At 44.5% G+C, this 57,671-nt stretch carries 53 protein-coding genes, 1 tRNA gene and 1 other RNA gene (1 of these 55 running past the window's edge); 17 read left to right on the top strand and 38 right to left on the bottom strand.

The window, feature by feature from the left end:
- The 3 genes in view from N4A56_RS11000 to N4A56_RS10990 are tightly spaced (at most 26 nt apart) and all read right to left on the bottom strand, a layout consistent with a single transcriptional unit that may run on beyond the window.
- Positions 1-257, bottom strand: partial view of an NAD(P)H-hydrate dehydratase gene (locus N4A56_RS11000; RefSeq protein ID WP_295547269.1) — the beginning only. It extends 1,309 nt beyond the left edge of the window; 257 of the gene's 1,566 nt are visible here — the first part of the coding sequence; its start codon is at positions 255-257; its stop codon lies beyond the left edge, outside the window.
- Positions 258-283: 26 nt separating this feature from the next.
- On the bottom strand, positions 284-658 hold the full coding sequence (locus N4A56_RS10995; protein WP_293667959.1) for a holo-[acyl-carrier-protein] synthase: 375 nt from the start codon (positions 656-658) through the stop codon (positions 284-286).
- 23 nt (positions 659-681) lie between these two features.
- Positions 682-1,407, bottom strand: coding sequence for a pyridoxine 5'-phosphate synthase (locus N4A56_RS10990; RefSeq protein WP_295547267.1), 726 nt, complete (start codon positions 1,405-1,407; stop codon positions 682-684).
- 551 nt (positions 1,408-1,958) lie between these two features.
- On the opposite strand from N4A56_RS10990, the gene N4A56_RS10985 reads away from it, so the two are divergent.
- Positions 1,959-3,293, top strand: a complete 1,335-nt coding sequence (locus N4A56_RS10985) for a UDP-glucose/GDP-mannose dehydrogenase family protein (RefSeq protein ID WP_295547265.1) — start codon at positions 1,959-1,961, stop codon at positions 3,291-3,293.
- Positions 3,294-3,395: 102 nt separating this feature from the next.
- Here the strand turns inward: N4A56_RS10985 and N4A56_RS10980 are convergent, their stop codons facing one another.
- Positions 3,396-3,623, bottom strand: coding sequence for a hypothetical protein (locus tag N4A56_RS10980; RefSeq protein ID WP_293667954.1), 228 nt, complete (start codon positions 3,621-3,623; stop codon positions 3,396-3,398).
- A gap of 201 nt (positions 3,624-3,824) precedes the next feature.
- Between N4A56_RS10980 and N4A56_RS10975 the strand changes: the two genes are divergently transcribed.
- From N4A56_RS10975 to N4A56_RS10925, 11 genes are all read left to right on the top strand, one after another.
- Positions 3,825-4,301 (top strand): chemotaxis protein CheW, encoded by a 477-nt coding sequence (locus N4A56_RS10975; RefSeq protein WP_293667952.1) that lies wholly within the window; start codon positions 3,825-3,827, stop codon positions 4,299-4,301.
- A gap of 123 nt (positions 4,302-4,424) precedes the next feature.
- A complete protein-coding gene (mfd, locus tag N4A56_RS10970) occupies positions 4,425-7,886 on the top strand; it encodes a transcription-repair coupling factor (RefSeq protein ID WP_295547263.1) in 3,462 nt (1,153 codons plus the stop codon).
- A gap of 10 nt (positions 7,887-7,896) precedes the next feature.
- On the top strand, positions 7,897-8,925 hold the full coding sequence (locus tag N4A56_RS10965; RefSeq protein WP_295547262.1) for a peptidylprolyl isomerase: 1,029 nt from the start codon (positions 7,897-7,899) through the stop codon (positions 8,923-8,925).
- 176 nt (positions 8,926-9,101) lie between these two features.
- Positions 9,102-10,034: a peptidyl-prolyl cis-trans isomerase gene (locus tag N4A56_RS10960; RefSeq protein WP_295547260.1), complete on the top strand. Its 933-nt coding sequence runs from the start codon at positions 9,102-9,104 to the stop codon at positions 10,032-10,034.
- 12 nt (positions 10,035-10,046) lie between these two features.
- Positions 10,047-11,018 carry a helix-turn-helix domain-containing protein gene (locus N4A56_RS10955; protein ID WP_295547259.1) on the top strand — a complete coding sequence of 324 codons (972 nt, stop codon included), beginning with the start codon at positions 10,047-10,049 and terminating at the stop codon, positions 11,016-11,018.
- A gap of 5 nt (positions 11,019-11,023) precedes the next feature.
- A complete protein-coding gene (gene recO / locus N4A56_RS10950) occupies positions 11,024-11,761 on the top strand; it encodes a DNA repair protein RecO (RefSeq protein ID WP_293667944.1) in 738 nt (245 codons plus the stop codon).
- A gap of 68 nt (positions 11,762-11,829) precedes the next feature.
- Positions 11,830-12,711, top strand: a complete 882-nt coding sequence (gene glyQ, locus N4A56_RS10945) for a glycine--tRNA ligase subunit alpha (protein ID WP_293667943.1) — start codon at positions 11,830-11,832, stop codon at positions 12,709-12,711.
- Positions 12,712-12,729: 18 nt separating this feature from the next.
- Positions 12,730-14,820, top strand: coding sequence for a glycine--tRNA ligase subunit beta (gene glyS, locus N4A56_RS10940; RefSeq protein WP_295547254.1), 2,091 nt, complete (start codon positions 12,730-12,732; stop codon positions 14,818-14,820).
- Positions 14,821-14,962: 142 nt separating this feature from the next.
- Positions 14,963-15,229 (top strand): 30S ribosomal protein S20, encoded by a 267-nt coding sequence (gene rpsT, locus N4A56_RS10935; protein WP_293667940.1) that lies wholly within the window; start codon positions 14,963-14,965, stop codon positions 15,227-15,229.
- Between the two features lie 335 nt (positions 15,230-15,564).
- The gene (trkA, locus tag N4A56_RS10930) at positions 15,565-16,962 is read left to right on the top strand and encodes a Trk system potassium transporter TrkA (RefSeq protein ID WP_293667939.1); all 1,398 of its coding nucleotides are present in this window, start codon (positions 15,565-15,567) and stop codon (positions 16,960-16,962) included.
- A 7-nt stretch (positions 16,963-16,969) separates the two neighbouring features.
- The gene (locus tag N4A56_RS10925) at positions 16,970-18,418 is read left to right on the top strand and encodes a TrkH family potassium uptake protein (protein WP_293667938.1); all 1,449 of its coding nucleotides are present in this window, start codon (positions 16,970-16,972) and stop codon (positions 18,416-18,418) included.
- Between the two features lie 34 nt (positions 18,419-18,452).
- On the opposite strand, the gene N4A56_RS10920 is transcribed toward N4A56_RS10925, so the two are convergent.
- The 7 genes from N4A56_RS10920 to N4A56_RS10890 form a co-directional block, all read right to left on the bottom strand.
- On the bottom strand, positions 18,453-20,402 hold the full coding sequence (locus N4A56_RS10920; protein ID WP_295547248.1) for a mechanosensitive ion channel family protein: 1,950 nt from the start codon (positions 20,400-20,402) through the stop codon (positions 18,453-18,455).
- 159 nt (positions 20,403-20,561) lie between these two features.
- Entirely contained in the window at positions 20,562-21,236 is a 675-nt protein-coding gene (locus tag N4A56_RS10915) for an adenylate kinase (RefSeq protein WP_293667935.1), read from the bottom strand.
- 83 nt (positions 21,237-21,319) lie between these two features.
- The gene (tilS, locus tag N4A56_RS10910) at positions 21,320-22,339 is read right to left on the bottom strand and encodes a tRNA lysidine(34) synthetase TilS (RefSeq protein ID WP_295547244.1); all 1,020 of its coding nucleotides are present in this window, start codon (positions 22,337-22,339) and stop codon (positions 21,320-21,322) included.
- 24 nt (positions 22,340-22,363) lie between these two features.
- Positions 22,364-22,699: a hypothetical protein gene (locus N4A56_RS10905; protein WP_295547242.1), complete on the bottom strand. Its 336-nt coding sequence runs from the start codon at positions 22,697-22,699 to the stop codon at positions 22,364-22,366.
- Between the two features lie 44 nt (positions 22,700-22,743).
- Entirely contained in the window at positions 22,744-24,054 is a 1,311-nt protein-coding gene (gene hemA, locus N4A56_RS10900; protein ID WP_295547239.1) for a glutamyl-tRNA reductase, read from the bottom strand.
- 5 nt (positions 24,055-24,059) lie between these two features.
- Complete coding sequence (ccsA, locus tag N4A56_RS10895) at positions 24,060-24,878, bottom strand: cytochrome c biogenesis protein CcsA (RefSeq protein ID WP_293667929.1); 819 nt, start codon at positions 24,876-24,878, stop codon at positions 24,060-24,062.
- Positions 24,865-25,554 (bottom strand): bifunctional precorrin-2 dehydrogenase/sirohydrochlorin ferrochelatase, encoded by a 690-nt coding sequence (locus tag N4A56_RS10890; protein WP_295547236.1) that lies wholly within the window; start codon positions 25,552-25,554, stop codon positions 24,865-24,867. Before N4A56_RS10890 ends, ccsA begins: the two co-directional genes overlap by 14 nt.
- Before the next feature lie 185 nt (positions 25,555-25,739).
- Between N4A56_RS10890 and N4A56_RS10885 the strand changes: the two genes are divergently transcribed.
- Positions 25,740-26,957 (top strand): glycosyltransferase family 9 protein, encoded by a 1,218-nt coding sequence (locus tag N4A56_RS10885; RefSeq protein WP_295547233.1) that lies wholly within the window; start codon positions 25,740-25,742, stop codon positions 26,955-26,957.
- The gene (locus N4A56_RS10880) at positions 26,950-27,972 is read left to right on the top strand and encodes a glycosyltransferase (protein ID WP_295547230.1); all 1,023 of its coding nucleotides are present in this window, start codon (positions 26,950-26,952) and stop codon (positions 27,970-27,972) included. The genes N4A56_RS10885 and N4A56_RS10880 overlap by 8 nt, the downstream gene beginning before the upstream one ends.
- Positions 27,973-28,036: 64 nt before the next feature.
- Here the strand turns inward: N4A56_RS10880 and ispD are convergent, their stop codons facing one another.
- The 25 genes from ispD to N4A56_RS10755 all read right to left on the bottom strand — a co-directional run bounded on the left by ispD (position 28,037) and on the right by N4A56_RS10755 (position 51,745).
- On the bottom strand, positions 28,037-29,218 hold the full coding sequence (ispD, locus tag N4A56_RS10875) for a 2-C-methyl-D-erythritol 4-phosphate cytidylyltransferase (RefSeq protein WP_295547228.1): 1,182 nt from the start codon (positions 29,216-29,218) through the stop codon (positions 28,037-28,039).
- Positions 29,219-29,302: 84 nt separating this feature from the next.
- Positions 29,303-29,668, bottom strand: an RNA gene (gene rnpB, locus N4A56_RS10870) — RNase P RNA component class A.
- Positions 29,669-29,679: 11 nt separating this feature from the next.
- The gene (locus tag N4A56_RS10865) at positions 29,680-30,429 is read right to left on the bottom strand and encodes a C4-type zinc ribbon domain-containing protein (protein WP_295547226.1); all 750 of its coding nucleotides are present in this window, start codon (positions 30,427-30,429) and stop codon (positions 29,680-29,682) included.
- A 57-nt stretch (positions 30,430-30,486) separates the two neighbouring features.
- On the bottom strand, positions 30,487-31,488 hold the full coding sequence (locus N4A56_RS10860) for a Nif3-like dinuclear metal center hexameric protein (RefSeq protein WP_295547223.1): 1,002 nt from the start codon (positions 31,486-31,488) through the stop codon (positions 30,487-30,489).
- Between the two features lie 556 nt (positions 31,489-32,044).
- The gene (locus tag N4A56_RS10855) at positions 32,045-32,227 is read right to left on the bottom strand and encodes a hypothetical protein (protein ID WP_293667917.1); all 183 of its coding nucleotides are present in this window, start codon (positions 32,225-32,227) and stop codon (positions 32,045-32,047) included.
- Between the two features lie 420 nt (positions 32,228-32,647).
- Positions 32,648-33,253, bottom strand: coding sequence for a DUF1641 domain-containing protein (locus N4A56_RS10850; RefSeq protein WP_295547220.1), 606 nt, complete (start codon positions 33,251-33,253; stop codon positions 32,648-32,650).
- Between the two features lie 12 nt (positions 33,254-33,265).
- On the bottom strand, positions 33,266-34,504 hold the full coding sequence (locus N4A56_RS10845; protein WP_295547218.1) for an FAD/NAD(P)-binding oxidoreductase: 1,239 nt from the start codon (positions 34,502-34,504) through the stop codon (positions 33,266-33,268).
- 221 nt (positions 34,505-34,725) lie between these two features.
- Positions 34,726-35,136 (bottom strand): Rrf2 family transcriptional regulator, encoded by a 411-nt coding sequence (locus tag N4A56_RS10840; protein ID WP_293667911.1) that lies wholly within the window; start codon positions 35,134-35,136, stop codon positions 34,726-34,728.
- A 346-nt stretch (positions 35,137-35,482) separates the two neighbouring features.
- Positions 35,483-35,908: an Rrf2 family transcriptional regulator gene (locus tag N4A56_RS10835; RefSeq protein ID WP_293667909.1), complete on the bottom strand. Its 426-nt coding sequence runs from the start codon at positions 35,906-35,908 to the stop codon at positions 35,483-35,485.
- A 374-nt stretch (positions 35,909-36,282) separates the two neighbouring features.
- Positions 36,283-36,358: transfer RNA gene (locus N4A56_RS10830), tRNA-Ile, on the bottom strand.
- 189 nt (positions 36,359-36,547) lie between these two features.
- On the bottom strand, positions 36,548-37,273 hold the full coding sequence (locus tag N4A56_RS10825; protein WP_293667907.1) for a protein phosphatase CheZ: 726 nt from the start codon (positions 37,271-37,273) through the stop codon (positions 36,548-36,550).
- Positions 37,274-37,546: 273 nt separating this feature from the next.
- Positions 37,547-38,056, bottom strand: coding sequence for a hypothetical protein (locus tag N4A56_RS10820; RefSeq protein ID WP_293667905.1), 510 nt, complete (start codon positions 38,054-38,056; stop codon positions 37,547-37,549).
- A gap of 14 nt (positions 38,057-38,070) precedes the next feature.
- Complete coding sequence (locus tag N4A56_RS10815) at positions 38,071-38,502, bottom strand: NIL domain-containing protein (RefSeq protein ID WP_293667903.1); 432 nt, start codon at positions 38,500-38,502, stop codon at positions 38,071-38,073.
- A gap of 18 nt (positions 38,503-38,520) precedes the next feature.
- Complete coding sequence (gene ybgF / locus N4A56_RS10810; RefSeq protein WP_295547213.1) at positions 38,521-39,456, bottom strand: tol-pal system protein YbgF; 936 nt, start codon at positions 39,454-39,456, stop codon at positions 38,521-38,523.
- A gap of 3 nt (positions 39,457-39,459) precedes the next feature.
- Entirely contained in the window at positions 39,460-39,732 is a 273-nt protein-coding gene (locus N4A56_RS10805) for a PLD nuclease N-terminal domain-containing protein (protein WP_366519917.1), read from the bottom strand.
- A gap of 13 nt (positions 39,733-39,745) precedes the next feature.
- Entirely contained in the window at positions 39,746-40,216 is a 471-nt protein-coding gene (gene lspA, locus N4A56_RS10800; RefSeq protein WP_293667899.1) for a signal peptidase II, read from the bottom strand.
- Positions 40,217-40,528: 312 nt separating this feature from the next.
- Positions 40,529-43,342 (bottom strand): isoleucine--tRNA ligase, encoded by a 2,814-nt coding sequence (ileS, locus tag N4A56_RS10795; protein WP_295547210.1) that lies wholly within the window; start codon positions 43,340-43,342, stop codon positions 40,529-40,531.
- A 174-nt stretch (positions 43,343-43,516) separates the two neighbouring features.
- A complete protein-coding gene (locus tag N4A56_RS10790; RefSeq protein WP_293667896.1) occupies positions 43,517-43,768 on the bottom strand; it encodes a HypC/HybG/HupF family hydrogenase formation chaperone in 252 nt (83 codons plus the stop codon).
- Positions 43,769-43,826: 58 nt separating this feature from the next.
- On the bottom strand, positions 43,827-44,315 hold the full coding sequence (locus N4A56_RS10785) for a HyaD/HybD family hydrogenase maturation endopeptidase (RefSeq protein ID WP_293667894.1): 489 nt from the start codon (positions 44,313-44,315) through the stop codon (positions 43,827-43,829).
- Positions 44,316-44,419: 104 nt separating this feature from the next.
- Positions 44,420-46,108, bottom strand: coding sequence for a nickel-dependent hydrogenase large subunit (locus N4A56_RS10780; RefSeq protein ID WP_293667892.1), 1,689 nt, complete (start codon positions 46,106-46,108; stop codon positions 44,420-44,422).
- A 38-nt stretch (positions 46,109-46,146) separates the two neighbouring features.
- Entirely contained in the window at positions 46,147-47,100 is a 954-nt protein-coding gene (locus N4A56_RS10775) for a hydrogenase small subunit (protein WP_293667891.1), read from the bottom strand.
- A 305-nt stretch (positions 47,101-47,405) separates the two neighbouring features.
- Positions 47,406-47,879, bottom strand: a complete 474-nt coding sequence (hysD, locus tag N4A56_RS10770) for a NiFeSe hydrogenase maturation protease (protein ID WP_295547204.1) — start codon at positions 47,877-47,879, stop codon at positions 47,406-47,408.
- 598 nt (positions 47,880-48,477) lie between these two features.
- Complete coding sequence (hysA, locus tag N4A56_RS10765) at positions 48,478-49,956, bottom strand: NiFeSe hydrogenase large subunit HysA (RefSeq protein WP_366519916.1); 1,479 nt, start codon at positions 49,954-49,956, stop codon at positions 48,478-48,480.
- Between the two features lie 40 nt (positions 49,957-49,996).
- Positions 49,997-50,953: a NiFeSe hydrogenase small subunit gene (hysB, locus tag N4A56_RS10760; protein ID WP_293667886.1), complete on the bottom strand. Its 957-nt coding sequence runs from the start codon at positions 50,951-50,953 to the stop codon at positions 49,997-49,999.
- A gap of 621 nt (positions 50,954-51,574) precedes the next feature.
- Positions 51,575-51,745 (bottom strand): hypothetical protein, encoded by a 171-nt coding sequence (locus N4A56_RS10755; RefSeq protein WP_295547202.1) that lies wholly within the window; start codon positions 51,743-51,745, stop codon positions 51,575-51,577.
- A gap of 324 nt (positions 51,746-52,069) precedes the next feature.
- Between N4A56_RS10755 and gluQRS the strand changes: the two genes are divergently transcribed.
- Both gluQRS and N4A56_RS10745 read left to right on the top strand, forming a co-directional pair.
- Entirely contained in the window at positions 52,070-53,116 is a 1,047-nt protein-coding gene (gene gluQRS / locus N4A56_RS10750; RefSeq protein WP_295547199.1) for a tRNA glutamyl-Q(34) synthetase GluQRS, read from the top strand.
- Positions 53,117-53,231: 115 nt separating this feature from the next.
- Positions 53,232-53,609 (top strand): pancreas/duodenum homeobox protein 1, encoded by a 378-nt coding sequence (locus N4A56_RS10745; protein WP_295547196.1) that lies wholly within the window; start codon positions 53,232-53,234, stop codon positions 53,607-53,609.
- 112 nt (positions 53,610-53,721) lie between these two features.
- Here N4A56_RS10745 and N4A56_RS10740 read toward each other — a convergent pair whose 3' ends face one another.
- Together N4A56_RS10740 and N4A56_RS10735 are read right to left on the bottom strand one after the other, a co-directional pair.
- The gene (locus N4A56_RS10740) at positions 53,722-54,300 is read right to left on the bottom strand and encodes a TetR/AcrR family transcriptional regulator (RefSeq protein ID WP_293667878.1); all 579 of its coding nucleotides are present in this window, start codon (positions 54,298-54,300) and stop codon (positions 53,722-53,724) included.
- A gap of 370 nt (positions 54,301-54,670) precedes the next feature.
- Positions 54,671-55,453 carry a lysophospholipid acyltransferase family protein gene (locus tag N4A56_RS10735; RefSeq protein WP_293667876.1) on the bottom strand — a complete coding sequence of 261 codons (783 nt, stop codon included), beginning with the start codon at positions 55,451-55,453 and terminating at the stop codon, positions 54,671-54,673.
- Positions 55,454-55,763: 310 nt separating this feature from the next.
- Between N4A56_RS10735 and ettA the strand changes: the two genes are divergently transcribed.
- Complete coding sequence (gene ettA, locus N4A56_RS10730) at positions 55,764-57,449, top strand: energy-dependent translational throttle protein EttA (protein ID WP_293667874.1); 1,686 nt, start codon at positions 55,764-55,766, stop codon at positions 57,447-57,449.
- Positions 57,450-57,671: the final 222 nt, after the last annotated feature.

The following is a 57,671-nucleotide window of genomic DNA, read 5'->3' as shown; positions in this document are numbered from 1 at the left end:
GTGTGAAGCAACAGAACATTTGCACCGAGGGTATGTAAGTGCCTTGCAATAGCGGCAGCGTCGCCACCGTTATTTCCACTTCCCATAAATGCAAGAATACGTTTGCCTGCGACGGAACCCGTCAGATCGAGAAGCACATGCAGTGCTTCCCGACTGGCGTTTTCCATAAGAATTTCTTCACGGATACCAAAGGTCGTAATTGCCTGAGTATCCCAGCTGTTCATTTCTGCCGGTGTGGGCAGTGGAATGTAAGCCATTGAGCCTCCGCTAACTGCGTTGGTAACTATAAAGACTCGAGGATAACTACAGCAGATGCTGTATCTCTGCCATGCGTTAAGCTGACATGATAATTGGTTGCGGAGAGTGTATCTGCAACTTCTGCTGCTTTGTTATGTAAAACGAGAACAGGTTTGCCGGAAGACTCCGAGTTGATTTCAATATCCTGAAATTGAATGCCTTGAGTAAAGCCTGTCCCAAGCGCTTTTACTGCTGCCTCTTTTGCGGCAAAACGAGCTGCAAGATATGCTACAGGGTGCTTGGGAAGTTTTGCTAATTCATTTGGATGCAGGATACGTGATGTAAATCGGTCTCCATGTCGCGTAAGTGCTTTTTCAATGCGATCGAGTTCTGTCGTATCAATACCAAGTCCGACAATCACCTGATGGCTCCACTATATATATGTTATTCAGCAAAGGTGCTTATAATTTCATTCATTTCACGTACGGCGCGATCCATACCGACAAGAACAGCGCGGGAAATAATGGAATGTCCGATAGAATATTCTGAGATACCCGGAACATTCGCAAATTCATATACGTTGGTGTAGTTTAGTCCGTGACCGAGATTAACTTTAAGTCCAAGGCGTTTTGCGTATGCTACGCCTTTAATAATCTTATCGCGTTCAAGCTGCATCTTCTCCGGAGTTTTTGCATCTGCAAAGTGACCGGTGTGAATTTCAATGTATTCAACGCCGCAGGCATGCGCAGCGTCAATCTGCTTTTCACTTGCTTCAATGAACAGGCTGGATTTAATGCCAGCAGCGTGGATTGGTGCAAGATAGTCATGCAATTCTTTCTCACGTCCGGCAACAACGAGACCACCTTCTGTGGTAAGCTCTTCGCGTTTTTCCGGAACCAGACATACCATGTACGGATTCAGACGAAGTGCGATCTCTTTCATTTCTTCAGTGGCTGCCATCTCAAAATGGAAACGGGTGTTTAGGCAGCGGGAAACAAGTTCTACATCTCGATCCTGTATATGACGGCGATCTTCGCGCAGGTGCATTATAATACCGCGTGCGCCTGCAAGTTCTGCAAAATGTGCAGCTGTAACAGGTTCTGGTTCAATCCCTAATCGTTGCTGTCTAAGGGTTGCAACATGGTCAACATTAACTACTAAAACGGGCATATTTTCTCCTCATATAACGAGGGTGTGTTTTTACATGGTAACCTTGTGCGGCTGTCCGCTTTTTCTCCTTACGTGGTAACAAAAAATCTGTTTCGGCGTAGCGTTGGTACGCCTTCAGCACATTTTTCGTGTCTGCCGTGTAAGATGAAAAAGCTGCCTAGCATTTCTGCACATATAATTTGGAAACACACCTTAATCGCAGATGTATCTTGTCACTTTATATAAAGTCTTGCGCAAAGAAAACATTGTTTTTGCAGACTCTACAGGTTTTATACACTCTTTTACGATAAATTTCATGCACAAACTGCAATCGACTTGAACGGAAGGAAAAAGGAATTCTAAAAGGTGGCAATTTGCCTCTTGATAGTATGTACATTTTTTTTGAGCAATCGAACCGGTAACACATGGCAGAATCCTATAATATAGGGTACTGTAAGCGCCGCATTCGTCGTTTTTCACATAATTGACTGTTCAGGTACAACTCAGTAAAGAGTGTGTCCATATTTTACATGAAATCTGACATCTCTATAGAGATGAACTGGAGTTCGTTTATGAACGTTTGTATTGTTGGTACTGGTTATGTTGGTTTGGTAAGCGCTGCATGTTTTGCAGAAATGGGTAACGCAATCACGTGTGTTGATGTTAACCCAGACGTAGTTGAAATGCTCTCTAACGGTAAGGTTCATATTTGGGAACCGGGCTTGGAAGAGCTTGTACAACGCAACTACGCAGAAAAGCGTCTTACTTTTACAACAAGCCTGCAAGAAGGCATTGATAAATGCGATGTTGTATTTATCACTGTAGGAACACCGTCCAGTGATGATGGTTCATGCGACCTTTGCTATGTAGAGCAGGTTGCACGCCAGATTGGTGCGGCGATGACTTCCCCTAAAATTATTGTAGATAAGTCTACAGTACCAGTGGGTACTGCGGATTTTGTTACTTCCCTTGTTCAGGAAGAGCTTGATAAGCGTGGCGAATCTATTGACTTCACAGTTGTTTCTAACCCGGAATTCTTGAAAGAGGGTGATGCGGTTAACGACTTTATGAAGCCGGATCGCGTTATTGTAGGTACTGAAGACAAAAATGCTGCGGCAGCGCTGAGCGAACTGTACGCACCATTTGCCCGTAGCCGTGAAAAGCTAATTGTTATGGGTGTCCGAAGCGCTGAAATGACTAAGTATGCAGCAAACTGCATGCTGGCGACGAAAATTTCCTTCATTAACGAAGTAGCTAATATTTGTGAACGCGTGGGTGCTGATGTACGTGACGTGCGTACAGGTATCGGTTCCGATAGCCGCATTGGGTACGAATTTATTTACCCTGGTGTAGGCTACGGCGGTTCTTGTTTCCCTAAGGATGTGAAAGCACTTATTCATACAGCACATCAGTATGAATACACTCCTGAGTTACTTGAAGCTGTAGAAAACGTGAACAAACGCCAGAAGAAGCGCATGGCAGAGCGTCTTGTTGAGTACTTTGAGCCACAGGGTGGCGTAGAAGGGAAAACATTAGCACTGTGGGGTATTGCTTTTAAAGCAAACACAGACGATACCCGCGAAGCAGCAGCGCTGACTATTATTGAAGAGCTTACTGCGAAAGGTATGCGTATTCGTGCTTTTGATCCGGTAGCAGGTGAGAAAGTAAAAGAGCGTTTTGCAGATAATGACTTAGTTGAAATTGTAGATGAGCAGTATGAAGCACTTGATGGTGCTCAGGCACTGATGGTTGTTACAGAATGGCATCAGTTCCGTACACCGGACTTTGATCGTGTCAAAGAGCAGCTCACTGCACCAATCCTGTTCGATGGACGTAACCTGTATAATGCTGCTGCAATGGCAGAAAAAGGCTTTGCGTACTTCTGCATCGGACGCAAGGAAGATTAGGCAATAGCGGTACTGCGTTGCAGCACTCGCTGATAAAGCCTTAAGAAAAGAAAAACCCTGCCGATGAGGATTCAACGGCAGGGTTTTTCTTTAGGAAAAATCTTATAGTTGAGCAGTAGCGGCACACCGTCTGCAAGATCTCAGCTGAAGTTCCTGTAGAATCAATTTCTCGTATTGCATTGAATTTTGATTCTGCACAGGGGTGCCTTCTTTCAGAAAGCGTTCAAGAAACTGTGTTTCTTCCCAGAAATCAAGTAGTTCGTCGTCGCCGAGTGATTTAATCTGTGTGGCAAGCGGCGTTTCTTCAGGGAATGGTAGGATGTTCGCCATCAATTTGGTACTCCTCGCGGATAGCGTTGTACTCAATTGCTTTTGAGCGAGGTTATAGTATCTAACACTCTGTGTTTTTACAACTGCTTTTATGCTGATGGTATTTCCTGTAGTTGCCTTGGGTTGAGAGAACAGGTATGTGTCGATTTACTAAATTTTTTCCCGTACTATGCTGCTCGGGAAAGCAAGGAGTTGTTCTGTATGAATGAGCCTCAAAAGAAACAGGATGACGAGCTGATGCAACTAGTCACCTTTAGTATAGGTGAAGAGGAATTTGGTGTTGATATTCTGAAAGTTCAGGAAATTATCCGAACTATGGAAATCACCAAAGTGCCAAAAGCTCCAGATTTTGTTGAAGGGGTAATCAACCTTCGAGGAAAAGTGATTCCAATCATTGACCTTAGAAGGCGTTTTGGTCTTAGCTCCAAAGAGCATGACAAACACACCCGAATTATTGTAATCGAGATCAACAATATGATTGTCGGGTTTGTTGTTGATTCCGTGTCTGAAGTTCTGCGAATTCCAGCAAGCACGGTGGAACCACCTCCGGCTGTAGTTGCAGGTATGGAGTCTGAGTACATCAGTGGTGTTGGTAAGCTTCAGGATCGTTTGCTTATTTTGCTTGATCTTGATCGTTTGCTTTCTAATGAAGATCTTGATGTCCTCGGACAGATGTAGTTTTTCCTTGAGGGTTTTTTAAAAAAATAAATTTCCTCTTTTGAAAAGCAAAAGCCGCCTGCCTATTCTTTAGGTAAGCGGCTTTTTTAGTTTATGTATTTTATACTATGGGAGCAGTGACGAGTGCTGTTTTCTGAAATCGTCAGAAAAATTCAAAATGACAAAGATGCCGTTGTCCATGTGGCGCGAAGCGGACCTGCAAGTCAGGCTCGGCTAGCGCGAACACTACGCGACAGGGGCGAACATGTGGTAGTCGTCGCACGGGATGCCAAAGAGTTTGCAGAACTTAACGGGCTGTTGCGACTATTTACTCCGAACTGTTCCCGAGGGCCTGTTTCCTTAGCAACCCCGCAGTGGGATGACGAGTGGCTTACAATTCCACAACATCCAGCGGGTACGTATGGCAAATCACGATGGGCAACACGAATGGCGAGTCTGTACGGACTTGGGCTTAAGCGTGCTGCACAAGGTGTGCTGCTTTCCATCGATAACTTCCTTCCTGCGCTGCCGCCAGAAGATATTTTTTTACATAACGAGTTGCTGCTAGCCCTTGGTGATGAGACAGGACCAGATCTTATTATCGAGCAGGCTGTTGAGTGGGGGTATACTCGCGTTCCGTTAGTGACGCAGCCGGGTGAGATTGCTCTGCGTGGTGATATTCTAGATATTTTTTGTCCGGGATTCACTCTTCCTGTTCGCATGGAATTTTTTGGTGACATTTTAGAAGAGATTCGACTGTTTGAACCGACATCTCAGCGGTCACGCGGTAATATTCAGGAGCTAGTATTGCTTCCTGCTGCTCCGGTCGTGCTAAGTGACTCTAATGTGGCGCAGGCATCGGTTTGGTGGAAGCATCTTGAGGCTGATGGTGTTTTAGCTGCTGGTCAATCCTCTGCAATGCAGCATGTGGCTGAAAACGGTAACTACACTTTTTTACCCGGATTTTTTTATAAGAACTCCAGCTACCTCGAAAACTGGCTTCCAAAGGGAGCTGTGTACATTCTGCCATCGGAAAGTGGTCTTACAGAAGCTTTGAAAGAATCTGAGCGGCTGTGGACATCCTTTTTAGATGAACAGGCAAACGAACACGGAGTTCGCCAGCCTGTCAGCTGTGTGCTTCGTCCTGCTGATACGGCTGAAAGCGTATGGGAGCAAAGCCGCAGAATTCATTTTGAAGAATTGAAGATGGGCATCGAGGTGCAAGGCTCCTCGCTTCAAGAACGTAGCTATGGTGCGTTTCAGGATATATTCCAAAAACCGGAAGATGTTGAACGTCCGTGGCATACGTTGGTTGCGCGTCTGCAAGAATGGATGAAAGAAAAACGGCAGGTTGTTTTGAGCTTTGCCACAGACCGTAGCCGTAAAAAATTTCTTACGCTGGCAGAGCAAGATGGTTTGATGCCGCACATGTGCTATGCCCCGCGCGAAAGGGGCTTGTTTGCGCTTGTCTCCTCTTTTCGTAGAGGCATTGAGCTTGAATGGGATAATATTCTTTTGCTCGGTGAAGATGTTTTACAACCTAAAATAGAACGGCAAACTCGTGCTCGCTCTGGTGCTTTCTCTGGTTTAAAAGATTACGACGACCTGAAGGTTGGCGCACATCTGGTTCACAGGGATTATGGTATTGCCACTTTTGGTGGACTGCATCGACTTGATCTGGGTGACGTTGCTAACGACTTCTTACTGCTTCAATATGCCGGTGAAGATAAGCTGTATCTTCCGGTAGATAGACTTTCTCTCATTCAGCTTTTCAAAGGACCGGATGGAGCCGCCCCTGCGCTTGATAAGCTTGGCGGTGCAGCTTGGCAGGCAAGCAAGTCTAAAGCACGTAAGGCTATTGAAAAGGTCGCGCATGACATTATGGAAATGTATGCATGGCGAAGATTAGCTAAAGGCTTTTCATATGGTCCTGTAAATGAACTGTATCGTGAATTTGAAGCGTCTTTCGGCTTTGAAGAAACTCCCGATCAGGCGCGAGCTATTCAGGATGTTCTTGATGACATGCAAAAGCCGGAGCCGATGGACAGGCTGGTCTGTGGTGACGTTGGGTTCGGTAAAACAGAAGTTGCGATTCGTGCCGCGTTCCGTGCAGCCTGTGAAGGTAAGCAGGTTGCTTTGCTTTGTCCGACAACTGTTCTTGCAGAACAGCATTATCAGACTTTCAAAAGCCGTCTTTCCCGTTTCCCTGTGCACATTGGGCTGCTCAGCCGGTTTGTAACACGCACGCGTCAGAAAGAGGTGTTGTCCGCTGCTGCCCGTGGACAGATAGATATCCTTATCGGTACACATCGTTTGTTGTCTGACGACGTAGATTTACCGAATCTGAGCCTTCTCGTGTTAGATGAAGAGCAGCGTTTTGGGGTACGCCATAAAGAGAAATTAAAAAAACTTAAGCGTAACGTTGACGTATTAACATTAACCGCAACGCCTATTCCTCGAACACTTCAGCTTTCTATGTCCGGTGTTCGAGAATTGTCTGTTATTGAAACAGCTCCTGTAGGACGCAAGCCTGTTAAGACAGCCTTAATTGAACGTGAAGCACAGGAGCTTAAAGGTGTTCTGGAACGTGAGCTTGCTCGCGATGGACAGGTATTCTGGGTGTACAACAGAGTGGAAGGGCTGGAACGTGTTGCAGAGTATGTACGCGAACTCGTACCTGATGCACGCATTGGCATGGCTCATGGGCGAATGTCTGAAAAGAATCTCGAAGAGACAATGCATCAGTTCTGGCATGGCGAATTGGATGTACTTGTATGTACGTCCATTGTAGAATCTGGACTCGATTTCCCGCGTGCTAACACCCTTATTGTCGATCAGGCACAAATGTTCGGGTTAGGACAGTTGTACCAGTTGCGGGGGCGTGTGGGACGTTCCGATAGACAAGCTCATGCTGTGTTTGTTGTAAACAACCTTGATAAGTTGCCAGCACCGGCTCGTAAGCGTTTGCGCATTATTCTTGAGTTGGATTATCTCGGCGCTGGGTTCAGGGTCGCTATGGAAGATTTACGTTTGCGTGGAGCAGGAAACATTTTAGGCGAAGCGCAATCCGGTCAAATGGCGCGAATAGGTCTCGACATGTATCTGGAGATGCTCGAAGCCGAAGTAAAACGCTTGAAAGGTGAAAAAGAAAATGTTGTGGTTGAAACCGAAATCAACCTTGGCATTAACGCGCATATTCCAGAGTCGTATATTCCAGACGGAAAAGAACGTTTGAAATTCTACAAGGCACTTTCTTCAGCTGTAGATGCTGCGCAAATGCAGGATGTTGAACTTGAAATCAGAGACCGCTTCGGCGCGTTGCCTCCAGAGCTTGTGAGTTTTCTGGGTGTGCTTGAATTTAAGCGTTTTCTTATGGCTATTCAGGTGCAACGTGCTGATATTTTGCGTGATAAAGTGCGTCTTACATGGGCGGAAAATGCAGATGTGATTTCTCCGGCGTTACTTGTAGGATGGGTGAACGATAATATAGACAGAGCCAAGCTCACGCCTCCAGCAACGCTTGAGTTGCTTTTGAAGGGGACAGATGACTTGCGTACTCGTCTTGCAAAACTGAAAAAAGAACTTGAACCTCTTATAACTGCATAAAGGGTATTGAATGCGCCGAGTCATACTAATATTGACCCTGCTGTTTCTTGTTGCAGGCTGCTCACAGCATCCAGAAGAAAAAGGTGTTGTAGCACGGGTTAATGGTAAACCGATTTATCTTAAAGAGTTAGAATCGCGTTATGATTTGAATAATATAGGATGGGTGTCCGGTATTATCCCTTCTGTTGAATCCATGAGTGAGGAATACGGTAATGTTCTTTCGGAACTTATTGTTTATAAGCTTGTGGGTGACGCCTTGGAGGCAGAAGGGCTGAGTGTTTCTGCTGAGGAGGTAGAAAAAGAAGAGGCTGCTATCAGAGCAGATTATCCAGACGACCTTTTCGAACGGACCCTTACGGAAGAATATATTGATATCGAAGTATGGCGATTGTTTTTAAAGCGTCATTTGGAAATGAAATTATTCTTTAATGATGTTCTGCGCCCGAAAATATCTCTGACATACCAAGAAGCAGAACAGTATTACAAAGACAATCTTTCTGAGTTTTATATTCCAGAGCGTGTCCATGTTCTTCTTATTCGCAGTAACGACAGAAAAGCGGTGCTCCGGTCTTCTGTGCTGTTAGAAAAAGCGGAAGATTGGAAAAAAGTTGTTGAGACGTTACCGTCTGATGTGGTTGTGCGTGAGCTTAAATTGAAAAAGAATCGTTTGCCACACCAGTGGGCATCAGCACTACAGCAGCTAAAACCAAAAACAAGCAGTAATATTTCAACGACTGCATATGGGTATGAGCAGCTGGTGTTGCTATCTGTTCTTCCTGAAAAACTTCTCGGTCCATCTCAAGCATACGCAGTGATTGAGCGAGTATTGATCGATCAAAAAATGAACAGTGCGTTTATGGATTGGTTGGAAAAGCAGGTTACAAGTGCTCAAATTAAAGTGACACCGCTTCTTTCACAAAAGCTGCACGAAAAAAATAATGATGAGAATCCGGTTGATTCTGCCCCGATTCAAGAAGAAGCCTCCGCTGAACCGGCTGATGAATCCGGCGGTGAAAGCGAAGATGGTGATGGTATATAGGATTGAAATTCAATGAGAAAATATTTTATGAAACATCCAGCAAGGATAGCGGATTTGAGTTTTCTCATTATTGCATAATTGCTTAAAAGGTAATACAGACCCAAGGAGTAAGAACTCGCGCATCACAAGGGGAGCTATGGTGTGCAGATGTTTATCACCTCTATCGGGAGAAGAATATGCCCTCCAGATTTTTAGTTGCGCTGGCAGCTATTGTAATGCTTGCTACACCTGCACATGCCGAACAGTTGGTGAATAAAATTGCTGCGGTGGTGAATGGTGAAATTGTAACACTATATGATTTAAAACAACTTGCAATACCGGAACTTAAAAAAGCCGGAGTGCTTGGTTCCAAATATGCTGACAGCCCAAAAGTAAAATCTATTCTGAGCTCTGTTCTTGAGAACATTGTAACAGAAAAACTTTTTTTACAGGATGCTGAGCGACGCGGAATTACCGTGGATGAGGCTGAAATTGAAAATGAGCTGCGTAAGCTTGCTCAGCAGCGAGGTCTCACACTTGCTAAAGCTAAAGAGCAGATTATAAAGGATGGTCTTACCGTCGATTCTGTAAAAGAGCGTGTAAGAGCTTCCATCATTCGTCAGCGTCTCCTTGGTTTAATGGTTGGGCGTAAGGTTGTTATCACAAAAGAAGAAGTTGAGCGTTTTTACGAAAAAAACAAGGCAGAGTTTGCTGCTGATGGCAAAATCGAGCTTAGCTTACTCATTTTTGGTGATGATTCTAATGTAAGCAACGTAAGAAGCGAACTCGCTGCCGGAAAGATTTCGTTCGAAGAAGCAGTGCAAAAATATTCTGTTGGACCGGGCAAGGAGCAGGGTGGCTACCTTGGTGAACTTGGTGTGAAAGATATTTCGCCTCAGATGATGGCAGCAGTGGATACCATGGAAGATGGTACTGTTTCTAATGTGCTGTCTATTGGATCAAATAAGGCACTGATTAAATTGCATAGTAAGACTAAAGGTTCACTGCGTCCGCTTGATGAAGTGGCGCAGGAAATTGAAGCGAAGCTGAGAGCGCCTCGTCTTGAAGCTAGTTTTAAAGAATACGCTGAAAAACTGCGTAATAATGCCGTCGTAGACGTTCGGCTGTAAGTGGAGGTACAGATGTCTGAAATGCTGGAGCTCGGAACCTTGTTGCGTGAGGAACGGGAACGAAAAGGTATAACTCTCGAAGAACTTTCTGAACGCATAAAATTGGCGCCGCGCACACTTGCATTTATAGAATCAGGTACTAAATCGGAACTGCCTCATGCAGTGTACGTGAAAGGATTTGTTAAAAGCTACGCAATGGTTGTAGGGCTTGATCCTGAAGAACTTGGTGCAATGGTTGACGTTGCGTATAAGGACGAGCTTGAGGAAGAAGTTGCTGAACCCGTCATTGCCCGCAGGGAAAAATCGGGTTCGCCTGTTAAGCTTATTGCTATCATTGTCCTTATTGCTGTTCTCGCTGCGGTGGGCTACTACTTTATGCAGTCCAGCACCGCGACACTTGATAGTGAAGAGGCGACTGTAGAAGTTCCTGTGCAGCCAAAACCTGCTGAGCAGGAACCTGTTGTGCAGGAGCCAGTAGAGCCTGTAGAGCAGGCTGAACAGTCACAGGTTGCTGAAGTGGCTCCTGTTGAAAAAGCAGCGCCTGCTCCGAAGCAGGAAGTAAAAGCAGAAGCAAAGGCAAAAGCAACTAAGCCAGCAACACCTAAGGCTGCTAAAGTTGAAGCTAAGCCGAAACCTGTTAAAGCTAAAGCTGTCGCGAAGAAGCCAGCAGCGCCAGTTGTTGCTCCTTCTGATGTTGTTGCGCAAAATGCAGCTAAAAAAACAGCGGAGAAAAAAGTTGATGGTCCAATGCGCTTATTGCGTATTGAAGCCACTGCTGACTGCTGGATTGAAGCATCCGGTGAAGGGTTCCCACGCAAGGAGTTTTTACTCCGCAATGGCGAAGGTTTCACTGTTTCTTTCCCGAAAAACCTGTCTCTGCGTTTAGGAAACTCTGGCGGAATTTCACTTACACTTGATGGCGTACCATACTCCTTTAATGGATCAGATGGTAAAGTACGCACCGTACATATTGCCGCTTCATAGTTCTGATGGAATTTACCGAAAAAGTTATTATCCTCCGTATTGGAAGATTTAAAGAAGCGGACCTTTGGGTCCGCTTTTTGTCTCCTACAAGGGGAATTATGAATGCCTTTGCCTTTGGCGGCTGCCGTAGCCGAAGGCGTTTTTGTGGCTGCTTAGATCACTTGAATCGGGTGTTATTCCGCGTTAAGGGAAGTAAGCTGGCTACATATTTTTCTTTAGAAGAGGGTACGTTGATGGACTCACCTGACAATCTTCGGGTGAATCATGAGCGGCTCGGGCTTGCTGTAAATTGCCAAAAGTTTATGGAAGCTATGGGTATTTCATTCGAAGGTGCGCCCGCAGCATACAACCTTTTTTCTGAAATGTTGGCTTTATTGAATGAATCAGAGGAACTGGATAAAATCTGGTCTATTTTTTTTCGTGCTCGATTTGCATTCGATCAAGGCTATAATCCAGAGCTACATGTCTGTCAGGTGTGTTCTAACACCTTAAAATATCCTGTTTTTCATGTTCAGGAAGGCGTGCTGACATGCGCTGCCTGTGCACGATCGCAAGGTCCGAGGTTCAGATTAAGTAAGGAATCTCTTGACGCTTTGCGATTTGTGCAGGAAAATTATCCGCTTCGTTGGACAGAGCTGAAACTTTCCACGAAAGCTCGCAAGGAGCTTTCGCGATCGATTGACGGCTTTATTCAATATCATATAGGTCTTTCCTGGGAAAACGGAATGTTTAGACGCGTTTAGCGCTACACAAAGTTACCACAACAACTCGGCATAAGCCGTGTAGAGAATATAGTATTCAGGGGAACAACATGAACTTCCAAGACGTTATCCTCACCCTGCAGGATTTTTGGTCCAAACAGGGCTGTGTTTTGCAGCAGCCGTTCGACATCGAGTGTGGAGCCGGTACGTTTAACCCCGCAACTTTTTTGCGTGTTATTGGGCCGGAACCGTGGAAGGCGGCATATGTAGAGCCTTCCCGTCGTCCAACTGATGGTCGCTACGGTGAAAACCCGAACCGCTTGCAGCATTATTTCCAGTTTCAGGCTGTGTTAAAGCCGTCTCCTGATAATATTCAGGAGATTTATCTCGACAGCTTGCGTGCACTCGGTATTGATCCGTCTGCACACGACATTCGCTTTGTTGAAGATGACTGGGAATCTCCAACCCTCGGTGCATGGGGGCTTGGCTGGGAAGTTTGGCTGAATGGCATGGAAGTAACACAGTTTACATACTTCCAGCAGGTCGGTGGCATCGACTTGCATCCAACCAGCGTAGAAATTACCTATGGTCTTGAGCGTATCTGCATGTACTTGCAGGAAAAAGAGTCTGTGTACGATCTCATGTACAACGACACAGTTACATACGGTCAGGTATACCATCAAAACGAAGTGGAAATGTCCAAGTACAACTTCGAGCACAGTGATCCAGAAATGCTTCTTGAGCTTTTCAATATGTTTGAAAAAGAGTGCAAGCAGCTTTGCGAAACCGGATTGCCTCTTCCGGCGTATGATTACTGTTTGAAGTGTTCCCATACCTTCAATATGCTTGATGCTCGTGGCGCTATTTCCATTACGGAGCGTACTGGCTACATTGGTCGTGTGCGTGCCCTTGCCTCTGGCGTTGCCCGCTTGTACGCACAGCAGCGCGAAGAGCTTGGTTTCCCGTTGATGCCTGCTAAAAATAACGATTAGTCCGTAGGAAGAATTGAGATGTCCTTATTTATTTTGGAAATCGGCACAGAAGAGCTTCCCGCCCGTTTTCAAAAGGGGTTGGAAAACGAATTAATTACCCGCCTTTCTAGCTTTCTTAAAGAGTCCAACGTGGACTTTGATAAAGTTGAATCGCATGTAACCCCTCGCCGTGCGGCTGTAATGGTATATGACATTGCAGAAGTTCAGAAAGAAAGTGAAGAAGTCATTCCGGGACCTCCTGTACGCATCGCATATGATGCTGACGGCAACCCGACTAAAGCTGCTGCCGGTTTTGCTAAAACTCAGGGTGTAGATCTTGCGGATGCTTTCCGCCTTGAAACTGATAAAGGTGAATACCTTGCTGTTCGCAAAAAAATGGGCGGTGCCAAAACCGCTGATTTGCTTGCAGCATTTTGCCCGGAATTAATCGCACACCTTTCTTTCGCTAAGAAAATGAAGTGGGGCGATCAGGAATTCACCTTTGCACGCCCAATTCGCTGGTTACTCGCAATGCTGAACGATGCAGTTGTGCCGTTTACTGTTGCAGAGCTTACTTCTGGTAACAAAACATACGGTCACCGAGTTCACGCGGCAGGACCTTTTGCGATTGCTAACGCTGCTGACTACTTCGATACAATCGAAAATACTTGTGCGATTGTTCTTTCTGCGGAAAAACGCCGTGCAAAAATTATCGAGGAAGGTAATGCTCTTGCTGAAAAAGCAGGCGGACGCATTATTTGGAAAGATAGCCTTCTTGATGAAGTTCAAGGTCTTGTTGAACATCCAATCGCTTGTCTTGGTGATTTTGATGCATCTTTCCTCGAACTGCCACGTCAGGCACTGCTCACCAGCATGCAGAGTCACCAGAAAAGTTTTGGTGTAGAAGATGCTGAAGGCAACTTGTTGCCACACTTCCTTACTGTACTGAATACTACTCCGAATGAAATGGGAGTGGTAAAAGTAGGGTGGGAACGTGTACTGCGTGCGCGTCTCGAAGATGGTCGTTTCTTCTGGAATACAGACCTCAAAGTTGATGTAGACACATGGCTTGAGAAGCTCGACAGTGTTATTTTCCTTGCACCACTAGGCAGCATGGGGAATAAAACTCGCCGTATTTCCGGCTTGTGTGCTGATCTTGCAGCAAAGGTTGCGCCAGAGATCAAAGCGGATGCAGAACGCGCAGGTCGCATCTGCAAGGCTGATCTTGTATCTGAAATGGTTGGTGAATTCGACAGCCTTCAGGGCATTATGGGCGGCATTTATGCTGCACGTAAAGGTGAGTCCACTGTTGTTGCGGATGCAATTGCAGAACAGTACCTGCCAGCAGGTCCTGACTCCCCTGTTCCATCATCCTTGTGTGGCGCGCTGGTTTCCATGGCAGATAAAGCAGATACGCTTGCAGGCTGTTTCGGTCTTGGCATGATTCCAACCGGTGCTGCTGACCCGTATGCTTTGCGTCGCTGCTGCCTTGGTATTGCACGTATTATTATTGAAAAGCATTTACGTATTTCTGCGGCAGAACTTTTTGCTACTGCTCAGAATCGTTATGAAAATATTGATTGGAAACTCGATGAGCAGGAAGCTCTTGCTAAGCTTAACGAGTTCTTTGCACAGCGCCTTAAAAACTACTTTACCAGCAAAGGTTATGAAACTCTTCTGGTAGAAGCTGTGCTTAATGCAGATTCTGATGACGTGTGGGCAGCAGATGCTCGACTGAAAGCTCTTGCTACGTACAGCAAAGGTGAAGGCTTCGATCAGGCTGTGCTGACCTTTAAGCGTGCTGCAAACATTATCCGCAAGCAGGGTAGTGAAGCAGGTGTAGAGCTTACAGGCGCATACGATTCTGCATTGTTTGAAAATGACGCAGAGAAATCTTTTGCAGCAGCTCTTGAAGACGTTGCTCCTAAATTTGCCCAGCTTTGGGCAGAAGAAGATTTTGATGCGTTATTCGCGTTGCTTGCAGAGCTTCGCCCTGCGGTTGACGCATTCTTTGATAATGTAATGGTTATGTGCGACGACCAGAAAGTACGCGCAAACCGCTTGAACTTGTTGAGCGCTCTTGTACAGCAGCTTGGTCGTTTGGCGGACTTTTCTGCATTGCAGATGTAGATTGTTTTTTGCTGGGATACTTTGATAAAAAATAGGAATTGAGTTGACAGCGTGCAGTGATGCGCGTAATGAGCTAGTTCCCGTGTTCCAGTAAGGTCTTAAATTTGAATCTTACTACCATATAGTTTTGGAGGAAATTACCTTGGCTAACCATAAATCTGCCATCAAGAGACATCGTCAGTCCCTTAAACGTGCTGCACGTAACCGTGCAATGAAAACTCGTGTTCGTAACGTTATCAAAGACGTTCGCACAGCAGTACTTGAAGAAGATCTGACGAAAGCTCAGGAAGCTCTCCGCGTAGCTAACGGTATTCTGGATAAAGCAGCCGGTAAAGGCGTTATCCACTGGAAAACCGCTGGTCGCAAGATCTCCCGTTTGAGCAAGGCTGTTGCTGGCATTAAAGCCTAATCTGTCCTGCTTGACTTTTCAAAAAAAGCCCGCTGTCCAGCGGGCTTTTTTCTTTGTGTTTTTTCTGTAGTCATGCTTAGTTGATGTTGTATCTTGAATCTGGTAAATTTTTCTAATGAACCTAGATACCTTTCGGTAAGAAGTACTGATGTAATTGTTACATTTGTTTCAATGCAGTTGAACAAGTGATGTTGTATACATCTTTTGTTACGTTGTTGATAATTCAATCAGTTGTGAGACCTTTTTTTCGATTGGTGTTGTTTACGGTCTTTGACTTTCGGGGCATATGCCCCTAACTTTTTTTGTGTCTCACGTTTTTGGGAGTTACTCTCTATATGCGTTTATTCCATCGGGAACCTAAGGTTGACCAGCTTAAAGTTGTTATCGTCGGAGCTGGCGAAGTTGGTTATCACATCTCACAGCGTCTTGCTCAGGAACATAAGCAGGTTGTTGTGATAGATCAGGATGAAAATGCACTTAAAAGAATCTCTGAAATTCTGGATGTGCAAACAATTCTGGGTTCCGGTTCCAGTCCAGAAGTTCTTAAAGATGCCGGTGCTGCGGATTCCGATATTTTCCTTGCAGTGACTGACAGCGATGAAGTTAATATTATTGCATGCCTATTTGCGAATATTATCGCTCCTAATGCAAAAAAACTCGCGCGTATCCGTAATGAAGAATATAGCGGATACAGTAAAGAACTTTCCGAAAATCTTCTCAATATTTCTGCTATTATCAACCCAGAAGTTGAAGTCATTAAGAGTATTGATCGGTTGCTATCTATGCCGGGGGCGGTAGACTATAATGAGTTTGCTGCTGGCAAAATTAAACTGATCGGTGTTCGCTTAGAGCATGGTCCTTTGTTGGATCAACCTCTCATGAATTTCCGCAATGTTGTTCCGGATAGAGACGTCATTATCGCAGCAATTGTGCGTGATGGAGTTCTTATTATTCCGGGTGGTAGCGACATTCTCCGTAAAGACGATATTGTTTACTTCGTTTGTAAAGATACAAGCATCGAATCTGTGCGTAAAGCGTGCGGCATCAGCCTTGGGCTTATCCGAAATGCATTCATTATCGGTGGTGGGAATATTGGATTTCGACTTGCCTCCCTTTTTGAAAAAAAGGGGATTCACACGAAAATTGTTGATTCCAACCCTAGCCGTTGCAGCGTATTGGCAGAAAAACTTGATACTCCACTCGTTCTTTGCGGCGATGGTACCGATCAGGAATTTTTGCAGGAAGAAAATATTGCTGAAATGGATGTGGTCATTTCACTTACTTCTGACGAAGAAACCAATATTCTTACATCGCTGCTTGCGAAAAACCTTGGTGTAAAGAAAACAGTAACTCGCGTGAACAAGCTTGCGTATCAGCCACTGATTAAAGCTGTTGGCATTGACCATTCTGTTTCACCGCGCCTGTCTGCTGTTAACTCCATTCTTCAGTATGTTCGACAAGGCAAAGTGCTTTCTTCCGTCTCTATTAGCGGAGAAGGTGCTGAAGCACTTGAAGCTATCGCCGAGAACAACTCTGAGATTGTCGGAAAGCCAATTAAAGATCTTCCATTTCCGAAAGGAACATTGGTCATCGGTATCATGCGTGATACGCAGACAATTATTCCAAGCGGCGACAGTGTCATCCATCCTGATGACCGCATCATTATTCTGACTACGCCGGAAAACGTTGCCCGAGTCGAGCAGGCTCTACTGGTAACGCTGCAATCCGTGTAGGTATCGTATGCGAGTTAAATACTGTCTTTATATTATTGGAGCGTTGCTTGGGGCTGTGGGTCTCACAATGCTCTTTCCTATTGGCTGGGCGATATATTATCAGGACGCAGGATTGGCACCGCTACTGACATCAACTGCGATTACATTGTGCGTTGGTGCTGCGTTGTTTTTGCTGTTCCGCCCTAAGCAAAAGCTGATGATGAATCACAGAGAGGGCATGGCTATTGTCGCCATTGGCTGGCTTGCGGCTGGTCTTGCAGGGGCGTTGCCATTTTACTTTGGTGACGTTTTTCCTTCGTGGACGGATTGTGTTTTTGAATCCATTTCTGGATTTACCACAACTGGTTCCAGTGTGATGACGGATATTGAATCTGTGGCTAAAAGCTTGCTTATGTGGCGCAGCTTGACGCATTGGCTTGGCGGCATGGGAATCATTGTTCTTTCCTTAGCTATTCTGCCTTTTCTTGGTGTCGGTGGTATGCAGCTGTACAAAGCAGAAGTTCCGGGACCTGTTCCGGACAAGCTTAAGCCGCGCATTAAAGATACAGCAGCAGCGCTGTGGAAAGTATATGTGTTTTTCTCATTGTTGCTTTGCATTTTGCTGATGTTCGGTGGAATGAACTTGTTTGATGCTATCTGTCATACCTTTGGTACAATGGCGACGGGTGGCTTCTCTACGAAGAATACCTCGGCAGGGTATTACAATAGTGCATATATTGATTGGGTAATTACCATCTTTATGTTTATTGCCGGTGCAAACTTCTCCTTACACTTTAGAGCGTTTGCCGGTGATCTTAAATGCTTTTGGAAAGATTCTGAATTTAGATTCTACACCGCAATAATTGTGCTTTTCACCGCAATTATTACGTACACTGTGTATGGATCGAATTACGATTCTTTGTCTGCCTCATTGCAGTACGCAGCGTTTCAGGTTGTTTCAATCTGTACGACAACTGGTTTTGCAACGGCAGATTATGAGTTGTGGGCACCGCTGGCACAGGCGCTGCTATTGTTTCTCATGTTTCTTGGGGGCTGTGCAGGTTCCACAGGTGGTGGCATGAAATGCATGCGTATCCAACTGTTGTTGAAGCAAGGCTACCATGAATTATTTAGACTAGTGCATCCTCGTGCTGTAAAGCATATTAAGCTTGGCGGGCGTACTGTTTCGCAAAGCGTTATGTCCGGTGTACTGGGCTTCTTTGTTATTTATCTCGCGTTGTTTGTGATTTCAGGATTTCTGCTGTCTGCAACAGGGCTGGATGTGTTGACGTCATTTGCTGCGGTTGTGGCATGTATCGGTAACATTGGACCGGGGCTTGGCTCTGTAGGGCCTGCTGAAAACTTTGCCCACCTCCCAGCGTTTGCAAAATGGGTGTTAACGCTCTGTATGCTACTTGGGCGATTGGAAATTTATACAGTATTTATTCTCTTCGTTCCTGAGTTTTGGAAAAAATAATAGAAAAAGCCTGAGGTGTTACCCTCAGGCTTTTTTATCGTTTCATTGCTTTGGGTGGTTCCTCTTCGTCGTTTTCTTCTTCGATATCGTCCGTCTTGCAAATATCTTTCGTATCTTTGAGTGTCAGTCCTATAAAATCTTTTTCACTCTTTGGTGGATATTCCATCCGATCAGCTAGCTCGTCATAGCGATCATCACTCGTGTGCGGGTACGGGTACTCTTTTTCCGGTCTTTCCATGTCCATAAGGACACTATCGGTGGGGGCAATATTTCCTTTGTCTTTGGCAAGGTAGATTGTCTGCGCAGGGTAGGCTAAACCGCTTCCTGCTTCATGGATAATTTCTTCAATGCGAAAGAGTAGATCCTGCCGTACCTCAAGAAAATCTTCCCAATCTAATTCTCCATTAATAAATGTATAGACCCGTACTGTTTTTGAATATTGGCTATAGGAATCAAATTTTACTCTATAGAGGTATTTTGAAAGCACTTCAGGATGTGCAACGAGCATTTCTCGGATGCGTGCTAGAATCCAGCGGAGTTGTGTTCCTGTTGTTTCCTGCCTTAGCTGAATGTATTCGCTAAATCTGTAGACGTCCCTGTGGGAGATATTAACGAGCTGCATTTGCGAAAAAATGGCATTCGGTATTGATATGATGGAACGGTCTCCGGCTCTGACGCGTGTGGAGCGTAAACCGATATGCAACACTTTTCCCCATTGATCTTCAAACGCACAATATTCGCCGATACGAACGGGGCGGTCTGCAAAGAGTGTGAGCCCCCCAATAATATTTTCGATGGTAGGCTTTGCAGCTAGAGATACTGCCAGCCCGATAACTCCGAACCCCGTTATTATTGGAATAAGTGGAAGTCCGAGATTGGAACCACCGTAAAACAAAACACAGATAGCGAGGAAAATGCCACTCAGGTAGGCAACAGTGCGGATGAGACTTGCATCAATAGATTCTGGATTAACATTAGGGCTGGCAATGAATATATTTGCCGCAAGACTCGCACCAGCAACTATTGCACAAGCTGCGCTAAGCCATCGTATGACATCAAGCAGTCCTGTTGTATAGTAGAGTGTTGCGCCGGAAAGATTAACGGTATTTTCTAAAAAACGCATTGTCAGGAATGCAAGGATTGCCAGCATAAGTGGCAGTGCTAACTTATATAGATCTGAGCGAACTGGGTGTTCAGGGTCTATTCTTTTTTTGCAAAATTTATACGTAGCTGCTGTGAAGAGAAATAAAAAAAGAAAGGATAGGACGAGCATGAGCCATTGGAAAATAGTTTCGCCATAGTAAAGATTTTCAGACATCCATCGCGGAATGTAATGAAACCATTTGGGTGGCAGGAGGCTCCCCGGAGTGGAAATATAGAACTGAAAGAAATATTCTGTATCGTGTGATTTGTAAGGCAGTAGCATTGCTTGCTGATACAGGTCAGGGATCTTGCCTACGGTTTCGGCGCTGAAAAGGTATTCACCAGCTCGAACTCCTTCGGTCATCAGCATCATTTCTATAGGTGTTTCAGGGATGCGCCAGCATTTGTTTTTAGTATTATCAGAATGGTTACCAGCAGGAACCATGTTGATATCAGGAAGAATTATTCTATCGAGAATTTCTTTAAGCTGGATAACAACTTCCTTAGAAAATTCCTTTTTATAAACATCGGGAACTTCCGAAAGGTCGAGGCATTCTATGGCTTTTTGAAAGTGGATATTTGCTTTTTTTTGGAGCTTGAGGACTTGAGGCGTGTGTGTGAACAAGTTTTCTGAATTGAGATCAAGAACAAATGCTTCTTGCAGCAGCGTAAAAGCGGTGGTGATGTGTGTGAGATAACTTTGTAAGGTAGCTTGCGGACTGAATGTGTCTGGAGGTGTGAGTGGATTTTTAGCGCTTTTTTTACCAAAGCATGGTGATGCAACGAGCAATGGCAAAGTGATGCTGCATACTATGAACAAATGAAATAAATTGCGAATCATAATCACCTTCTAGTCTGTTATCGAATAGAATATCGCCTTTAACTGTAGCTAACTGCTTTGGTTAAAACACAGTATAAGGTTGTTTTGATGTATGATTCTTCTAAAAAAAAAGAACCTCCCGCCAAAGGCAGGAGGTTCTTATATTCTAAGGCGCTAAAACTAAGCGAGTTTAGAAATGAGCAGATCTTTGATGGATTCGATAGAACCTTCACCATCAAGCTCAATGTAGTTAGTTTCGCCTTTAGCAGCGAGATCTTTGTAGAAGTAAGCAGCAGCGAGAGTACCATCGCTGGTGTTGTAGTAAATGTCGTGACGTTTGTTGATTGCATCTTCGTCCTGATCGTCAGCACGAGCAGAAAGAGCACCACCACATACGCGACAAACTTCTCCGTTTGGCTTGATAGGCTCAATGAAGATGTTGTTAGGGTGGTTGTTGTCGTTTTCACAGAGACGACGACCCATGATGCGGTTTTTAGCAACTTCACGAGGAAGAAGGATTTCAACAACGTAGTCAAGCTTGATGTCTTCAGCTTTGAGAGCTTCGTACAATTTTTCAGCCTGAACCATGTTGCGTGGGAAACCGTCAAGCAGCCAGCCTTTTGCGCCTTCTACTTTCAAGGTTTCAAGAACCATAGGAATGGTGATTTCGTCTGGTACGAGGTCACCGCGGTCGATGTATTCTTTAGCTTTTTTACCAAGCTCAGTACCGCCACCAATGTGTGCGCGGAAGATAGCACCGGACTCGATGTGAGCCATGCCATCGTACTTTTTCTTAATGAGAGCGCCCTGAGTACCTTTACCACTGCCGTTTGGTCCAAAAATGAGAATGTTCACCTCATTCCTCCTTGTCATTTATTTCACAAATGAAATACAGCAGGCTGTAACGTCTGTCAATCGTCGAAAGATAAAATAAATAATCATCGGTAGCTAAAATAAATTGAGCCTTTTCGTATGGTGGCTAGTTTCTTACCGGGGAACTGCACCACTTTACCACCAATATTGGCTTTCCATGCGGAATCCAAGGCAATAAGGTTTTGCTGAAGGGGCTGACCGATGCCCATGCTGTCCAATACTGTTTTGTAAACACGTAATCTGGTTGCTTGAGACATAGTCTGCAAGTCTTCTTTAAGCAGCTTGGGGCATGAATTTTCTATATTTTCGGTTGCTTGATGAGTGACCTCTGTCCAGTGTTCGGCGTCAATTTGCGCAAGCTCCCAAAGAGAGGCGGCTGTGTTGAGAAAAGCAGGGTTTTCTTTACATAGTTCTGGAATAATTTGAGATCGAACTCTATTGCGAAAGAATGAGTCGTCTGCGTTGGAAGTATCTTCGCACCAGCTGAGCGCAATAGATTTTGCAAAAGAAATAAGGGTGCTTTTAGGTGTTGCGAGAAGAGGGCGTACTATTTTTCGATTTAGACACTTACCTTGCATTCCACCTAACGCAGGCCATCCAGCGCCACGAATAAGACGCATTACAATATCTTCCGCAAGGTCGTTTGCGTGGTGACCTGTAACAATCCAGTCCGCATTGAGCGCGTGGCGGCTGGACTCTAAAAATGCATACCGCAAAGCTCTTGCCGCTTCTTCAATACCCATTTTGTGTTGCGCTGCATATGCTCCAACATCTTGGTTATCTGTGATTAATTCTATTTTGAGCGATGCGCAAAGATTGCGGATATGGGATTCTTCAGCATCCGCTTCATCCCGAAGTTGATGGTTGAAGTGCGCTGCGCGAATGGTGCAGTTATTTTTTTGCGAAAGGCATTTGAGAATGACAAGCAGGGCGCTGGAGTCAACTCCTCCGGAAAGAGCAACAAGCAAATTCGTGCTATTTAGAGGTGTTTTCAGCTTGCTTGTGATAAAATTCTCAATCCCAAGACAGATGTGAGCTGCCTTGGGATTGAGTTCTTGTAGTTTGGTAGGGAGGTGTTGGTTCATTACGTATGCAGTAACCTGCCGATGCTACACGTAAATATTGAGTTCTGTGAGCATGTCATCAATGTATTGAATCATGTGTGCTCGCAATTCAGCAGAAGCATAGGCTACACATTCGCAACGTAATTTGTTGCGTGCTCGAACCAGCAGCTCAAGGCGCAAGGTTCCGCCGTCAATCTCAACAGCCATACAGTGTGGACCACATTCGTCTGTATGTTCTTTCTGAGTGTCAGAAAGCAGATCATGAGGGCACGGAAGCCAGTAGATGCCTTCCATTGCGCCTGCAAGTTCCATTTCGTTAAAACGGGCTGTAATAGCTGCAATATTATCGCTTGTGAGATCTTCGAGCTGGTAAAGTCGCATGTGAGTCGTTCCTTCTATTCTGCTGGCAGTATTCAATAATAGTCTTACGAGCGTCTTCTGTGGGGATGTGCTTTTTCTGTCACATCATCCCTGTCGAGGTTGAACATACGGCGGGTGATGTCGATATAACGTTCGCCTGCTTCTTCTTCCTCATGACGACGCTTGAGGAAAGAAATTGGCTCGTGGTTTACCTTTTTGGAAATAGCAAAAATCATTTCGCGCAGATGTTTTTCCATTTCTGGGGTTGCATCAGGAATATGCTTGAGCGTTTTTGCAAGCTCTTCTTCCATAATGTCATCTGTGCGGGTGATAAGATCAACAATAGTCGGTTGTAATTGTAGTGATTTAAGCCACTTATTGAATGTTATAGTTTCACATTCTACAATTTTCCGTGCTTTGTTGGCCTCTTCCTGACGCTGTGCAAGGTTTTCTTCTACAACTTCTTTCAGGTCGTCGATATCGTACAGGTAAACGTTGTCCAGACCATTTACGTCAGGGTCAATGTCACGCGGTACGGCAATATCGATAAAGAACATGGAGCGGTTTTTGCGCTTTTTCAATACCTGACGGATATCTTTAGCGCGAATGACAGCTTCATGTGCTCCTGTAGACGAAATGATGATATCAACTTTTTCTAATTGGTCGAAAAGTTGATCGAATGGAATTGCTTCGCCGTTGAATTGTTCTGCAAGAGCCTGTCCACGAGCGAACGTACGGTTTGCAACGTAGACCTTGCTGATGCCATTGTTAAGCAAGTGGGTTGCAGCAAGTTCTGCCATTTCGCCAGCACCAATAAGCATGGCGCTATGTTCGCTCATATCGCCAAAAATGCGTTTTGCAAGTTCGACTGCGGCATAGGAAATAGAAACTGCGCTGGAAGCAACGCCTGTTTCTGTTCTAACTCGTTTGGCAACAGAAAAAGCTTTGTGCAGCAACCTGTTGAGCACAACACCGGTAGTGTTTTTGTCCACTGAGTCATGGTACGCATCTTTCAGCTGACCTAAAATTTGCGGCTCACCAATGACCAGAGAGTCAAGGCTTGCAGCAACGGTAAATAGATGGGTTACTGCATCAAGACCTTTATGTTTGTAAACGTACGGAGCAAGCTCTTCTACAGGAAGATTGCGAGCTTTTGCCCAGCACTCCAATACGTGGTCAATTGCATGTTCGCCTTCGGCAACAACGAGTAATTCAACTCGGTTACAGGTAGAAAGCGTGAGTGCCTCTTTAATACATCCATCAACAGGCACAACGCCTTCTTCAAGATGTTTACAGTCTGTAAGAGCGAATTTTTCGCGGACTTCAACACCGGCGGTCTTATGGTTAAGACCAATAAGATAAATATCGCGATCCATATTGATTACTGAAGAAAGCTATGATGAGTTGATGTAAATATATTAATGCCAATTAATGAGAACATGCAGATACTGAATATCCAGATAGCTGCATGTGCAGCCTTGCGACCACGCCATCCCATTACGAGTCGCTGATGGAACAGCCACGCGTAGACAAACCAGACACCTAAAGAAACAATTTCTTTCGGGTCACCACTAAGAACTCTGCCCCATTCTATACGAGCCCATATAAAACCGGTTACCAAGCCTACAGTGTACAAAGGAAAACCGGCAACTACAGCAAGCTGGTTAACTTTGTCAAAGGTAGATAATGCAGGCATTTCTTTTTCAAAATCATTAAGTGGTTCTTTTGACTTGATTTTTCGTTCAAGTCTGGTGAACAGAATTCCCGCACCAAAAGCCATTGCAAGTAAGCCGAAGCTCAAGAACAAAGTTCCGATGTGCAGCCCAAAGAACGCGCCTGACCATGCTTTAGGTAAATGCATTGCATTTTTGGCGTGGAATGAACCTATAAAGAGAACAAGTGCAAGCGGTGATGCAGTGAGTGATAAAAAAGAAAGTTTGAATCGCCACCACATGAAAAAGTAAATAAGCAGCAAACTCCATGAAAGCATGGAAATATAGTAGCCGGAATGCAACGCCCAGCCGTTTTGCGCCATGGCGTATCCCAGCAGGATTGTATGAAATCCAAAGCCGGTTATAGTCAATGCGTTGGAAAATTTTTTAAATTTGGCACTCTTAGTAATTGAGCCTGCAAAAACGGTTAGAGCACCCAAACAATACAACGTGACGATTAAGATAGAGAATAGCTCAAATGAGCTCATGAAGTAACGCTCCTATGTTAGAATGCAGTGTCTCTGGAAGTATAGACCGTAAAATCGATTCAGCTGCAATCTGATCCTTTTTCTGAATGGCTGTTGCAATATCGGATGAAACCAGATTGCGGAACACCGTCGTGTTCTGTTCAGTATCATTTGCCAGTTCAAGTATCAATGGACGAATCCGCCCCATAAGCGTGACAACAGGGGCGTATTTGTCACCCACCTGTTTTTCTAGCTCTTTTTTGATTTTACGCGAAAGGGCAGGGCTTGCACCTCCTGTAGAAAGCGTAATGAGCAAGTCACCTTTTTCAATATGCGCGGGAACGGTGAATGTGCCGCTTGAAGGATCGTCGATTACGTTACACAGAATGTTGTGTGCAGCACAGGCATCTGAAACTTGTTTGTTAACCGTTCGACTGCCCGTTGAAGCGAAAACAAGCGTTTTTCCCGCTACATCACTTGCTTCAAAACTACGCTGGGAGTAGGTAACAAATGGGTTGTTCAGTAATTGCAGCATGTCGGCGTCTTCGACCTCTTCTATCGAAAAGGTATCCAGAACGGTGACTTGTGCTGGATTTGCTTTAAGAAGAGTGGCAAGCTTTCGCTGACCGACTTTGCCGAACCCTACAATAAGGCAGTGCGTGCCATGAAGGTCTAAAAGAAGAGGATAATAGCGCATACATGTCTTATATCTTGTGTGTTGCCTCTTGTAAAATGCTGCCTTGAGAAGTTGATCTCTTAAATAAAGAATGCGTGCTGCGAAAAACAGCGGCTTTGCGGTTTATTTCCTGAAGCACATTCTTTTTTGTTGAAGTAAGATGCTGACACGCGCTGTTAGATACCTTTTTACCTTGCTATACTATTATGAAGAAATATTGTGTTATTCAGCTAGGCTCGCTTACCGATCTATTTCAAACAAAGCGGCTGATTTTATCGTTGGGCAAGGAACAGGGGCAAGTGCACCTTGTTGTACCTGAGTCTTTGCAAGAGCAAGCTGCTATTTTGTATCCGGAAGTCGTGCTCCATATTGTTTCTGGTGAAGTACAAAGTTTGGAAGAATTGCAACGAAACCCTGTTTCAGTGGCGTTGCAGCAAGAAGAGTTCACAGCAGTCTATAACTTGCATGAAACACAGCAGAACATGCTGCTATCTTCGCTGTTTTCTCCCAAAATAATGAAAGGGTACTGGCAGCATGACGAGCGTGGATACTGTGATACGTGGCTCAGATGTCTATCTCGTGTGCAGGGAAGGCAACGTTTTTTGAATGTCATGGATAAATGGGCGCATCTGTGCGAAGCGCCAGTCCCGTCACATATGGTAAACCCAATTGCAATGCGAAAGGGTGGTGGCATTGGCGTTGTGTTGCGTGATGCCACAGGTCAGACGCTTCCTGTCGAGGTGCTTGCTGGGTGTGTGAACGCTGTATGCACTGCGAGCCGTGAAGCAAAAGTTATTTTGTTTGGTGAAGCAGGAGATGAGGAGCTTGTAAAAGCTTTGTTGCCATTATTGAAAGAAAAGGTAGCGGCAAATGCGGTTGATCGATGTTTTGAATCTTCTTTTGAAGAAGATATGGATAGCATCAGTACGCTGGATATGCTTGTTACGGCTGATTGCAGTTTAATGCACGCAGCGGCTCATGTTGGAACACCTGTGAATGCGTTTTTCCATTCTTCAGCATGGTGCATGGAAAATGGACCATATGGCTTAGGACATAGAGTTTGGCAGGCGGATACCTCTTGTGCTCCATGTAGTGCTAGCAGTAGTTGCGCAGAAAATTATCCTTGTATGCATGTTTTTGGTGAAGAACAGTTACAGCGTTTTCTTGCAGGAAAAATTGATCAAAATTATCCTCAGGGTGTAACGGGCTATGTTTCAATGCTTGATGAAGTTGGTGTAACATATATGCCTGTTTTCGGGGCTGAAGAACATGCTGTTGAGCGCCTTGCATTACGAGGGGTGGCGTCTGAATTCGTAGGTATAGCAAAACTCAGTAAAACGGTTGCCGCTGGCTGTGCTAATTTTTATGTTGAACAGGACTGGCTGCTACCGCACTGTTCAAAATTTGGAGGTGATGATGCCTAATGCTCCACAACGGATACTTGTTGTCCCTCCTCTTGATAAAGCAGATTACTGTGTTGCATCAGGCTGTGCTGAGGCTCTCGAAGCGTTAGGGCATAGTGTTTCTATTTTTGATACAGAGCCTTGGCTACCAATGTGTTCCGCATTACAGAAGCTTCCTGTCAGGCTCAACTATCAGGAAAAGCTAAACGCACAAGGCATAGAGCTTATCTCCAGCGCTGTTGCGGCAGTTGCGGAAGCAAAACAAGTGGACATAGTGCTGGGATTTCCTGATTCGCCTATAACTGCCAGCACTCGAAAAGAGTTGCAGGGGCAGTCTGTTCGTACTGTTTGTTGGATGACTACCGAAAGCGGAAGATTTCCATTCTGGCGGAAAGTTATAGAAGGGTATGACGTTGTTGCGACAATTGAGCATGAGCCTTTTATCAGCGAGCTTTCAGTTTTAGGGCACACACCGGCTTATTTGCCGTTTGCGGCAAAAAGTGATTGCAAGACTCCCGTTAGTACGCACACGGCTGCGGAAGATATGATTGTTGTGCTTGGAGACGCCAGTGATGAATTGGCAAATGCCTTGGTGCGCCACATTGAGCGCGGTATTGTTTTGTGGGGCGACGGTTGGGATAAGTATGAACAGTTCGTGCCATATTATCAGGGTAAACTGTCCTCGCTGACTCGGTCTGAACGCAAAGCATTATATCGGGATGCAGCTATTATCGTAAACCTTCATTCCAAAAATATTGGTGGCGGTGATACGGTTAATATGGAAATATTTGCTATTGCATCCTGTGGTGGATTTCAGCTTGTTGATAAGCGAACATTAATGGAAGGCATGTTTTCGTATGACGAACTGGTGATTTTTGAATCAGCGGAAGAGTTGTCAGAGCAGATAACAGAGTTTGTTGATGATCGGGATACTCGTTTGGAGTATGTGCGGAATGCACAGAAACTTGTGTTATCTAAGCATACATATGAACATCGAATGCGAAAGCTGCTGGATGTTCTTTTTGCATCGGAATAAGAAAAGCTGCTCTTTTTCACAAAGAGCAGCTTTTTTTGAACTATCTTGTAAAGGCGCTTGCAGCTTATCCGCGTAACGCCATAACTGCTGCTACTGCTTTGATGCCTTTCTTTTCACCGGTAAAGCCAAGCTTTTCTTCTGTTGTGGCTTTAACATTAACTTGCTCGTCAGTTAGTTTGAGCATCCGGCAAATATTCTTTTTGATTTGCGGTTTCCACGGTACAAGACGCGGAACCTGAGCAATAATTGTGAGGTCTACGTTAGTGAGGCGGTAGCCTTTTTGAAGAAACTTGTCATAGACCTCATTGAGGAGCACGCCGCTTGAAATGTTGTCGAACTGCTCTGATGAGTCTGGAAAATGTTCGCCGATATCGCCATCGCCCATGCATCCCAATATAGCATCACATAATGCATGGAGAAGAACATCACCGTCGGAATGCGCAACCACCTCAGGAGCGCCTTGAATAGGGATTCCGCCCAGTTTCATAGGGCGACCTGTCCCGTAGCGGTGCACATCGTATCCCCATCCTGTAACTGGTACTGGCATTGCTGGTTGTTTTTGTTCGATCATAGCAAGGTCTTCCGGATTTGTGATTTTGATATTTGCAGCTTCGCCTTGAACTGTAGTCACACTGATTCCGGCTTGTTCTGCAATGGATGCGTCGTCCGTTACTTCCCACCCTTCAGCTAGGCTTGTATTGTGCCCCTCAAGTAATTTCTTTTTGTCGAAGCCTTGCGGAGTTTGGCAAGCCTTCAGCGTGGAGCGATCAAGAGTGTGACTGACGGTATTTTCTGAAACAACTTTAATTGTGTCAGTTACCGGAAGTGCAGGAATCACTGCATCTGCCCCATCTGATAGAGCATCAAGAAGGGTGTTATTAAGTGAGGCAGAAAAGAAAGGACGTGCTGCATCATGAATAAGCACATGACTGCAATTTGTTGGAAGAGCTTGAAGTCCATTGTAGACAGAATCTTGTCTGCGTGCTCCGCCAGCAACTACTAGCCAAGGCAGTCCGAGTCTGCGACCAAAGTCTAGCTTTGTAAGCGTCGCTTTTGCCTCTTCAAGGTCTTCTTCGGGAAAGACAAAGATCAATCCACGAACGCGGGCAGTATGCGAAAATGTAATTGCAGAATGCCAGAAAAGGGGAGCACCTTTCCATTCTAAAAATTGTTTTTTTACGCCATTTGTAGCGGCAGAAAGGCGTGTGCCGGAACCGGCTGCAAGAATTATGGACCAGCAATGCATAGGAATTTCCTTACATAGTGTGCAGTGGTAGTGATAGAAAAGTATAGCATACAAAAAAAGGGTGCATTGCACCCTTTTTTTACAATATGGAGCCAGGACTATAAGCCGGGTTTTGTCTCCCTCTTGCGAGGGCGGTTATCATTCGTCTAGGGTTATGATTACTCATAACCTCAAGCAACCTACCCGAAAACAACGACCGGGCCGGTCGTAACTGTTTTCCTATTTGGTCTTGCTCTGAACGGGGTTTACCTAGCCTACCATGTCACCATGATACCTGGTGAGCTCTTACCTCACCGTTTCAACCTTGCCGGCAGTAAACTGCTTAGGCGGTTTGCTTTCTGTGGCACTCTCCGAGGATCACTCCCCCTGGGCGTTACCCAGCGCTCTGCCCTTTAGAGCCCGGACTTTCCTCCCCGCACAAACGTGCGCGACGATAACCTGTCCAACTCCAAAATATCTTTTTAAGCTTCTGTTGTGGCTTCTTCTTCGCTACCAAAATGTTCTGACCAGTAGATCAAACGCTGGCAGTTAGGGCAGCTAAGAATCTGATGACCTTTCTGAAGCTCAATGTAGCTCTGCGGTGGAATAGCAATGTGGCAACCGTTGCACACCTGTTCTTTTACAGAAACGATAACTGGGTTATCCAGACGAGAACGGATGAATTCGTAACGGTTAAGGATAGGAGTAGGAACTTCTTTACCTGCTACGTTACGTTTTTTATCAAGCTTTTCGAGAACAACGTTAGCTTCGTCAACACGGCGTTTGAGGCTGGCTTTCTTTTCTTCCAATTCCTCTTTGATGATGCTGTAGCGTTCATCCATGTCAGAAACAGCCATCTGCTGGCGATCTAGTTCTTCAGAAAGAGCAAGCTTTTCTTCTTCGCGAAGACGGTTCAGCTTTTCCAAGTTGTCCATTTCGCGCATCATTGCATGGTACTCTTTGGTGTTACCAACGAGCATGAGCTTGGATTTACTTTTTTTAACTTTGAGAGAGTCGTTTTCAATCTCAGAGTTAATGCGTTTTTCTTGTCCTTTGAGATGGTCAATTTTCTCAAGGAAACGGTTGCGCTGGTTTTCAAGCGCATCAAAGCGTTCTTGAAGAGCTTCAACTTCTTTTGGAGCTTCATCAAGTTCACTGGTGATACCAAGGATTTCATCATCAACAAGCTGCAATGCAACAAGCTGTTCGATTTGCTTTAAATACAGGCTCAAGGTTTTTTCCTCCTGAAAACCGTAAGATTCGGACTCACCGAAACTGTGAAATTTCTATTATGCGAATGGACCAATCAAACGCATAGGGTCCTGCGCTGGCAGGAAAAATATTTCTATGCCATCAAGTTCTTTCGTGAGCTGCACGGAGAATTGACGCATCATTTCTTCTTCAAGACTGAAATGTCCAACATCAAGAATGCATCCGGTTGTATCCAGAGCAGAGTGATATTTGACATCGCCAGTAATAAATACATCTGCACCCATCGCAAATGCTTTCGGGGCAAAATCGCTGCCTGATCCTGTGCAGTATGCAACCTTTGATACTGTTTCCGGAACCGGACCGCTTCTAACCCAATAATCACGATCTACGACTGAGGCAAGCTGCTCAGCGAATATGCCAAAAGATACGGGGTTTGGCAAAGTGCCGATAGTTCCAAATCCAAGGCTTTTGGAATCCGTGTCTGGAGTAGAAGGCATAAAAATTGGCAGCTCGTCCAAATCTGCTACAAGCTGTGCAAGAACAGCGCTTCTGTGTTCTTTATTATATGTTACGTTGACCAAAGGAGCAGCGTAACGGATATGCAGAACGTGCGGGTTGTTTTCCCAGTCATTGAGCATAGCGTGTGTATCAACGCGTTGCGGCAGTGAGAAAGCCACAGCTTTCGGTTCAAAGGTGCAAGTGTTGCTCAATAATTTGCACTGCTGCAAGTTGAGCGCTCTTGCTAACCAGCCAGCTGGACCTTCTGGGTTTGCATCCAGCGAGGTATGCGCACTGTATAAGCATGTATCGTGCGTAATGAGCGCTGATACAATTGAAAAATGTGTATCCAGCTTGTTCAAGTATCGCGGTTTCATCAACAAGGGGTGATGCGTTAGTACAAAGTCTGCACCTTTTGCAATGGCTTGTTGAATAGTGTTTTCTGTTGGATCAAGGGCAACAGCAAGTTTTTGTACTTCTTTTTTCTGGCTGGGGATTTGTACACCGCAATTATCCCACGAAGCCGCACCGCAAAGAAAAGCTGTTTCTTCAATTTTTTTGATAACGTCAGCTGTTTTCATAAATATTCTCTCAGCAAGTTTGATAGGCGGTATCATGCATCGCCTGTAAAACAGCGTTAGTATCAACGAAAATTAAGAATAAATCCAGTAATAGGAAAAATTAACAGTGTCTTTTGAACTCAGACAATCAGTAATTTTATATCTTCATATGGACGTATTCTTGAATGGCTATTGCACACACAATTGGCTGCGTGTCGCAAAGCGGATGTGTGCTATGACATAACATGCAAGGATGGTCAAGAAAAGTATGCACACAGCGTCTTACAGCAGATAATAATGACGGCGGTGGGAAGGGAATAAAATGAAATGAAGAGTGGAATGGGGCGGGCGTTTTCTAGCTTGTGAGTCTCGTTCTGCTACTTTTTTCACTACCGATGAACTTAGTAAAAATGTTTCGCTGTAGCACTGCTGCCCCTTTACCTTTTGTTTTTCCGAGAGAAAAAGACCGTCTTGTATTGCTGGCTATTCAAGTAAGCACTCCCTCGTTTTTTGTTCGAGATACAGAGGGGCTATAAAAAAGTTCCTCCTGATGAAACCATCAGGAGGAACAAGAAAGTTATCGTTTTTTGCTTGGCTGCCACATGTCCCAGTCCATAGGGCGGTTAACAGCTTCAGTGCTTGATCTATCTCCCGCACAGTTAGCGCGCTCAGCAGCTTTTTTAATCCAGCGTTCTTTGTTGTGAGGTTGCCATAGATCATTCCAGTCTTTCGGGCTGGTTGTAGTGTTAAGTTGTACCATTTTCCTCTCCTCCTGTTTGAGCGTACCCATGACAGATTTGCTTAATCTGATAAAAAAGACCGTTGTACAAAATGAGGCAGTGTTTGCTGCCTGCTGTGTATACAGTGACTATATAAATCATACTAATAAAGTATGATTTGCAGGTAAAAAATATATAACACCGAGCAGCTGTTGCTTGATGTTTTCAAACACATTCAGAAAAGGTAGCTGCCAGTTTGCTTGATTCATTATAAGCATACTGTTGGAAGAAATGGTACAATATCAGAGACGTTGGTTCAACCTTTTTCCTACTATTTTTGTAGGAATTTAAAAACAGGGAAAATATAACAGTGCGGAGTGTGCTTAATGGCTTGTTTTTATTATAAATAAAAAGCCCTCTACACCATGTAGAGGGCTTTCGCATTAGGATTTTGTATATTTTTATGCTTTCTCTTTTCCAAGAGCAGCAAGAAGTTCCATGATAAGACCAAGCGCTTGCTTGGATTCTTGAGAATGGAGTTTGCCAACCATTCCAAGAGGACTTACAGGCTGTGCGTTGTCAAGGTCTGCATCGCCCATCTTCTCAAGAAGACCAGCAAGGACTACCAAGCCATCACCCATACGTCCGATTTCTTCTGGAGAGTATTTATCGGTAATTTTGCCCATTGATTCGCCAAGTGCGCTAATTGATTTGAACACACCTTTTTCATCGAGTTCTTGGAATTTGTCGATAGCAGCAAGGAACGTCGGCTTAATCATAGGTTCTGTAAGTGCCCAGATGTCGACAAGGTCATCAAGGCGTTCGAGTGCCCATGTAATGTTGCGTACGCTCATAACAAAGCGTTTCAACAAAGCGGACAAGTCATCAAGTTCACAGCGATGTTGTAGAGTGTCAAGCTCTCCAAGCATTACGTTGTGAAGAGAGTCCCGCATTATCGGAGTAAGGGTAGCTCCGAGTTCAGCCATGGTTTCAGCGCGACTATGCATCATGCTGATTTTTTCTTCCATGGCTTCAAGGCGGGCTAAAATGAGTTCTTCGTTGGTCATTGTCAGGCTCCGCTATTTGTTTTTACGAACGTCGATTTTGCCAGCCATGTACATGTTTGGCTCAAACGGAAGCTCATGACCTTTCAGCATGAGGTTGTAGTAAACCCAGCGGAACATCTGCTTGCCGTAGTAGTTCATGCGTGTGTCACCGAGAAGGTCGAAAGGACCAATGCCTGGAAGCGGGAATTTACCCGGAAGCGGCTCAGTATCGTAGTTAAAGTCGATAAGAGAAGCTTTTTCAAGGCTGGTAACAATAAAGCAGTTGGAGTGTCCGTCAAACTTATGATGCGGAGCATCACCGTTGATTTCTGCAAAGAGGTTTTCGCAGATGATGTCACACTCGAAGTGAGCAACGGAACCAGCTTTGGATGTAGGTACGTTTGTAGCGTCGCCAATAACGTACATGTTCTCATGCTCTTCAGCTTTGAGAGTGTGGTTGTCCGTAGGGACAAAGCACATTGCATCACCAATGCCGGAATCTTCGAGTACTTGCTGACCAAAGTTAGGTGGAATTGATACGAGCAGATCGTAGTTAATTTCTTCACCCATCACATCAACAAGAGCTTTATTCTTTGTGTCTACGCTATCGAGCACAAAGTTTGGCACAATGTTAATGCCTTTTTCTTTACAGAGCCCACCAAGGATTTTGTTTGCAACAGATTTGGTGAATGCGCCTGTGAGAGGGGTGACGAGTTCGATTTCGATGTTTTGGCGTACGCCGCGCTTTTTAAAGAAATCGTCTGCCATGTAGAGAAATTCGAGTGGAGCTACAGGACACTTGTACGGTGTTTCGGCAATGTTAAGGATAAGTTTACCCTTAGTAAATTCATGCATTTTAGGCATGAGAGCCGCAGCACCATCAGGTGTATAGAAATCGTGGATGTCGCCACGCCAGTCGTCCATCATGCCTTCTACTTCTTCCGGCACAACACGACAGCCAGTGCCGATTACAATCCAGTCGTAATCGTACTTGCCTTCTTTTGTGGAAACAACTTTGTTCTTAGGATCAATATTGGTAATGGTATCCAGTACGAAGTTAACACCTTTTGGGATAAATTCAGCCTTCGGCTTCACACAATCACCCGGAGTGTAGATACCGAAAGGCACAAACAACCAGCCCGGCTGGTAGTGGTGCATCGGATCACGATCGATGATTGTGATATCCCATTCTTTCTCGGCAAGCAGCTTGCGCATTTTTGCGGCAATCATTGTGCCGCCACAACCTGAACCGAGAATAAGTAGTTTCTTCATGCCTGATCTCCTCTTACATATCAGTGAAGTAGTGCCTACGTGCTAGGTAACTAGCCTTGCGGTAAGCGGTTACGTCATTTTACGACGATTAAAAAAGCAACATATACTCAGGAAGAAGCTGTCCATGCGGCAACACGCGGCTTTTCCTGAGTATATTTATATGAGCAGGTAACAAAGGGGAGAGTGTGCATATCTCGTGTCCCTGTGTGTACCGAACAAATCTATTGGCTGTAGATTGAAGCCTCTTTTTGCATAAGATCTGCAAGGGTGATCTTTTCAAGAGTTTCTTCTAGTGCCTGAGCGACACTGTCCCAGGACCCGACAACCGGTGCTTGCATAAAGTCATCATCGGCTTGTGGAGTAGGGGCAATTACTCCACCTTCAATTACTCGTAATACCTGTGCGAGTGTTACGTCTTCCGGACGTCTGCAAAGGATGTGTCCTCCTGCGACTCCGCGAACGCTTCGTACCATTCCGGCAGATTTGAGCGAACGAATAATTTTTTCAATGAACTTTACGGAAATACCTGTTTTGTCAGACAGCGTTGCTGCCGGTACTGGTTTGTTGCCATCCTGAAGAGCAAGATGAGCAAGCAATAGTGATGCATTGTGTGCAGTTGTAGAGATACGCATGACAAGCTCCTCGGTTGGTGTGTCGTTCAATTTGTTAATTCCTACTCCAGTAATCCAGATTAATTTAATCCGGATTAGATAGGTCGGAAATAGCCGAATCAGAAAACGGTGTCAACAAGGATTTTTTAAAAATATCTGCGTAGATTATAGGTGGTTATGTATATAAATAGTTGGGGTTGGCGTGTTTTTAGTGTGTTGTGAGAGGGGGTTAGCGGTATTTTGATTTTTTGAATGGCCAGAGCCAAATAACAATGCCTCACTATATAAAAATAGTGAGGCATTGTTATTTGATGGCTATCTACGTATTTTGTTTGAGTAAAATATATGTAGAAAGAAGTATCAAAAATTATTCGATTGGATGGACGTTGCCATCAATAATATCTTGAAGAGATATTGAGTTAAGCTCATTTTCTAAAACCTGTGATGCTTTTATCCATACACTACGAGTTGTGCAGAACTCTTTGCGTGGACAGTCATCAGCAAGTTTTTTATCACAACAAGCTGTAAGACCAACATTTCCTTCCATTATCCGGATTACGTCCCCAACTGAAATCGAGTCGGGCTTTTGGGCAAGCATGTGACCGCCAGCTGCGCCGCGCATGCTTGTAATCAGTCCCGCTTTTTTCAGGGGACGTAAAATTTGCTCTATAAATTGTACAGATACTCCGGAAGATTCTGATAAGGAAGTGGTTTTCAAAGGAGAGTCAGTACCATGCCGTCCCAATTTTACAAGAATTCGGACAGCATAGCGAGTACGCGCAGAAAGCTTCATTAATTATGCCCCTTAAATTACGAAGTCTATTAATTGCGTGTCGATATTTAATGAGAGTACTACGTTAGTAAGTGCTCTAAGTCAAGGTGGCTGCGGGTTTGAGCTGATTCATAACGTAATAATCAAGCGATACCCTTTTGCCTTTTGGTTGCAGCATGAACATGTATATCGGTTGTACCGTGCTAATACTAAAGAACTATTGTTATGTAGTACGGAGTGCAATGTTTGGTGACTTCCGTATGGTATGGCATTAAGTCGGTCAGTTATTAAGAGGTAGCAAATGTACTTGCGCATTGTGGCAGGTGGTTGGGTGCAATAGGGTAGCAGAAACGAAAAAAGGATTTACGGAATTTTCCGCAAATCCTTATATTCTCTGGTGGGCCTAGCAGGATTTGAACCTGCGACCTGCCGGTTATGAGCCGGAGGCTCTGCCAACTGAGCTATAGGCCCTCTTTGTGCTGAGGAGGAGTAGCTAACACCTTGGTAACTCTCTGTCAATTGCAAATCATAAAAAAGTTACGATTCGTTTCCTTCTCAGAATATTTTTTAGAATTTTGCGACCAACATTTATGAAATTTGTAGTAACTGTGGTGCAATATACAGCAACTATGACGAAAAGTAATCTTAATCCTGTAAGTTCTAAAGCCCGAGAGACGCAAGCAGGTTGTCGACATCAGACTGACTTGCAGTGTCACTTGGACCTTTTAATTCGGAATTAGTTACTGGTTTAGTAACATCAGCCTGCTTTGCTTGAGATTTCTTCTCAGCTTTCTTCACTGCAATAAAGTCACTGGTGGAGTATAAGTGAGATACTGTGGATTTAAGGTTTTGCAGCGCGCCAACAATGCGGAGAATACGTTGTCCAGCAAGGTCTTGAAAGCTTAGTGCTGTCATAATCCCGTTCATATTCTGGCTGAGTTTATCTTCAAGGGAGGCCAGTGCGGCTAAGTCTTTATTGTCTGGCTGTGCACGGCGCGCATTTTGAAGGTGGGCAAGCGCAAGCTCGCGCATTTGGATTTGCTGTTCGACGATTGTCATGATGTCGTCAGTTGCACTTTCGAGTGTTGAGTATACAGCATCAAGCTGTTCTGATGCTTCACCGAAAAGTTGTGTTGCTTTTTTTTCTTCAGATGCATCAGGAGCAGTAGTATCACCGGCAGTAATCTCAGAATAAATGGACTGAAGACCTTCGTGCATTTCAATACTGAGTTTTTTGTAGAATTCACCTTCAAGCAATGCCTGTGTAAGGTGTTCACTTAGGGTATTTTCCACACTGGCGGTAATGGTGTTGGTAATGCTGCTAGCGAGTTGGTCAGAAACTCGATCTAGGATTTCATCCATTACATGAGTGTCTTCGCATGTCATGTAACAAGTCCCCCTAAGGCGTCGTTGAGGTGAGAAAAAGAGTGTGAACCAATAACTTATCTGTGAAAACGTTGTAACTATGAATAATTATTACGTGAAAAGCAACGGGTTATGCGGGGTTTTTCTGTAGCATCGTGTAATTGTGAATAAATGTAATGAATTAGTGATGCAATAGTTTACAGGTAAGACGAAAAAGCTCTCCTGCTGCATACAACAGGAGAGCTTTACTGCTAGGATGGTAGGAATAACGGTATGGTTTTGTCGATACAGTGGCTAAGCAAGCCGTTGTGTCCGTATCTGTCTGCGTTCTTCTACAAAAACGTGGTGAACAATCTTTTCTCTGTCCTCGGCGCTGATTCGGCTAAATTCGATAGTCGCTGTTTCTTCATCAACATTAGCCACCTGACCGCATGCCCCGGCAACACTTAGCGGGAAGTCGCTTAAAAAGACGAGCAATTCAACATGTGTTCCCGTTGTGAGCTTTCTGGTATTCTTGATGGTAAGTGCCGATCCACTTAATTCGAGAATTTCTATTGGATCAGGAAAGTCAACCTCAAGCTGGTCATGTTTTAAGTGAGAAAGAATAGCGTCAAGCTTAGCGTTCATATTCAGCAAGAACGAAATCATGGCTTCCGGTGTATGCGAATTTGTCAGTTCCTCAACATCAGAAGCAGAATCCGAGAGACCAAAGCCGGAAAAACGGGGCGGTTCATCTTTGTCAGTGAGAAGGCGCATGCGCCCTTTGAGATACAATGAGATGGATGCAAATTCCTGTTTTTCCATAGCTAGCTCCGGTGTTAGATCATTCCATTTTCAGAATCAACATGCATTGCGTTAACAGGGCAAACCCGTACGCACATACCGCAAGCAGTGCAGCGGTCAATATCAAACTCTACAAGACGTTTTTCACGATCAACAAAAAGAGAACCATTAGGACAGATTGCCGTACACATACCACAGTGCATACAGGATTCTTCATCGCGTGAGATTCGCTGCGTCACAGGTGTTACAACAATGCGGTTTTTTTCCAGATACTCGATTCCTTTCTGGTAATTTTCTTTCGACCCTATGATTTCAACTGTCATATGCCCTTCTTTGCGAGGGGTAATCTGTGCTTTTAGAATGTTGAAAGAAAGATCGAACATTCGAGTAAGGTCACAGATAACAGGTGAACCGGAAATGGTCGGAGGAAAAGTCAGATGGACATTTTTACGGTACTCTTTTGTCATGATGTTAACCAATTGCACTTACTTTTTAGCAAGCTCCTGTTTTGCTCGTTTGGCTTCCACTGATTTAGGGAAATTTTGAACCAACTGAGTAAGGCGGAACTTACCGGCATTCGTTTTGCCTTGTTTAAGGAAACTGAGACCTTGTTTTAACAAAGCCTGCGGGTACTTATTACTTTTTGAATACTTTTTAATAACTTCCTCATACGCTAATGTCGCACGAGGGTAGTTTTTCATTTGGAAATATGCTTCACCTTGCCAGAACTTGGCGTTAGCCGCTAATTTTGATTTCGGGTAGGTTTTTTCATACTCACTCCACATACGCTGTGCGTCTTCGTATCGGCGCTCATTAAATGCTTGCAATGCACTTTTGTATAAAGCATCCGCAAGATCTTCAGGTGCTAATTTTTGTGGAGCCGGAGTAGGTGTCGGTGCTGGAGTCTGAGCTGTAGGTGTGGTTGCAGCTTGCGCAGCACCTGAAACAACTTGTCCGTTCTGGTTTGGAAGCATTGCACCAGAAGATGCCTGCTGCTGATTAGAAACTGCTTGTGGTGTTGAGGCAGCCGCAGTAGGAGCAGGCAGCGAATTTTCAATGCCCAGCTGGGACGACATCATACGTAATGCACTTTCAATTTGTGCAATGCGTTTTGTAATGTCGGAAACATTTGCCTGGAGCGTAGCAACGTCACCTGTTTCGTTCTGGACATCTTCAACTTGTCCTTCGAGTGTTGCAACAGCAACTTTCATTCCTTTAAGTTCGGACAAGATATCAGCTTGCTCTGGGCGCACATTTTCAAGTGCCTGAGAAGTAGATCCAACAGAGTTGTTTAGTTCAAGAATCTGTTGATCCTGCTGAGAAATTTTTCGCTCAAGCAGGTTTACTTGTTCCTGCTTAACGCAGGCGAAAAGAAAAACGGTACTAATACATAGAACTGTTACACGAATAGCAATTCGCATGGATTATCCTTTATGTTGAGGTGGTTTAGCCCATGAGGCGAGACCGGTAGTGCGACGGAAGCCGAACAGTAAATAGATAATTCCGCCTATGACTGGCAGCATTACACCAGCGAGCATCCAGCCGTATTTTTCCATTGGTGTAGAAAATTCATGTTTATATGAATGCCAAATAGACCATAAATTAGGCAGAATGGGAAGTGCGAGAGCAAGGGCTAACATCGCTGGATGCATTTCCGTCAAAGAAAAGACATTAAGTATTGGCAGCAAGTCAGTCATAAAGTCCCCCTCATTACGAGATGTCTTTAATGGTAAACAGCATTAGCCCTGCGCCTATGCATATGCATATGTCTGCAACGTTAAACGCTGGCCAATGGTAACTTTTATAATAAAAATCGAGAAAATCTATTACCGCACCTATTCTGATGCGATCAATAAGGTTGCCAACAGCACCGCCAAGAATCAATCCAAGGGCAATAAAAAGAATGTTATTCGGCTTGGCAGAACGGGTCATGAGGTGCACAGCGATACAAGCTGCAACGGCAGCACCGCTGAACAGCCATATTTGCCAGCCTGTTTCAGTGCTGTTCAAAAATCCAAATGCTGCACCGCGGTTGAGCACATGCACTAAGTTAAAGAAATCAGGAATAACAGGGAAGCCGCTCCAAAGTGGAATATTCTGAACGGTAAGCCATTTAGTGAACTGATCTGCTATGATAGAAAAAATACCAATTCCGTAGACGATCAGATATCGAGTGTGCATGGAACCTCCATGTGCGGAAGCATATATAAAAAGAACCTGCCGTAGCAAGTCCGGCAGGTTTTCTAGTAATTACGGCTTGCTGTCTTAGGCGAGCAGAGTGATCTTTTTTGAAAATGTTATGAACAATACAGTACAAGCAGCTGCTAGCAAAGGTGAACGATGCAAACAGAAAATATGCACAGCTTCTGTGCCAATGCTGCAACTAAAGACACTTGCAGCGTAACATCAAGGTCACTGGATCGTAGTAAAGGGAGGTCTGGAGAACATCATATCAGCAGGATGCTCTCCAGCCGCCCGAGACAACATTATGTATTAGTTTGCAGTCTGCAATACGCTGGTACAGCGTGGGCAGATTGTTGGGTGTTCGCTATCTGAACCAAGCTCGTTGCTGTAAATCCAGCAGCGTTCGCATTTTTCACCTTCAGCTTTTGCAACTGAAATTTTGAGACCTTCCACAACTTCAGATGCAAAAGCATCGGCAGGAGCATCTTCAAATTTAGCTGTTGAAAGCTGAGAAACAATGAAGTTTGCACGCAGGTCTGTTTTCAGTGCTTCAAGCTTTTCAGCGATAGGTGCAGTCATGTACAGGGTAATATGGGTATCCAACGGATGACCAACAATACCTTCTTTACGAACCGGCTCAATCGCTTTTGTCATTTCAGAACGAACATGAAGCAATGTTTCCCAGTTAGCACGCTCTTCATCAGTGATGGAGAACAGCTGTAACTCTTTAGAAGAAAGTGCAAATACAGTATCAACGTTTGGTTTGAGACCTTCAGGGATGTATTTAAACACTTCTTCAGCAGTAAAGCTGAGAACTGGAGCCATGTTGCGAACCAGCAAGGTGATAATGTGCAGCATGGCAGTCTGTGCAGAACGGCGCTCTTTACTGTTTGCAGCGGAAGAGTATAGGCGATCTTTCAGGATATCCAAGTAGAATGAAGAAAGATCGGTTGTGCACAGGTTATGCAGCGTATGGTATACCTTGTGGAATTCGTATTCAGAGTATGCAGTCTGAATTTTTTCATGAGCGCGGCATACAAGGTCAACAGCATAACGGTCGAGAGCTTCCATTTCTTCAAATGGTACAAGCTCGTCAGCAGGAAGATCGCTGATGTTGCCGAGCAAGTAGCGGCTTGTGTTACGGATACGACGGTATGCGTCAACAAGGCGGCTCAGAATTTCTTCAGAAATACGAACATCTTCACGGTATTCAACAGAAGAAGCCCACATGCGCAGGATTTCTGCGCCGTATTTTTTGATAACTTCTTCTGGCTCAATGCCGTTGCCCAAAGACTTGGACATCTTCTTACCTTCACCGTCTACAACGTAGCCGTGAGTAAGAACTTCTTTGTATGGAGGACATCCACGAGTACCCATGGAAGCCAGCAAGGAGCTGTGGAACCAACCACGGTGCTGGTCAGAACCTTCAAGGTACATGTCAGCAGGAAAGCTGAGTTCAGGGCGTTGCTCAACTACAGCGGCAAAGCTTGTGCCGGAATCGAACCATACGTCGAGAATGTCTCTGCTGCGCTTCCAGTGGTGACCGCCACACTTAGGACAAGCAAGATCTTCTGGTACGAGATCAGCAATATCTGCTTCAAACCAGTAGTCACAACCTGTTTTGTGTTCAGCAAATTTATCTACAATGCCTTTAACCCAGTCGGTGTCGTACCAAGCTTCATCACAGCTTTTACAAAGCAACGCGATAATAGGAACGCCCCACATGCGCTGACGGGAGATACACCAGTCAGGGCGGTTTTCTACCATGTTGTAGATGCGTTCTTCACCCCATAATGGAATCCATTTAACATCGTTACGGATAGCATCAAGAGAGCGCTTGCGAAGATCGTTAGCTTCCATTGTGATGAACCACTGTGTGGTCGCACGGAAGATAACAGGCTTTTTACATCTCCAGCAGTGCGGGTAAGAGTGTTTTACTTTCGCTTGTGCTAAAAGATTACCAACTTCTTCAAGTTTTTCAATTACCTTAGGGTTTGCTTCGGTAATGGTAAGACCAGCAAAGAACTCTACGGAATCAAGGAAACGAGCTTCGTCGTCCATTGGAGAGTAGATTTCAAGCCCGTATTTCTGACCTACTTCAAAGTCTTCGCGACCATGTCCCGGTGCGGTGTGAACACAACCAGTACCGGATTCTGTAGTAACGTGATCGCCAAGGCAAATTGGAGATTCACGATCATAAATAGGGTGCTTTGCAACAATGCCTTCAAGTTTGTCACCAGTGGTGGTGCCGACTACAGAGTAATCTTCCCAGCCAAAAGTTTCTGCGTTGTCTTCTACAAGTGCAGAAGCGAGAAGGTAAAAGTCACCATTAACAGCAACAAGGCTGTATTCAAGCTCTGGGTGAACCGCAATTGCCATGTTATCTGGAATTGTCCATGGAGTGGTTGTCCAGATAATTGCATAGGTTTTTGCAGGGTCAGCCTGAGGGAACGCTTCTTTAACGCGTGCGTCGTTCATAGGGAAGCGAACATAAATAGAAGGGGATACGTGATCGTCGTATTCAACTTCTGCTTCAGCGAGAGCTGTCTTACAAGAAGCACACCAGTAAATTGGCTTTTTGCTGCGTGCTACAGAACCGTTTTCCATGAAACGACCCAGTTCGCGTGCAGTTGCTGCTTCGTAAGAAGGATGCATGGTAAGGTACGGGTTTTCCCACTCACCAAGCACACCAAGGCGTTTAAATTCTTTACGCTGAATGCCTACAAATTTTTCTGCGTATTCGCGACATACTTTACGGAACACGTGCTCAGGAATAGTTTTTTTCTTATCACCAAGCTGCTGTTCTACTTTAAGCTCAATTGGGAGACCGTGGCAGTCCCAGCCCGGAACGTACTGAGCTTTTTTGCCCTGCATGTTCTGAGACTTAATAATTATATCTTTAAGAACCTTGTTCAGTGCATGACCAAGGTGGAGGTGACCGTTAGCATATGGAGGGCCGTCGTGCAGGACGTACTCACCGTTCTCGCCGCTTGCAGCGAGCATTGCATCGTAGGCTTTTTTGCTTTCCCATTCTTTGAGCATTTCTGGCTCTTTTTGGGAAAGGTTAGCCTTCATAGGAAATTTAGTTTTTGGGAGATGCAGCGTCTTTTTGTAGTCGCTCATGGGAATCTCTTCCTCCGGAAGTAACATTACTGAAATAAGTCAGTTAAATTGATTTAAATGCTTGCTAAAGTCAAGATCACAGCTGTGATGAAGAAAAATCACTTTTTTGTCAAAAGAAAAAAGTCTCCTGCAGTAATTCTACAGGAGACTTTTGAAAGCTATACAACGTACAGATTAAAAAGCACCCGGTGTATCTTCATTAATTCCTGCCATCTGCCTGAGTAGGCGCAGTGTCTCCTGTGCTTCATCAAAATCGAGTTTACGCAGCGCGAACCCGGCGTGAACAATCACAAAGTCGCCAATTTCGGCAGGACTTTCTAAAAGCATAGTTGAGGCATCAATGTACGTTTCACTTTGCCCCACACGACATTTTGCCATGGTATCAGACTGAATTTCTACAACTTCAGCAGGAATTGCAAGACACATAAGCACTCCTAGGAACAGCGTAATGCTGATGATTCGTCAAAATATATATTCCGGCAGGCTATTTTGTAAAAAATTCGCCGCCGGATTCAGTAATTTCCTGAAGTACAATGTCACACATTGAATCGAGTTTGCAAGCTACTTCTGATGAGAGATTTATATTCATTGTTTCATAGTCGTTAGGTTCCATCCCGATAACCACGGTATCAGGTCTGTTGCCTATTAATTCACAAAAAATGAGTGTGTCGACTAAATCGGTTTGGTGCATCGAGTTGTTGAAGCCAAGACTTTTTCTTAAATCTTCACCAACCAGACGATAAATTGAACCTGCTTCATCACCGCACAGCACGGCATCAACAACAATTAACTTATCATATTTAACAATGTGATCCATCAGCTTCATGCCTAATGTTCCACCGTCAAATAAGGTAACGTTATCTGAAAAATTATAGGAATCGATTAGTTGCTCAACAGCGCGAACGCCAAGACCTTCATCAGTATACAGGGTATTGCCTACACCCAGCACAAGAATTTCAGGTGGATTTGTCATGTGTGTTTTCCTTTTGTCTTGGCTCAGGACGTTTGAAAATGGTCAGAGAACCTTTGTTTAAAGGTTCTCTGACCGTTGGAGACTTGTCGAAGAAAGTAACTTCGTTATCTAATTTGGAACTTATGTACTTTGTTTGTGTTACCGTCAATTACGTGAACACCACAAGCAATACATGGGTCAAAGGAGTGCACTGTTCTTAAGATTTCAACAGGGCGTTCTGCATCTGCTACAGGAGTTCCAACGAGTGCTTCTTCTACTGGAGATAACAAGTCGTTGGCACAGCGAGGTCCGAGGTTCCATGTGGATGGAACAACAAGCTGGAAGTTTTCAATTTTCTTGTCTTTAACTTTAAGCCAGTGAGAGAGACCACCGCGTGGTGCGTTAACAAAGCCAACGCCTTCTGCTTTATCAACCATATCGATGTTTTCGATAATCTGGTTTTTGCCAGCTGCAAGGTTGCCTTCCAACTGATTGAGCATATCAACGCAGTGCTCGGCAACAACAGCAGTTTCAATACCGCGTGCTGCAATACGACCAAGTGTTGAATACAGATTTTCGACTTTGATACCGAGTGTGTTGATAACGTGGTCAACAAGCGGCTTAACTTTTGGATGTCCGTTAGCGTATGCAACAAGAACCTGAGCAAGTGGACCGGTTTCCATTGCTTTGTCTTCGTAGCGTGGTGCTTTCATCCATGAGTAACGATCTTCACCGAACATGTCAGTGTATTTAGGATCAGTTACACCATCGTAAGGGTGGTGCGCTTTGTCGCCTTTGTACCAGCTGTAGCGAACGTGCTCTGCAATTTTGCTTGGATCGAACTTTTGAACATCATCAAATTTACGATCCATAACAATACCAGCAGGGAAGTAGCGGGAGTCCAGTTCCTGCCCTTTGGTTGGGAATTCACCAAATGTAAGGAAGTTGGTGCAACCGCCGTATTGTGTCCAGTCTTTGTACTGTCCAGCAATGGCAATGAGGTCAGGAATGTATACCTGATCGATGAAGTTCTTGGTCTGCATGACCAAGTCGCGGAATTGCTTGAGGTTCTCTTTTTTCAGCGCATTGTAACAAGTAACACCACCAACCTGCATGAACTGAGGGTGAGGGTTTTTGCCGCCGAATATTGCCATGGCGCGTGCAGGGAGAAGCTGCATACGCAGTGCTTCAAGGTAATGTGCAGTGCCAATGAGGTTTAATTCAGGGCTTAAGTAGTACCCTTCGTGACCGTTCAGGAAGTATGCATTAGTGAATGGTCCAAGCTGTCCGCTGTCTACAAATTTTTTCAGTGTAGCCTGAACAGCTTTAAGATCTTCTGCTTTGGTTTCACGTGGAGAAATGGAGTTGGCAATGGAAGCAGCTTTTTTAGGATCTGCTTTCAGCGCACCTGCAACATCAATCCAGTCTAACCCACAGAGATGGTAGAAGTGTACAAGGTGGTCATGCATGTACTGACATGCCATAACGAGGTTACGGATGAGAGTTGCATTTTCTGGGATAGTTACGTTGCAGGCATCTTCAGCAGCGCGGGTTGAGGCGAGTCCATGTACGTATGTACAAACACCACAAGAACGCTGAGTAAAGTGCTGGGCATCTTCTGGTTTGCGACCTTGAAGAATTATTTCAAGACCACGGAAAAGAGTCGAGGAACTCCATGCGTTGGCAATTTTACCATCTTTAAGTTCAACCTCGACTCGAAGGTGACCTTCGATTCGTGAAACTGGGTCGACAACAACTCTGCCGTTCTTGTTGCCCTGAGGGGTAACAGGGAATCCAGAGGAATTGCTTTTCATGTATCTTGCTCCTTGGAATAAGCTATCGGTTCAAGCTGCTAATTTTCGTAGAACGGGGTCATTTCGTCCCAGAAGTCAGGTTCAGAGCAGCCGATACACGGATGACCTGCTTCGACAGGCCAGCTTACCTGATTGAACTTAATTTTAGGGCAGTTGTTGTATGTGTCTGGTCCCTTACATCCCAGTTCATACAGGCACCAGCCTTTGCGTGCTTCTTCAGAATCGAAGGAAGGAGCAAATTCTCCTGCCTCAAAGTGTGGTAACCGCTCACATTGGTCATGCACAGTAGTTCCAAAGAAAGGAATTGGTCTTTGCAGGTCATCAAGCTCAGGTGCTTGGTGTTTTGTCAGGTAGAAGAGAATGGTGTGCACAAAGTTGTATGGGTTAGGAGGACAACCCGGAACATTGATGCCGACAATCTTTTGATCTTGAAGAACGTCGTTGACACCTTTGGCACCTGTAGGGTTAGGAGCAGCAGCCTGAACGCCACCAAAGCAGGCACAGGTGCCGTGGTTGATAAGCGCTTTAGCTTTCGGAGCAATTTTAGTTACCATATCCAGCATGGTATGTCCGGCAACCTTGCCATACACACCGCCATCTTTGGTAGGAATACCGCCTTCAACAGCAAGGATAAACCCATTAGGATTGTTAACAGCCTGCTCAAGTGCTTTTTCAGCAGCATCGCCAGCGGCTGCCATAATGGTTTCATCGTAATCTAATGAAATGGTATCAAATAGAATTTCTTGAATGTACGGCTCGTGTGCCCGAAGGAGAGCTTCGGTACAGCCGGTACATTCTGCACAATGCAAATACACAACAGAAGGACGAAGTTTAGAGGTGACAGCTTCGGCAATTTTTGCGCCGAATCCTGGAGCCATTCCGAGGGAAACCGCAGCAGCAGTACAGTACTTAAGGAACTGACGGCGGGAAACCCCTTTTTTCTCTAGTCTTTCAACGACATCTTCTTTGCCGAGACCTATAGAAATTTTCATACAACCTCCTTATAGGAAGGAAACGGTTTGCACTTTGGTGCTACACCAGACGTTGTTGGCTTCATACTTACGTGTACACATTCTAACGAAGTCAACTGGAATAATTGGCATCACCATAGCATAATTGGTTTTTCTTTCATAATAGAAAAATAAAATATCATGCCGTGATTCTTATTATATTTTGCAAGGTGTCATTCTGAAGGGAGCAAAAAAAAGCCCCCAAGAGGGGGCTGATGAGAATTGTAATGAAAAATTCAAAGCTGAGGTGAGAATGTCAGCTGGGTGATTCGAGGGGAGTGGAATGGCTAATTCATTTCCTCAATTATTTCTTTAATACGCTTACGCACATGAGCGACATAGGAATCAAACTTAGCTTGGCAGGCTTCGGAAAGACCAATGTTCCATGTCGTAATGTCGTGAGGTTGCATGCCGATAATTTCCATTTTAGGACGTGTTCCGCAACGCAGTTCACACATCTGCAAAGAATCAAGCATGTCAATGTCATGGATAGAAACACGCTGCTTTTCGTTAGAGCGAATGTCGTCTTCTGTAAGCTCGTAGATAGTGCCGGGCTCGTGTTCTGCATGAATAACATCTAAAACCAGAAGTCTGTCATAGCCTTGAAAAAAAGCGTATATGTCTTGCGTAAAGGTTCCTGCCTCCATAACGGTAACGTTTTCCGGCCATTCCTCTTTCCAGAGAATTTCTGCTGCATGAACACCGACGCCATCGTCTGTGAGGAGAGTATTGCCAATACCGAGCACTAAAAGTTTTTCCATGATCTGTCCTTTAAGCAATGCTTTTGCCGAATAAAAAAGTAATGGAATATGTATCGTGAAAATTTTGTGTATATGAGCACGGGCTAGGTTGCAAAATTTGTGTTGCTAGATTTTTATATTTGTTCCGCGCTATCAGATAAAAATTCGATAGCGCCCTACAAATTTTCATTATTTTTTTCCTTATCATTAAATAAGAAAAGGCTGCCTAGCATCCCTGCATATATAATGTAGAATTGCACTCTAGTTTTGAAACCGATTTTGTACAGAAATGAGCTGGATGGCAATCGATTTATTTAATGATAAGCCGCTGGATATGGGAGAGGTCTTCTGCCTCTTTTTTTTATGGAAGCCAGCACGCTCAGTCTTTTCGGTTTGAAGCTCTTAGCAGCGTTGTGAAAGCATACATTGCCTGCGGTAGACCGTAATCCGTACTTGGTTTGGTAAGTGCTTTTTCTGGGTGCTATAAAATGCGATCTAACAAAAAGAGGAACCAAACGGTTCCTCTTTTATTAGGCAATTTCAGAAGCGAGTTTTATTCGAACTCAACTACGGAAACTTTACCGGTCTCTGCGTTCATCACGTGAACGGCACAGCCCAGTCATGGATCGAAGGCACGAATGAGACGCGCCACGTTTACTGGGTTATCAACATCCGGTACTGGAATACCAATGAGTGCTTCTTCTACAGGACCGCGTACCCCCTTGTCATCGCGAGGGTTACAGTTCCAAAGAGTTGCAGAAACAATCTGGTAGTTGTTGATTGTGCTGTCTTTAACGTCAAGGTAGTGGAGCAGAGCACCGCGAGGTGCTTCTGTGAAGCCAGTACCTTCAGCAGACTCAGGAATTTCAAATGCGGTGAAGGTTTCTTCGTCCGGTTTAACTTCTTTGAGCCATGCATCAATGAAGTCAAGCAGGTACCAAGTTTCTTCAGCACGCGCTACGTGACGACCCATAAGGGAGAATGCTGCATCTTCACCAAGGTCACGGAAGCGTTTTGCATCCAAGCCGAATTTCTCTTTCAGCATTTTCTGACCTACAGGTGAGAGAGGAGGGTTATCAACCCACATACGTGCGAGAGGACCAACCTCACAAGCAACGCCGTTGTAGCGAGGAGCTTTAACAAAACTGTATGCACCTTCTTTATGAGGGTCAGGAACAGTTTTACCTTCAGAGTAGTGAAGACCAGATGTAGAATCATCAAACCATGAGTATTTTACATCTTCATGGATTTTGGAAGGATCAAATTTATGATCCTTACCATCGTAGTATACACCGCTCTTCATCATGAACTTGGAGTGAGCATCATCAAGCGGGAATACGCCATATGCGATACATGCTTTGTGTCCTTGTCCTACTTTAAAGAGGTCAGGGTATACGGAACCAACGGTGTAAACGGTTGGGAGATATTTATTAGTAACAAAGTCACGTACCTTCTGTAAGCGGGCAGCGTATTCAATGATACGTTCTTTGCTAGGCATTTCAGCTGCACCACCGGCAACAATACCCTGTACGTGAGGCATTTTACCGCCCCAGATAGCAACCATCTCGTGACAGATTGCGCGCACGTCGAGAGCTTCAATGTACTGATCGACTGCTGCTGCGTTAACAGCTTTCAGTTCTTTGCTACGATCTTCAAGAAGGTCTGACTTTTGGTAGCGAGGTACAAATGGTGCGCTATCAGGACCCTGTACAAAGTCCTGAGCTGCTAAGTGGTAGAAATGCAGGATATGAGACTGCAGGTAGTTAGCACCAAGAATGAGGTTACGGGTAATGCGGGCATTGTTAGTTACTTTAACACCAAATGCTGCATCCTGAGCCATAACAGAAGCAGTAGCGTGTGCTACAGGACATACACCACAGATACGCTGAACGATCTGTGAAGAGTCACGAGGATCGCGATTACGAAGAATCTGCTCGAATCCGCGGTACATACCGCCGGAAAGCTTTGCGTCCACGACTTTGCCGTTCTCAACGGTAACATCAGCTTTCAAGTGACCTTCGATTCGGGTTACCGGATCGATTGCGATGTGAGCTGTCTTACCGCTGGCTGCTGCTCCGTTTCTTTTGCAACCAGACATGTTAATTCCTCCTTAGGAATGTGTAAAGGCGCACAAGCCGTTAAGCTGGCTCGTAGAACGGGGACTTGCCATCAGGGAAGTCAGGCTCAGTACAACCAATACATACAGCGTTCTGTACACACCAGTTAATACCGTTGTTCCACTTACGCTTGTAACAGTCGGACATGGTGTCAGGACCTTTACAGCCAAGCTCCATGCGACAGCCTTTAACCTCAGTGAACTTAGTTGCCAGCACGTCGTTGTCAAAGTCGTCAAGGTATGGACAGTTGTCGTGAATGTTCTCGCCGAAGAAAGGAGTTGGACGTCCTTCATCATCAAGAATTTCAACAACTTTTCCAAGACCGTCTGCAAGACCGTGCTTTTTGATTGCATCAAGAGCAACAGTAACTGTGCCTACGATCCAGTCAGGGTGCGGAGGACAGCCAGGAATGTTAACAACAGGAGTTGCAATTTCTTCTTCTTCGAAGAAGTCACGAACAGCTTTAGCACCGGTCTGGCTGCCTTCTGCAGCAGGAATGCCGCCGTATGCTGAACAGGTTCCTACTGCGAGCACAGCTGCTGCTTTAGGACCAAGCTCTTTCATTGCATCAACCATGGTAATTTCTCTGTGATGGGCTTCGCCAATAACACAGTATTTACCATCAGCTTCAGTAGGAACGCTTCCTTCCACAACGAGGAAGAATTTGCCGTCGTACTTTTCTGCAATTTTGTACATGTGTTCGATTGCAGGCTCGCCTTCCCATGCCATCACGGTAGGATGGAATTCGAGGCTGATAACCTTGAGCAGTACATCTTTAATGTGTGGGTTAACAGAGTTTAGCAAAGATACGGAACATCCCGTACAGCCTGCACCCTGTAACCATAAAACTGGAGGGCGTTCGCCGTTAAGTGAACCGGAAATGGCTTCACAAACAGCTGGGTTGAACATCTGGGAAACCCCAAGTCCAGCCACAGTCCCTGTGCACAGTTTAACAAAATCACGCCTATTGAGACTCATCCCTGCCTCCTTGCATTTTGGCGTTTGTAAACTATAAGTATCAAACGAATCTATAACGTTGAAGAACAATAAAACACGTACATCCTGCTCCTAAAATGTGTCAATAAGATGCCGATAATTTCTCCTGTAATTTATAGAAAAATTTGATAATATGCACTCTGTGCGATGTTTAGGTGCTCAATCGAGATTGAATATGCCACTAAAAAAATATTAGTAGCACGACTGGTTGATTAACTAGTTTGTTCAGTAGCAAATAGACATAAAATGATTGTCTTGAGGCAGGAGCGCGGCAAGGTGGGGGGAAGAACTTCAAAAAAAAGCACCAAGGCGTTGCCACCTTGGTGCTAAGTCTTTGTGTTACGTTGAAAATTAATTAGTTACCTACTTGAATATTGGCGAAATACTCCTAGCTTATTCGCCAATTGAAGTGCATGGTGGAGTTTCCAAATGGACACCTCCCTGAGACTACAGATTCATTCAGTTAGGTTTATGAAGTGAACTAACCAACTTTTCTATTTCGTCTATCTTGACTACACAATATCCACATGTAATCAGTTTGGCAATACTTTTTACAAAAAATTTATTTAGTGCTGCGAAAACGTAGAAGATAAAATTGGATGGCTATTTTTTAGGGCATGCACCACATAGCAGGGCTTCAATTTGGGCTAGCTCATCAAAGGGGATGTCTTTGCGTACTGTTGTAAAGTATGAGGGCTGTGTTGCACCTTCATACATATTTTGCGTGGTAGATTTGTGGGTGGTGGTCTTCGTTTTGTTTTTCTTTTTAAGCATAGGCACTCCTTTTTTGCTAGCATAGCATAAATTCTATGAGTGCCGAATGGCTTGAGTGTGTTGTATCATCACTATCTCTAGTCGTGCGGCAATCTGTAGTGAAAATGATCGCCTACTGGAGGCCCGATTTCGAACTTTGGAAAATAAGTAGCGCATATTTACCATCGGGTTATCGAGGCTAGACTTTTGTGTGACATCTTTTAGGCGGTGCTGCCTTAATGTCATCGCATTATATAGTGTCTATTTTCAAACTGCGTGTATGGCATAGCAGGATGGCTCTGTTAGATGGTTGACTTATCAAGCGTGGCATGATCTCAACTGTGCATGAATTCTACACGTAACCTTGCTCAAATAGCAGCAGAAATTTCTCCCGCCGCGTCTGCACGACAGGGTGTTGTAAAAGGTCGTTTTGCTCCTTCTCCTACTGGCTATCTGCACTTAGGCAATGCATGGTCGTTTCTCGTTTGTTGGCTTGCTGCCAGAAAATCGGGTGGACGTTTAGTGTTGCGCATTGAAGACATTGATCCTGATAGATCAAAGCTGGAGTTTGTTGAGGGAATACTCGAAGACTTGCGTTGGCTTGGTCTTGACTGGGATGAAGGTGTAGATGTGGGCGGCGATTGTGCGCCATATACTCAGAGTGAATCTACAGAATTATACGCGCGCGTAATTGATGCTCTGCAAGCCGATGGACTTGTATATCCCTGCTTTTGTACCCGCAAGGAGCTTAGGTCGTTAGCGTCAGCCCCTCATAAAAGTGATTATGGCAATGCGTATCCCGAAATATGTCTTCATCTTTCTGATGCTGAACGTAAAGAGCGTGAGGCAGAAGGGCGTAGAAGTTCAATGCGGTTGCATTGTGAAAAGTCGGAGATTCAGTTTACTGATGTGCTGCATGGCGACTGCTGCATGAGTTGGAACGAGTGTGGTGGAGATTTCCCGCTTCGCCGTTCTGATGGCGTTTTTGCATATCAACTTGCTGTTGTTGTTGATGATATTCGACAGGGGATTACACAAGTTGTGCGAGGCGAAGATATTTTACACTGTACACCGCGTCAGGTGTATTTATATGAGCTATTGGGCTGTACTCCTCCTGAGTATATTCACTTACCGCTTGTCATCGACCATGAAGGAGAGCGTCTGGCAAAAAGGCATGGGCATTTTGAATTACGTAAAATGCGTGCTGAAGGAATTTCAGCTGAAGCTATTATTGGGTACTTGGCGTATCTAGGTGGGCTTTGCCCAACATGCCGCCCAATGTCTTCAAGAGAAGTGCTTGATGTTTTTTCGGTAGATGCGATTACTACACAGGCGTTGCAGCTTGAGAAGGACATTTTCATACGGCTTAAGAAGCTCTCGGGCACTTGCTGAGTTTGTCTAAAATCTATACGGTGCATAAACGGGTAATTTTGAGCATTGTTATGCTTCCAAATTTACTGCGAAAAACCAAAAAATGCACATATGAAAGAAAAGGTTGGGAGTAATTATGCAGTTTGATACCGTCTTTACAAAAGAAAAATTGGATGAGCTGTTTCCGGCATCCAGAACAGATGAATTTTTTGATGCGCTGTATGGCGAGGCAGAAAGTGGCGCATACGATATCGAGCTTGCCTTTGTAAATGGTACGGACGATGTCCTTGAGTTTGCGTTTTATTTAAACCAGCGCAACGGTGCATGTCTTGCCTGTAACTTGACGTATGGGCTTCCACAGGTATTCATGCGTCACCCTATTATTAATGTTAAAGGGTTGGTTGAAGAAATCGCAGCGGTTGCGGGTAAAAATGAAGTGACTTTCGAAATCGGCAAAACACATGAAGAGTCAGCTCAGCGCCACATAATTCCGCTTGTTATCAAGGCGGCATAGACGTTAGAGATTGTAAGTCTCTGTGTGGTGCGTGGGTAAGACCATACGGCATTGCATAAAAAAAGGAAGAAGGTAAAAACTTCTTCCTTTTTTTATGCTTTAGCAATTTGTGCTAATCATTTTTTATGCTTCGGGAAATAAATTTAAGAACTTCATCATACAGGTTGGCTGGTGCATATGGAGTGAGCAGTCTGGTTCGGATAGCACCAACCAAGTTACAGGTAAGAACAGAAGTCGTTTCGTGTGCTGGTAAATCTTTAATAGAACCGTCTTCTATTCCTCGGCGTACATGATACTCGAGTTCCCGTGGTACTTGGTTGAACTTTTCGTACATAATATCACGGTCAGTTTGAGTTTTCATGTCTGAATATGGAGAGCAGCGAACGAGAACAAGGAAGTGTGATTCCGGTGTTACAGAGTAGTCTAAGTAGGTACGACAAAAGTTCATAACAGAATCGTAACCGGTATCACCTTGAGAACAAGCTTCTCTTAGCTTGATAATGAAGTCGTCAAGAACATCCAGTCCAGCTGCGAGAAACAACTTTTCTTTGTTTCCGTAATGGTGAGTTAGCAGACCCAGAGCGACTCCGGCACGTTCAGAAATTTTTTTAAACGTAGTTTCAGCGTAACCATACTCACCAAAAAGCTCTTTAGCAGCTAGTAGCAGAGCTTCTTTTTTTGTCATTGTCATAGCTTGACCCAGTAGTTTTAGGGTTAATGTAGCAGCGGTTCGCGGCAACTCGAAGCGCTACCTCATAAACTGTTTGAGCACGCAATAATGCTTAGCTTACAATTTTTTTTGCGTCAATGCATGAGAAAATAATTCTGTATTACCCTGCATCATCCGCTGAAAATTGTGTTTTTACAAAAATAGAAGAAGTATAATAAATACTGTGTGTTTTGAAAAACTAACCGATTCTTAACTGTTTTTTGAAAAGCGCATGCGGCTGTGCAAAGAACGCCTCTTATTCTTTTCTCTAGAAAATAATGCGTGCATAGAGTGGAAATTCTATACACGCATCACAGATAAAATGCTTTTCTACTGTTTTGGCACTCAATGGTTATTTTGCCCAGTTAGTTAACGACGTTTCAATAAAATTACACACCGAAGCATGAGCTTCCTTACCGTTCCCCTCAACAGTGATTGGTGCATCGAACGCAAAATGGACTTTCTTAGAGATATCGATTGGTCCGAATTCTTTTCCTAATTTGCTATGTCCCCAGCTATCTGTTTTTAAAGCAAGAGGAACAATAGGGACACCGGCTTTTTTGGCGAGTTTTACACCGATAGAGTTAAATTTTTTGCGATCAAATTCGGTGCTGCGTGTTGATTGAGGAAAAACAATGATGGATTTTCCCTGACTGATTTTTTCACACCCTTCATTGAGAACAGTTTTTAAATCTTCACGCGGATTAGTGCGTTCAACTGCAATCGGATCGCGTGAGGCCATAAGGTCGCCAAAGAAAGGGTAGGTGAGGAGTGAGCTTTTAATGACAAAAGTAACTGCTTTGTGCGGTTGAATAATAGCAGGTAGAACAAACGTTTCCAGCGTACTCATGTGGTTACCGATAAATACACAAGGGGAGTCTAATTCGGTAAATGCAGAAATATTTTCGAATGAAAGGGACACGCCTACCCGTTCAAGCGCATTGATAATATCGAGGCTGGCTTTAACCCATGCCTGATCCGAAGATTTACCTTGTTGAGCTTCTCTGTTTGCACAAAAAGCAATTTTAGCCATTGAAGGATAAAAAGCGGCTGATGGGAATAAGCTGGAAAGAAAGCCCTTTGCATTTTCTGGAGTAGTATATGTGTTGCTGTACATTACAGGGTAGTTTTTCATGTAATCTCCGAACAATCGAAATAAAATGGTCAATTTTATTTTTAGCTAGCATAGAACAGACTGGCATTACAACGTGTTAGATTGCGGAAAGAAGGGCAGGTTTTATCTATTAAACGTACTTACCTTATTGGAAAGATGTGATTTCCTTTTCTGGACAATTTGTTGCAAATAAGCAAAAAGAAGAAAAAATATTTTTCTGTAGTACTGGACTTGTTTCTGAGAGCTTTGAACAAGCACTGTAGTATAGAACACTATGGCAATAAAAAAACAGTAGCTGGTTGCAGTTTACTAATAGATTCAAGGTGGTAATATGAGTCAAAACGAGCCGGATAAGATTATTTATTCAATGGTTCGCGTGACCAAGCGTCACGGTCAGAAAGAGGTTCTTAAGAATATCTCTCTTTCGTATTTTTATGGTGCAAAAATTGGCGTGCTGGGGCTTAACGGTTCCGGTAAATCATCCCTCCTTAAAGTTCTTGCGGGTGTAGACACTGCGTTTGAAGGTGAAACACATGTTTCTCCGGGTTACACAGTGGGATACTTGGAGCAGGAACCTCTTATCGGCGAAACACGTACTGTTCGTGAAGTTGTTGAAGAGGGCGTTGGCGATGTTATGAATCTTATCAATGAGTTCAATGACATCAACGCTAAATTTGCTGAACCTATGGAACCTGAAGAAATGGATGCTCTTATTGAGCAGCAGGCTAAGGTTCAGGAACAGATGGATGCGAAAGGCGCATGGGATATTGATTCCCGCTTGCAAATGGCAATGGATGCGTTGCGTTGTCCTCCGGCAGATACCCCTGTAGACGTGATCTCCGGTGGTGAAAAGCGTCGTGTGGCGTTATGCCGTCTGCTTTTGCAGAACCCTGACATCCTGCTTCTTGACGAACCTACCAACCATCTTGATGCAGAATCTGTAGCATGGCTCGAACGCTACTTACAGAATTTCCCTGGTACTGTTATCGCTGTAACGCATGACCGTTACTTCCTCGATAACGTAGCTGGTTGGATTCTTGAACTTGATCGTGGTCGTGGTATTCCTTGGAAAGGAAACTACTCCAGCTGGCTCGATCAGAAACAGAAGCGCCTTGCACAAGAAGAAAAGAAAGAGTCTGAACGCCAGAAGACATTACAGCGAGAACTTGAGTGGATTCGCATGTCTCCGAAAGGACGTCATTCTAAATCTAAAGCACGCATCAGTGCATACGAATCTCTTGTTTCGCATGAATCAGAAGCGCATGCAAAAGACCTCGAAATTTACATTCCACCGGGACCTCGTCTTGGTAAACGTGTAATCGAAATGGTTGATGTTACCAAATCTCTTGGTGATAAACTGCTTGTAGAGAATATGAATTGCATCATTCCTGCGGGTGCAATTGTAGGTATTATCGGTCCTAACGGCGCTGGTAAATCTACTACATTCAAGATGCTGATCGGTGAAGAAAAGCCTGATTCCGGTGAAGTTAAAATCGGTGAAACAGTGCAGTTCGCTCACGTAGATCAGGGACGTGACAGCCTTGAATCTGGTAAGACAGTTTACGAGATTATTTCAGGTGGATACGAAACTGTTAAGCTTGGTACACAGGAAGTTAACTCTCGCGCGTATTGCTCACGTTTTGGCATTACCGGTGCAGATCAGCAGAAGAAAATTGATGTTCTTTCTGGTGGTGAACGTAACCGCGTGCATCTTGCGCAGATTCTCAAATCCGGTGCAAACGTTATCTTGCTTGACGAACCGACAAACGATTTGGACGTAAATACCATGCGTGCGCTTGAAGAAGCTCTTGAGAACTTCGCAGGTTCTGTACTGGTTATCTCTCACGACCGTTGGTTCCTTGATCGCCTTGCCACGCATATTCTTGCATTTGAAGGTGATTCACAGGTTGTATTCTTTGACGGTAACTACACCGAGTATGAAGCTGATCGTAAGAAGCGCCTCGGTAAAGAAGCTGACCAGCCTCAGCGAATTAAGTACCGCAAGCTTACACGATAAGGAATATTGATGAGATGCATCCCATCTCATTACATATAATAAAAAAGGCAGACTCATTTGAGCCTGCCTTTTTTATTATTGCTGTCCCGTCCTTGAATAAGTTCACAAGAAAAGGACTTATTATGAGAAAGCAAACAAGAACAAAGACTAAGCGAACACAACGGGACTACACATTAGGCTTTAAACTGGCTGTTGTTGCTCAAGTGGAGAGTGGTGACATGA

Origin of the sequence: Halodesulfovibrio sp. (assembly GCF_025210605.1) — a bacterium.
Classification (GTDB): Bacteria; Desulfobacterota; Desulfovibrionia; order Desulfovibrionales; family Desulfovibrionaceae; genus Halodesulfovibrio.
The sequence above is the reverse complement of the archived record's forward strand: the minus strand, read 5'-3'. Positions and strand labels throughout refer to the sequence as shown.

Coding starts and splice junctions, on each gene's coding strand:
- N4A56_RS10980 (WP_293667954.1), bottom strand. CDS start 3,623: ATGGCGAACATCCTACCATTCCCTGAAGAAACGCCGCTTGCCACACAG.
- ispD (WP_295547228.1), bottom strand. CDS start 29,218: ATGCATTGCTGGTCCATAATTCTTGCAGCCGGTTCCGGCACACGCCTT.
- N4A56_RS10790 (WP_293667896.1), bottom strand. CDS start 43,768: ATGTGTCTTGCAATTCCTGCTGAAGTTGTAGAAATTCAGTCTGATACC.
- N4A56_RS10990 (WP_295547267.1), bottom strand. CDS start 1,407: ATGCCCGTTTTAGTAGTTAATGTTGACCATGTTGCAACCCTTAGACAG.
- N4A56_RS10785 (WP_293667894.1), bottom strand. CDS start 44,315: ATGACAAATCCACCTGAAATTCTTGTGCTGGGTGTAGGCAATACCCTG.
- N4A56_RS10835 (WP_293667909.1), bottom strand. CDS start 35,908: ATGAAGCTTTCTGCGCGTACTCGCTATGCTGTCCGAATTCTTGTAAAA.
- hemA (WP_295547239.1), bottom strand. CDS start 24,054: ATGGATCGCGATATTTATCTTATTGGTCTTAACCATAAGACCGCCGGT.
- N4A56_RS10775 (WP_293667891.1), bottom strand. CDS start 47,100: ATGAAAATTTCTATAGGTCTCGGCAAAGAAGATGTCGTTGAAAGACTA.
- glyS (WP_295547254.1), top strand. CDS start 12,730: ATGTCCTTATTTATTTTGGAAATCGGCACAGAAGAGCTTCCCGCCCGT.
- N4A56_RS10815 (WP_293667903.1), bottom strand. CDS start 38,502: ATGACAAAAGAGTACCGTAAAAATGTCCATCTGACTTTTCCTCCGACC.
- N4A56_RS10880 (WP_295547230.1), top strand. CDS start 26,950: ATGCCTAATGCTCCACAACGGATACTTGTTGTCCCTCCTCTTGATAAA.
- N4A56_RS10925 (WP_293667938.1), top strand. CDS start 16,970: ATGCGAGTTAAATACTGTCTTTATATTATTGGAGCGTTGCTTGGGGCT.
- N4A56_RS10735 (WP_293667876.1), bottom strand. CDS start 55,453: ATGAAAAACTACCCTGTAATGTACAGCAACACATATACTACTCCAGAA.
- N4A56_RS10805 (WP_366519917.1), bottom strand. CDS start 39,732: ATGACTGACTTGCTGCCAATACTTAATGTCTTTTCTTTGACGGAAATG.
- N4A56_RS10745 (WP_295547196.1), top strand. CDS start 53,232: ATGCAGTTTGATACCGTCTTTACAAAAGAAAAATTGGATGAGCTGTTT.
- tilS (WP_295547244.1), bottom strand. CDS start 22,339: ATGAACCAACACCTCCCTACCAAACTACAAGAACTCAATCCCAAGGCA.
- N4A56_RS10825 (WP_293667907.1), bottom strand. CDS start 37,273: ATGACATGCGAAGACACTCATGTAATGGATGAAATCCTAGATCGAGTT.
- N4A56_RS10850 (WP_295547220.1), bottom strand. CDS start 33,253: ATGACCAACGAAGAACTCATTTTAGCCCGCCTTGAAGCCATGGAAGAA.
- ybgF (WP_295547213.1), bottom strand. CDS start 39,456: ATGCGAATTGCTATTCGTGTAACAGTTCTATGTATTAGTACCGTTTTT.
- N4A56_RS10920 (WP_295547248.1), bottom strand. CDS start 20,402: ATGATTCGCAATTTATTTCATTTGTTCATAGTATGCAGCATCACTTTG.
- N4A56_RS10905 (WP_295547242.1), bottom strand. CDS start 22,699: ATGCGACTTTACCAGCTCGAAGATCTCACAAGCGATAATATTGCAGCT.
- N4A56_RS10955 (WP_295547259.1), top strand. CDS start 10,047: ATGTCTGAAATGCTGGAGCTCGGAACCTTGTTGCGTGAGGAACGGGAA.
- lspA (WP_293667899.1), bottom strand. CDS start 40,216: ATGCACACTCGATATCTGATCGTCTACGGAATTGGTATTTTTTCTATC.
- ileS (WP_295547210.1), bottom strand. CDS start 43,342: ATGAGCGACTACAAAAAGACGCTGCATCTCCCAAAAACTAAATTTCCT.
- N4A56_RS10985 (WP_295547265.1), top strand. CDS start 1,959: ATGAACGTTTGTATTGTTGGTACTGGTTATGTTGGTTTGGTAAGCGCT.
- hysB (WP_293667886.1), bottom strand. CDS start 50,953: ATGAGTCTCAATAGGCGTGATTTTGTTAAACTGTGCACAGGGACTGTG.
- N4A56_RS10820 (WP_293667905.1), bottom strand. CDS start 38,056: ATGGAAAAACAGGAATTTGCATCCATCTCATTGTATCTCAAAGGGCGC.
- N4A56_RS10780 (WP_293667892.1), bottom strand. CDS start 46,108: ATGAAAAGCAATTCCTCTGGATTCCCTGTTACCCCTCAGGGCAACAAG.
- ettA (WP_293667874.1), top strand. CDS start 55,764: ATGAGTCAAAACGAGCCGGATAAGATTATTTATTCAATGGTTCGCGTG.
- trkA (WP_293667939.1), top strand. CDS start 15,565: ATGCGTTTATTCCATCGGGAACCTAAGGTTGACCAGCTTAAAGTTGTT.
- N4A56_RS10840 (WP_293667911.1), bottom strand. CDS start 35,136: ATGCGTATCTCTACAACTGCACACAATGCATCACTATTGCTTGCTCAT.
- hysA (WP_366519916.1), bottom strand. CDS start 49,956: ATGTCTGGTTGCAAAAGAAACGGAGCAGCAGCCAGCGGTAAGACAGCT.
- ccsA (WP_293667929.1), bottom strand. CDS start 24,878: ATGAGCTCATTTGAGCTATTCTCTATCTTAATCGTCACGTTGTATTGT.
- N4A56_RS10975 (WP_293667952.1), top strand. CDS start 3,825: ATGAATGAGCCTCAAAAGAAACAGGATGACGAGCTGATGCAACTAGTC.
- N4A56_RS10890 (WP_295547236.1), bottom strand. CDS start 25,554: ATGCGCTATTATCCTCTTCTTTTAGACCTTCATGGCACGCACTGCCTT.
- N4A56_RS10855 (WP_293667917.1), bottom strand. CDS start 32,227: ATGGTACAACTTAACACTACAACCAGCCCGAAAGACTGGAATGATCTA.
- N4A56_RS10960 (WP_295547260.1), top strand. CDS start 9,102: ATGCCCTCCAGATTTTTAGTTGCGCTGGCAGCTATTGTAATGCTTGCT.
- N4A56_RS10965 (WP_295547262.1), top strand. CDS start 7,897: ATGCGCCGAGTCATACTAATATTGACCCTGCTGTTTCTTGTTGCAGGC.
- N4A56_RS10860 (WP_295547223.1), bottom strand. CDS start 31,488: ATGAAAACAGCTGACGTTATCAAAAAAATTGAAGAAACAGCTTTTCTT.
- gluQRS (WP_295547199.1), top strand. CDS start 52,070: ATGAATTCTACACGTAACCTTGCTCAAATAGCAGCAGAAATTTCTCCC.
- N4A56_RS10885 (WP_295547233.1), top strand. CDS start 25,740: ATGAAGAAATATTGTGTTATTCAGCTAGGCTCGCTTACCGATCTATTT.
- N4A56_RS10755 (WP_295547202.1), bottom strand. CDS start 51,745: ATGCTTAAAAAGAAAAACAAAACGAAGACCACCACCCACAAATCTACC.
- hysD (WP_295547204.1), bottom strand. CDS start 47,879: ATGGAAAAACTTTTAGTGCTCGGTATTGGCAATACTCTCCTCACAGAC.
- N4A56_RS10740 (WP_293667878.1), bottom strand. CDS start 54,300: ATGACAATGACAAAAAAAGAAGCTCTGCTACTAGCTGCTAAAGAGCTT.
- glyQ (WP_293667943.1), top strand. CDS start 11,830: ATGAACTTCCAAGACGTTATCCTCACCCTGCAGGATTTTTGGTCCAAA.
- recO (WP_293667944.1), top strand. CDS start 11,024: ATGGAATTTACCGAAAAAGTTATTATCCTCCGTATTGGAAGATTTAAA.
- N4A56_RS10845 (WP_295547218.1), bottom strand. CDS start 34,504: ATGAAGAAACTACTTATTCTCGGTTCAGGTTGTGGCGGCACAATGATT.